At 70.9% G+C, this 57,671-nt stretch carries 47 protein-coding genes and 2 pseudogenes (1 of these 49 cut by a window edge); 26 read left to right on the top strand and 23 right to left on the bottom strand.

The window, feature by feature from the left end; translation table 11 throughout:
- A protein-coding gene (locus ACFO6S_RS18580; protein ID WP_378419437.1) for a D-isomer specific 2-hydroxyacid dehydrogenase family protein crosses the window boundary here: on the top strand, positions 1-410 show its 3' portion. The gene continues 517 nt to the left of window position 1, outside the view; 410 of the gene's 927 nt are visible here — the last part of the coding sequence; its start codon lies beyond the left edge, outside the window; it ends in the stop codon at positions 408-410.
- Here the strand turns inward: ACFO6S_RS18580 and tatA are convergent.
- The 3 genes and pseudogenes from tatA to ACFO6S_RS18565 all read right to left on the bottom strand — a co-directional run.
- A pseudogene (gene tatA / locus ACFO6S_RS18575) lies at positions 407-598 on the bottom strand (Sec-independent protein translocase subunit TatA); the annotation flags it as partial. The gene ACFO6S_RS18580 and the pseudogene tatA overlap by 4 nt on opposite strands.
- Entirely contained in the window at positions 598-1,212 is a 615-nt protein-coding gene (locus ACFO6S_RS18570) for a Rid family hydrolase (protein WP_378419471.1), read from the bottom strand. The pseudogene tatA and the gene ACFO6S_RS18570, both read right to left, overlap by 1 nt.
- A 95-nt stretch (positions 1,213-1,307) precedes the next feature.
- Positions 1,308-2,888: a flavin monoamine oxidase family protein gene (locus tag ACFO6S_RS18565; RefSeq protein WP_378419435.1), complete on the bottom strand. Its 1,581-nt coding sequence runs from the start codon at positions 2,886-2,888 to the stop codon at positions 1,308-1,310.
- A gap of 289 nt (positions 2,889-3,177) precedes the next feature.
- Between ACFO6S_RS18565 and ACFO6S_RS18560 the strand changes: the two genes are divergently transcribed.
- Positions 3,178-4,686, top strand: a complete 1,509-nt coding sequence (locus ACFO6S_RS18560) for an APC family permease (protein ID WP_378419434.1) — start codon at positions 3,178-3,180, stop codon at positions 4,684-4,686.
- Positions 4,686-5,441 carry an IclR family transcriptional regulator gene (locus tag ACFO6S_RS18555; RefSeq protein WP_378419433.1) on the top strand — a complete coding sequence of 252 codons (756 nt, stop codon included), beginning with the start codon at positions 4,686-4,688 and terminating at the stop codon, positions 5,439-5,441. Before ACFO6S_RS18560 ends, ACFO6S_RS18555 begins: the two co-directional genes overlap by 1 nt.
- A gap of 78 nt (positions 5,442-5,519) precedes the next feature.
- Here ACFO6S_RS18555 and ACFO6S_RS18550 read toward each other — a convergent pair whose 3' ends face one another.
- Positions 5,520-7,262 carry a DEAD/DEAH box helicase gene (locus ACFO6S_RS18550; protein WP_378419432.1) on the bottom strand — a complete coding sequence of 581 codons (1,743 nt, stop codon included), beginning with the start codon at positions 7,260-7,262 and terminating at the stop codon, positions 5,520-5,522.
- 58 nt (positions 7,263-7,320) lie between these two features.
- Here ACFO6S_RS18550 and ACFO6S_RS18545 point away from each other — a divergent pair, with 58 nt between their 5' ends.
- The 4 genes from ACFO6S_RS18545 (at position 7,321) to ACFO6S_RS18530 (ending at position 11,795) form a co-directional block, all read left to right on the top strand.
- Positions 7,321-8,124, top strand: coding sequence for a carbon-nitrogen hydrolase family protein (locus ACFO6S_RS18545; protein ID WP_378419431.1), 804 nt, complete (start codon positions 7,321-7,323; stop codon positions 8,122-8,124).
- 58 nt (positions 8,125-8,182) lie between these two features.
- The gene (locus tag ACFO6S_RS18540) at positions 8,183-8,809 is read left to right on the top strand and encodes a phosphoribosyltransferase (protein WP_378419430.1); all 627 of its coding nucleotides are present in this window, start codon (positions 8,183-8,185) and stop codon (positions 8,807-8,809) included.
- A gap of 171 nt (positions 8,810-8,980) precedes the next feature.
- Entirely contained in the window at positions 8,981-10,768 is a 1,788-nt protein-coding gene (locus ACFO6S_RS18535; protein WP_378419429.1) for an AMP-dependent synthetase/ligase, read from the top strand.
- A gap of 550 nt (positions 10,769-11,318) precedes the next feature.
- Positions 11,319-11,795: a hypothetical protein gene (locus ACFO6S_RS18530; protein WP_378419428.1), complete on the top strand. Its 477-nt coding sequence runs from the start codon at positions 11,319-11,321 to the stop codon at positions 11,793-11,795.
- A 16-nt stretch (positions 11,796-11,811) separates the two neighbouring features.
- Here ACFO6S_RS18530 and ACFO6S_RS18525 read toward each other — a convergent pair whose 3' ends face one another.
- Positions 11,812-12,567 (bottom strand): maleylpyruvate isomerase N-terminal domain-containing protein, encoded by a 756-nt coding sequence (locus ACFO6S_RS18525; RefSeq protein WP_378419427.1) that lies wholly within the window; start codon positions 12,565-12,567, stop codon positions 11,812-11,814.
- Entirely contained in the window at positions 12,564-13,187 is a 624-nt protein-coding gene (locus ACFO6S_RS18520) for an alpha/beta hydrolase (RefSeq protein WP_378419426.1), read from the bottom strand. Before ACFO6S_RS18520 ends, ACFO6S_RS18525 begins: the two co-directional genes overlap by 4 nt.
- A 77-nt stretch (positions 13,188-13,264) precedes the next feature.
- Between ACFO6S_RS18520 and ACFO6S_RS18515 the strand changes: the two genes are divergently transcribed.
- Entirely contained in the window at positions 13,265-16,708 is a 3,444-nt protein-coding gene (locus ACFO6S_RS18515; RefSeq protein ID WP_378419425.1) for a TM0106 family RecB-like putative nuclease, read from the top strand.
- Positions 16,709-16,734: 26 nt separating this feature from the next.
- Here the strand turns inward: ACFO6S_RS18515 and ACFO6S_RS18510 are convergent, their stop codons facing one another.
- Both ACFO6S_RS18510 and ACFO6S_RS18505 read right to left on the bottom strand, forming a co-directional pair.
- Complete coding sequence (locus tag ACFO6S_RS18510; protein ID WP_378419424.1) at positions 16,735-17,952, bottom strand: amino acid deaminase/aldolase; 1,218 nt, start codon at positions 17,950-17,952, stop codon at positions 16,735-16,737.
- Between the two features lie 104 nt (positions 17,953-18,056).
- Positions 18,057-18,701, bottom strand: coding sequence for a TetR/AcrR family transcriptional regulator (locus ACFO6S_RS18505; protein WP_378419423.1), 645 nt, complete (start codon positions 18,699-18,701; stop codon positions 18,057-18,059).
- A 78-nt stretch (positions 18,702-18,779) separates the two neighbouring features.
- Here ACFO6S_RS18505 and ACFO6S_RS18500 point away from each other — a divergent pair, with 78 nt between their 5' ends.
- On the top strand, positions 18,780-20,093 hold the full coding sequence (locus tag ACFO6S_RS18500) for a D-arabinono-1,4-lactone oxidase (protein WP_378419422.1): 1,314 nt from the start codon (positions 18,780-18,782) through the stop codon (positions 20,091-20,093).
- Between the two features lie 44 nt (positions 20,094-20,137).
- The gene (locus tag ACFO6S_RS18495) at positions 20,138-21,472 is read left to right on the top strand and encodes an amidase family protein (RefSeq protein WP_378419421.1); all 1,335 of its coding nucleotides are present in this window, start codon (positions 20,138-20,140) and stop codon (positions 21,470-21,472) included.
- On the opposite strand, the gene ACFO6S_RS18490 is transcribed toward ACFO6S_RS18495, so the two are convergent.
- From ACFO6S_RS18490 to ACFO6S_RS18470, 5 genes are all read right to left on the bottom strand, one after another.
- Positions 21,434-22,402 carry an adenosine deaminase gene (locus ACFO6S_RS18490; protein WP_378419420.1) on the bottom strand — a complete coding sequence of 323 codons (969 nt, stop codon included), beginning with the start codon at positions 22,400-22,402 and terminating at the stop codon, positions 21,434-21,436. The genes ACFO6S_RS18495 and ACFO6S_RS18490 overlap by 39 nt on opposite strands.
- Before the next feature lie 3 nt (positions 22,403-22,405).
- Positions 22,406-23,758, bottom strand: a complete 1,353-nt coding sequence (locus ACFO6S_RS18485) for a DUF1254 domain-containing protein (protein ID WP_378419419.1) — start codon at positions 23,756-23,758, stop codon at positions 22,406-22,408.
- Complete coding sequence (locus ACFO6S_RS18480; RefSeq protein ID WP_378419418.1) at positions 23,758-24,519, bottom strand: crotonase/enoyl-CoA hydratase family protein; 762 nt, start codon at positions 24,517-24,519, stop codon at positions 23,758-23,760. The genes ACFO6S_RS18485 and ACFO6S_RS18480 overlap by 1 nt, the downstream gene beginning before the upstream one ends.
- 63 nt (positions 24,520-24,582) lie before the next feature.
- Complete coding sequence (locus tag ACFO6S_RS18475; RefSeq protein ID WP_378419417.1) at positions 24,583-26,070, bottom strand: MFS transporter; 1,488 nt, start codon at positions 26,068-26,070, stop codon at positions 24,583-24,585.
- Positions 26,067-26,672 (bottom strand): PadR family transcriptional regulator, encoded by a 606-nt coding sequence (locus ACFO6S_RS18470; protein WP_378419416.1) that lies wholly within the window; start codon positions 26,670-26,672, stop codon positions 26,067-26,069. The genes ACFO6S_RS18475 and ACFO6S_RS18470 overlap by 4 nt, the downstream gene beginning before the upstream one ends.
- A 222-nt stretch (positions 26,673-26,894) precedes the next feature.
- Here ACFO6S_RS18470 and ACFO6S_RS18465 point away from each other — a divergent pair.
- From ACFO6S_RS18465 to ACFO6S_RS18445, 5 genes and pseudogenes are all read left to right on the top strand, one after another.
- A pseudogene (locus ACFO6S_RS18465) lies at positions 26,895-27,113 on the top strand (GNAT family N-acetyltransferase); the annotation flags it as partial.
- A 71-nt stretch (positions 27,114-27,184) separates the two neighbouring features.
- On the top strand, positions 27,185-28,219 hold the full coding sequence (locus tag ACFO6S_RS18460) for a glutathione S-transferase family protein (RefSeq protein WP_378419415.1): 1,035 nt from the start codon (positions 27,185-27,187) through the stop codon (positions 28,217-28,219).
- Positions 28,220-28,344: 125 nt separating this feature from the next.
- Positions 28,345-29,022 carry a hypothetical protein gene (locus tag ACFO6S_RS18455; protein ID WP_378419414.1) on the top strand — a complete coding sequence of 226 codons (678 nt, stop codon included), beginning with the start codon at positions 28,345-28,347 and terminating at the stop codon, positions 29,020-29,022.
- A 24-nt stretch (positions 29,023-29,046) separates the two neighbouring features.
- A complete protein-coding gene (locus ACFO6S_RS18450; RefSeq protein ID WP_378419413.1) occupies positions 29,047-29,472 on the top strand; it encodes a DUF6153 family protein in 426 nt (141 codons plus the stop codon).
- Between the two features lie 65 nt (positions 29,473-29,537).
- Positions 29,538-30,200, top strand: coding sequence for a DUF305 domain-containing protein (locus ACFO6S_RS18445; RefSeq protein WP_378419412.1), 663 nt, complete (start codon positions 29,538-29,540; stop codon positions 30,198-30,200).
- A gap of 47 nt (positions 30,201-30,247) precedes the next feature.
- On the opposite strand, the gene ACFO6S_RS18440 is transcribed toward ACFO6S_RS18445, so the two are convergent.
- The gene (locus ACFO6S_RS18440; RefSeq protein WP_378419411.1) at positions 30,248-31,435 is read right to left on the bottom strand and encodes a YbfB/YjiJ family MFS transporter; all 1,188 of its coding nucleotides are present in this window, start codon (positions 31,433-31,435) and stop codon (positions 30,248-30,250) included.
- Between the two features lie 102 nt (positions 31,436-31,537).
- Between ACFO6S_RS18440 and ACFO6S_RS18435 the strand changes: the two genes are divergently transcribed.
- The 6 genes from ACFO6S_RS18435 (at position 31,538) to ACFO6S_RS18410 (ending at position 42,695) form a co-directional block, all read left to right on the top strand.
- Entirely contained in the window at positions 31,538-32,395 is an 858-nt protein-coding gene (locus ACFO6S_RS18435; protein ID WP_378419410.1) for an LLM class F420-dependent oxidoreductase, read from the top strand.
- 72 nt (positions 32,396-32,467) lie between these two features.
- On the top strand, positions 32,468-33,460 hold the full coding sequence (locus ACFO6S_RS18430; RefSeq protein WP_378419409.1) for an ABC transporter ATP-binding protein: 993 nt from the start codon (positions 32,468-32,470) through the stop codon (positions 33,458-33,460).
- Entirely contained in the window at positions 33,457-34,221 is a 765-nt protein-coding gene (locus ACFO6S_RS18425) for an ABC transporter permease (protein WP_378419408.1), read from the top strand. The genes ACFO6S_RS18430 and ACFO6S_RS18425 overlap by 4 nt, the downstream gene beginning before the upstream one ends.
- 47 nt (positions 34,222-34,268) lie before the next feature.
- Positions 34,269-38,081 (top strand): ABC transporter ATP-binding protein, encoded by a 3,813-nt coding sequence (locus ACFO6S_RS18420; protein ID WP_378419407.1) that lies wholly within the window; start codon positions 34,269-34,271, stop codon positions 38,079-38,081.
- Between the two features lie 135 nt (positions 38,082-38,216).
- A complete protein-coding gene (locus tag ACFO6S_RS18415) occupies positions 38,217-41,972 on the top strand; it encodes a multifunctional oxoglutarate decarboxylase/oxoglutarate dehydrogenase thiamine pyrophosphate-binding subunit/dihydrolipoyllysine-residue succinyltransferase subunit (RefSeq protein ID WP_378419406.1) in 3,756 nt (1,251 codons plus the stop codon).
- Positions 41,973-41,981: 9 nt separating this feature from the next.
- Positions 41,982-42,695 (top strand): AAA family ATPase, encoded by a 714-nt coding sequence (locus tag ACFO6S_RS18410; RefSeq protein WP_378419405.1) that lies wholly within the window; start codon positions 41,982-41,984, stop codon positions 42,693-42,695.
- A gap of 13 nt (positions 42,696-42,708) precedes the next feature.
- Here ACFO6S_RS18410 and ACFO6S_RS18405 read toward each other — a convergent pair whose 3' ends face one another.
- Positions 42,709-43,323, bottom strand: a complete 615-nt coding sequence (locus tag ACFO6S_RS18405; RefSeq protein WP_378419404.1) for a TetR/AcrR family transcriptional regulator — start codon at positions 43,321-43,323, stop codon at positions 42,709-42,711.
- Between the two features lie 71 nt (positions 43,324-43,394).
- Here ACFO6S_RS18405 and ACFO6S_RS18400 point away from each other — a divergent pair, with 71 nt between their 5' ends.
- From ACFO6S_RS18400 to ACFO6S_RS18390, 3 genes are read left to right on the top strand one after another with little or no spacing between them, the layout of a single operon-like run.
- The gene (locus ACFO6S_RS18400) at positions 43,395-45,002 is read left to right on the top strand and encodes a flavin-containing monooxygenase (RefSeq protein WP_378419403.1); all 1,608 of its coding nucleotides are present in this window, start codon (positions 43,395-43,397) and stop codon (positions 45,000-45,002) included.
- Complete coding sequence (locus ACFO6S_RS18395) at positions 44,999-45,835, top strand: SDR family NAD(P)-dependent oxidoreductase (protein ID WP_378419402.1); 837 nt, start codon at positions 44,999-45,001, stop codon at positions 45,833-45,835. Before ACFO6S_RS18400 ends, ACFO6S_RS18395 begins: the two co-directional genes overlap by 4 nt.
- A gap of 6 nt (positions 45,836-45,841) precedes the next feature.
- The gene (locus ACFO6S_RS18390; RefSeq protein ID WP_378419401.1) at positions 45,842-46,774 is read left to right on the top strand and encodes an alpha/beta hydrolase; all 933 of its coding nucleotides are present in this window, start codon (positions 45,842-45,844) and stop codon (positions 46,772-46,774) included.
- Positions 46,775-46,848: 74 nt separating this feature from the next.
- Here ACFO6S_RS18390 and ACFO6S_RS18385 read toward each other — a convergent pair whose 3' ends face one another.
- The 5 genes from ACFO6S_RS18385 to ACFO6S_RS18365 all read right to left on the bottom strand — a co-directional run bounded on the left by ACFO6S_RS18385 (position 46,849) and on the right by ACFO6S_RS18365 (position 52,529).
- The gene (locus ACFO6S_RS18385) at positions 46,849-48,786 is read right to left on the bottom strand and encodes a vWA domain-containing protein (protein ID WP_378419400.1); all 1,938 of its coding nucleotides are present in this window, start codon (positions 48,784-48,786) and stop codon (positions 46,849-46,851) included.
- A gap of 324 nt (positions 48,787-49,110) precedes the next feature.
- Positions 49,111-49,701, bottom strand: a complete 591-nt coding sequence (locus tag ACFO6S_RS18380; protein ID WP_378419470.1) for a glycine betaine ABC transporter substrate-binding protein — start codon at positions 49,699-49,701, stop codon at positions 49,111-49,113.
- A gap of 135 nt (positions 49,702-49,836) precedes the next feature.
- Positions 49,837-51,027, bottom strand: a complete 1,191-nt coding sequence (locus ACFO6S_RS18375; protein ID WP_378419399.1) for an NAD(P)-dependent malic enzyme — start codon at positions 51,025-51,027, stop codon at positions 49,837-49,839.
- A gap of 336 nt (positions 51,028-51,363) precedes the next feature.
- The gene (locus ACFO6S_RS18370) at positions 51,364-51,678 is read right to left on the bottom strand and encodes a hypothetical protein (protein ID WP_378419398.1); all 315 of its coding nucleotides are present in this window, start codon (positions 51,676-51,678) and stop codon (positions 51,364-51,366) included.
- Positions 51,675-52,529, bottom strand: coding sequence for a PHP domain-containing protein (locus ACFO6S_RS18365; RefSeq protein WP_378419397.1), 855 nt, complete (start codon positions 52,527-52,529; stop codon positions 51,675-51,677). Before ACFO6S_RS18365 ends, ACFO6S_RS18370 begins: the two co-directional genes overlap by 4 nt.
- Before the next feature lie 133 nt (positions 52,530-52,662).
- Between ACFO6S_RS18365 and ACFO6S_RS18360 the strand changes: the two genes are divergently transcribed.
- A complete protein-coding gene (locus ACFO6S_RS18360; protein ID WP_378419469.1) occupies positions 52,663-53,742 on the top strand; it encodes a magnesium and cobalt transport protein CorA in 1,080 nt (359 codons plus the stop codon).
- Positions 53,743-53,745: 3 nt separating this feature from the next.
- Here the strand turns inward: ACFO6S_RS18360 and ACFO6S_RS18355 are convergent, their stop codons facing one another.
- Positions 53,746-54,333 (bottom strand): suppressor of fused domain protein, encoded by a 588-nt coding sequence (locus ACFO6S_RS18355; protein ID WP_378419396.1) that lies wholly within the window; start codon positions 54,331-54,333, stop codon positions 53,746-53,748.
- 33 nt (positions 54,334-54,366) lie between these two features.
- A complete protein-coding gene (locus ACFO6S_RS18350) occupies positions 54,367-55,770 on the bottom strand; it encodes a cellulase family glycosylhydrolase (RefSeq protein ID WP_378419395.1) in 1,404 nt (467 codons plus the stop codon).
- A 192-nt stretch (positions 55,771-55,962) separates the two neighbouring features.
- Between ACFO6S_RS18350 and ACFO6S_RS18345 the strand changes: the two genes are divergently transcribed.
- Positions 55,963-56,466 (top strand): hypothetical protein, encoded by a 504-nt coding sequence (locus tag ACFO6S_RS18345; protein WP_378419394.1) that lies wholly within the window; start codon positions 55,963-55,965, stop codon positions 56,464-56,466.
- Here ACFO6S_RS18345 and ACFO6S_RS18340 read toward each other — a convergent pair.
- On the bottom strand, positions 56,450-57,580 hold the full coding sequence (locus ACFO6S_RS18340) for a winged helix DNA-binding domain-containing protein (protein WP_378419393.1): 1,131 nt from the start codon (positions 57,578-57,580) through the stop codon (positions 56,450-56,452). The genes ACFO6S_RS18345 and ACFO6S_RS18340 overlap by 17 nt on opposite strands.
- Positions 57,581-57,671 lie beyond the last annotated feature (91 nt).

The raw sequence follows: 57,671 nt of genomic DNA, 5'->3' as shown, positions 1-57,671 counted from the left end.
TGCCCGCCGACCGACTCGACGAGGTGTGGGCCCGGGCGGACCATTTCGTCGTCGCGGCCCCCGCGACCGCGGCCACCCACAACCTGATCGGCAGGCCGGAACTGGCGCGGATGTCACGGTCGTCGTGGATCGTGAACGTCGCACGCGGGACACTGATCGACACCGACGCACTGGTCGACGCGCTGCGCGCGGGCACGATCGGCGGTGCCGCCCTGGACGTCACGGACCCGGAGCCGCTGCCCGACGGCCATCCGCTGTGGACGCTGCCCAACGCACTGATCACCCCGCACGTGGCGAACCCGGCGACCGGGCTGCCGCGGGCCCTCGCCGACCACGTCGCGGGCAATGTCGCCCGCTTCGCGGCCGGCGAGCAACTCGCCGGTGTCATCGACCCGGTGGCCGGCTACTGAACCGACGCGCGATCCGTCGCGGCTGCGCCGTCGGGGGCGTCCGCGGCCTGCATCTCCCCCACCTCGGACTTGAGGATCCGCATCGACCGGCCGAGGCCACGCGCCGCCTCCGGCAGGCGCTTCGACCCGAACAGGACCAGCACCACCACCGCAACGATCGCCCAGTGCGTCGGGCTCAGCGCGCCCACTACCGCGGTCCCTGACCGGCCGGGTACACGGCGTCCACCTCGACCTCCACCAGCCAGCCCGGGACCGGCAGGCTGGCCACCTCGAGCGCGAAACGGGTGGGCCGGGCCTCGTTGCGCTCCAGCGGTGCGGACGGCTCGGCGCTGCCCATCGGCACCAGGACGGTGTCCCCCGTGTCGAGGTCGGTGTTGGCGAAGAACTGCCGGTAGGCACGGTTCCAGCCGGCGTAGTCGGCGCGGTCGGCGCCCGGCGCGTTGTCCAGGAACACCCGCATGGTGGTCACGTCTCCGAGCGTGAGGCCCTGCAACTCGAGGTTCTCCCGGATCTCCGTCAGCACCCCGATGCCCTGCGCCTCGGCCAGCGAGACGCCGGGCGGCAGTACGCCCCCGGCGAACAGCCCCGCGTCGATGTAGGACTCGGGGCTGCCTGCCGGCGCGGCGGGATTTGCAGCCGCCGGACCCAGGCCGCTGGTCTTGTAGACCGCGGCGTCGGCGCCGATCGAGACGCCCTGCGCGATCATCGGATTCGGCTCGCCCGGCTCGAGTACGGCAGTCGAGGCGGCCTGCGGCTGTTCGGGTTCGGCGCCGCCCTCCGGTTCCGAGGAGCAGGCGGACAGGGCGATGGCCGTTGCGGCCAGGGTCGCGATGCAGGCGGCGGATCGGGTGGTTCGGTTCACGGTGTCTCCTTGGCGGGTGTGGTTCGAGGGTGCGGTCAGGCGGCGGCGGCGACGCGCTGGTGCAGCGCGGTGACGACGTCACGCGCCGAGGTGAATGCCCCGTGCTGCCAGGCGATTGCGTTGGACAGGTGGTCGCCCGCGAAGTAGATGCGCTCGACCGGTTCGAGCAGCGTGGTGTACTCGGGTGTCGCGACTCCGCCGTGCGAGTCGCCGGCACCCTTCCAGCTCATCCACGCTCCCTCGGAGTACTTGGCCCGGCGCCAACTCCCCGAGAACGAGGCGGCGATGTCCCGGCCGTATTTGTCGCCGTGGACTGCAGAACCCTCCGCCACCGCCTTGGCCAGGCGCTGCTTGTGGGTGAGGGATTCGAACGCCTGCTGGCGCTTGCCGACGTTGTAGTACCCCACCACCACGCCACGATCCGACCCGTAGTGGTCGTACGGGAACATGATCTGGGATATGTCCTTGTCGGTGTTGGAGGCCCCGCCGTAGATCCGGTCCTCGGTCTCCCACCAGCGACGCGAGTACTCGATGCCGAGCTTGCCGGCGGAGACCGGAACCGCTCCCTGCAGCGCGGTCAGCACAGCGGCGGGCAGGTTGTTGTCGAAGCGGCCCACCAGGTTCGGGGGCACCGTGCAGATGCAGTAGTCGGCCTCGACTGACTGCGGCCGACCGTCCTGCACGTACTCCACCCGGACTCCGTCGGGCACGTTCTTCATCGCCGTCACCTCGGCACCGAACTTGATCCTGTCGAGGCCGATCCGGTCCCGGAAGGCGTAGAAGATCCGGTCCATCCCGCCGACGGGCGTCATCATCATCATGGCCTGGTCGGCACCGAACTCGAAGCTGAAGCTCCGCCCGAGACCGCCCCGGATCACGTCGGACATCGCGAACGGCGTGGTCTGCGTGCCGAAGTTCAGTCCGGCGCCCGGCTCCGACGAGAACCCGCGGCGTGAGGACCCGACGTACCGGCCGTCGCTGGAGAGATCGCCGAAGTCGCTGAGGAACGACGCCAGCGCCTCCTTGTCCTGCGGGCTGAGCACCGTGTCGAGTGCTCCCATGGACGTGGCCTTGTGCAGCAGTTCGGACATGTACCCGTAGGTGTCGGCCTTGGCCGCGCGGTACTGCACGGACTGCCCGGATACCGCGGTCTCACTCTTGTAGTGCACGACCGTGTTGGCGTTCTGGTTGCCGAACGCCTGGATCTCGACGCCGAGTTCACGGCAGTAGTCCAGGGTGATGTGCCCCTGGGGGATGCGAGTGGCGCCGAGGTTGTAGAAGTGCCCGTCGGAGAACGTGCAGGTCTGCGTCTCGCCGCCGAGTTCGGTCTCGGTGGTGCCGGCCCGGACCGAGTACACCCGGCCACCGGGCCGTGAGCGCGCCTCGAGCACGGTCACGTCGTATCCCGCCTTGCCCAGCTCGTAGGCCGCGCACAGTCCGGCGGGACCACCGCCGAGCACCACCACCGAGCTCTTACCGGGCGCACGGCCGATCAGGTCACCGGCCGACGGCGGCTGGAACCGCTGCGGACTCGCACCGGCCGCCGGCGCCAGGCCGATCGACGACATCGCACCGAAGGCCAGGCCTGCCCCGCCGACGACTCCCAAACTCTGCATGAATGATCTTCTGGTGACACTCAATTCGCGCTCCCATCGTGCACTTTCCGACGTCTTCAGGGTGGTTCGGGAGCAATCCTGCGGGGCCGGTGAGTCCGGTCCGATACGGCGGCGAAACAGTTCGCGACGCCACGAGTGAGAACGGCGACGCGGCGTCTCCCACTCGCGGCGCATGCTCCGGACCCAGAGTCGAAACCTTTGCGAAACACTTTCCGGATACGTTCTCCTGCACCGGCGCCCGAGCGCGCCCGGCCTGCTGTGGGGATGCGACGACGGTGCTGGAGGTGCCATGACGGCTCTTGCCGAGGCGATCGCGAGGTCCTTCGCCGCGGGCGAACCCGACCGTCCCGCGCTCTCGCCGCTACGCGCGCTGGGACGCCGCCAGCTGACTGGGTACGAGGTGCTGGCACAGTCCGTGGCCACCACCGCGCCTGCCGCGTCGATGGTCCTGCTCCCGGTCACGATGCTCACCCACGAGACCCTGTTGGCCGGGCTGGTGACGATCATCGCGGCCACCGTATTCATCACCGTGATCGCCTGGTGCGTAAGCCAGTTCACCCGACGACTCGCCGCGTCCGGCGGCCTGTACACGTTCGTCTTCCAGGGCCTGGGCACCCGGGCTGCGCTCACCACCGGCGTCGCGATGCTGGTGAAGTACCTGGGCAGCGGCGCGCTGACGCTCTACCACGGTGGCCAGGCGCTGATCGCGCTCTGCGCCCAACTGGGCGTCGAGGTGCGCGGACCCGGTGCGGCCCTGGTCTACCTCGGAGTGGCCGCCGCGATCCTCGCGGCGCTGGTCCGCGGGGTCCGGTTCGCGGCGGTGGCAATCCTCGCAGTAGAGATATGTTCGCTGATGTTCATCGTCGGTCTGATGCTGGTGTCCGGGGCGTCGGACCAGGTGGCGCTGATCCCGCCGGACGCCGACGGACACGGCCTGCTGCCGGTGATCCTCACGGCGCTGTTCGCGCTCGCCGGATTCGAGTCGGCGACGTTCTTCGGCCCGGAGGCACGGCGACCGATGGTGACCGTCACGCGCACGGTGCTGGCGACGCCGGTGATCTGCGGCGCTCTGTTCGTCTTCGCCGGTTGGGCCGCCTGGAGCGGGCGTGCCGACAACCTCGCCAACGCCTATCTGCACGGATCGTCGACCGGGGTCAGTCCGGTTGTGGTGGTGGCGCTCAATCTCGGACTCAGCTGCTCGTGGCTGGCCTCGGCGATGGCGTCCTCCAACGCGGCGTCGCGACTGCTGTACTCGATGGGCGTCGAGCGGGTGCTGCCACGGGCACTGGCACACGTGCACCGCGGGTGGCGCACCCCGCACCTCGCCCTCGTCGCGGCGGTGGCGGCGATCGCCACCGCCGCGCCCGTGTTCACCGTCGTCGACGGGGCCGCGGCCGAGGCCAAGGTCGGGCTCCGGGTCGCGCTGCTGATCGCGTACGTGCTGGTGGCACTGGCCACGGTCCGCTTCCTGGGCCGGATCGGCGAGCTCACCGCGGCCGCACGGTTGGCCGGCCGACTCGGCGCGGCGAGCGGACTGGTCACGCTCGCGTACATCGTCGGATTCAACGCGCTCGACGGCGGAGGCGGCGGTCTCGCGGCGGCGGCCGCGGCGGGCACGGGGGCGCTGGCGTGGCAGTGGTACCTCGGGCGGGCGCGGCCGCGCAGCCTGGCCGCGGTCGGGGTGTTCGACAGCCCCGAGTCCGCGGACGTGCTGCCGGGGGCCGGCGTCTTCGCGGTCAATGCGCGGGGCGCCGTCGCGCTGGTCGGGACGGATCGGCCGGGCAGGGTCGGGCACTGATGCCGGCGCTGCGGCACGGCGCAGGCGAACCGGCCGGTCACGAACCCCGCGCGGTGCAGAAGGCGCTCGCGCTGCTCGAGGCCGTGGCCCAACTCGGCTCCGGCGCCTCCGCCCGCGACGTCGCGGCGCTGACCCGGATCCCCCCGGCTACGGCCTACCGGTTGCTCAATCTCCTTGTCGCCGACGGCTTCCTGGTCCGGGTGGAGGACCTGTCGGGCTTCGCACTGGGCCGACGGACCCGCGAACTGGCCGGAGCTGCGTCGGATCCGGTCACGGACGCGGGTCCGGTCCTCGAGGAGCTGCGGTCCCAGGTGCGCTACGGCGTGTATCTGGCCGCCTTCACCGGCGGCCGGGTACGCCTGGTGGACCGGGACCCCGACCACGAACTGAGCGGCGAGTCCGCCTGGACCTCCCACCTGCACGCGTCGGCGATGGGCAAGCTGCTGCTCGCGGCCAGTCCCGAACTGGTCACGCCGGGTCGGCAACGCCGGATCACCGCGTCCACGAAGGTCGAACCCGCCGAGTTGGCTGCGGAACTGCGGAGGGTGCGCGACGCCGACGCGGCCAGCGAGGTCGACGAGAGCCGGATCGGCCGGACGGCGCTGGCCGTGCCGGTGCGGACCGTGGGCGGCCGCATCACCGGTTGCCTCACCGCGATCGGCCGGACCGGCCGGCTGGTCGCGTCGGACGACGAGATCTGGGAGCTGCTCAGGGGATACGCGGCGCGCCTGCAGGGTTCGCGGACGGCGCCCTGACCGGGACGGCCGACCGGCACCCGGCGGACAGACAGAAGTGCCCGGCCACCGAGGTGACCGGGCACTTGCGTGTTTCCGTCAGTAGCGCTCGCGCCGGGGCTTGCGCTCGTCGCGGCCACCGTCGCGCGGCGGCCGGTGCCCGGGCGGGCCGTCGTCGAGGGTCAGCTGGATGAGCACCCCCGAGATCCGGGTGCGACGGAGCGCCTCGAGGGTCTCGTCGGCGAGATCCGCGGGCAGCTCCACCAGGCTGTGGTCCGGCCGGATGCTGATGTGCCCGAAGTCGCTCCGGCGCAGTCCACCCTCGTTCGCGATGGCACCGACAATGGCGCCGGGCGCAACACGGTGCCGCTTGCCGACGGCGATCCGGTAGGTGGCCAGCTCCTGGCCCTCCTTGCCGACCTTCGGTGCGTCGTCGAACTTGCGCGCGGGACGCTCGGCCCGGGGCTCGCGCTCCCGGCGGGGCGCCGGCGGCGGCTCGGGCGGCATCAGGAACGACTCGCCGTCGCGGGACAGCACCGCCAACGCCGCGGCGATGTCCGCGAGCGGCACGTTGTGCTCGCGCTCGTAGTCCTCGATCAGCCCGCGGAACATGGCCAGGTTCTCGGAGTTGAGGCTCTCGGTGATCGAGTCACCGAACTTGGTCACCCGCTGGGCGTTGACGTCCTCGACCGAGGGCAGCTGCATCTCCGTCAGCGGCTGCCGGGTGGTCCGCTCGATCGCCTTGAGCAGGTGGCGTTCCCGCGGGGCGACGAACAGCAGCGCGTCACCGGTACGACCCGCACGGCCGGTGCGGCCGATCCGGTGCACGTACGACTCGGTGTCGTGCGGGATGTCGTAGTTCACCACGTGCGAGATGCGGTCCACGTCCAGACCGCGGGCGGCGACGTCCGTCGCGACGAGGATGTCCAGCGTGCCGTTCTTGAGCTGGCCGATGGTCCGCTCGCGCTGCGCCTGCACGATGTCGCCGTTGATCGCGGCGGCCGAGAACCCGCGCGCGCGAAGACGTTCGGCGAGATCCTCGGTGGCCTGCTTGGTCCGGACGAAGATGATCATCGCCTCGAAGGTCTCGACCTCGAGGACCCGGGTGAGCGCGTCGAGCTTGCGCTGATGCGCAACCTGGACCCAGCGCTGGGTGATGTTCGGGGCGGTCGACGTCTTGGTCTTGACGGTGATCTCGACCGGGTCGTGCAGGTACTGCTTGGAGATCTTCCGGATCGCGGCCGGCATGGTCGCCGAGAACAGCGCCACCTGCTTGTACTCCGGGGTCTCCGCGAGGATCTTCTCGACGTCCTCCTGGAAGCCCATCTTGAGCATCTCGTCGGCCTCGTCGAGCACCAGGTAGTCCAGGTGCGAGAGGTCCAGGGTGCCCTTCTCCAGGTGGTCGATGACGCGACCCGGCGTGCCCACGATGATCTGCGCGCCGCGGCGCAGGCCGGACAGCTGGACGCCGTAGGCCTGGCCACCGTAGATGGGCAGGACCTGCAGACCCGGGATGTGCGCGGAGTACTTGCCGAACGCCTCGGCCACCTGCAGCGCCAGCTCACGGGTCGGAGCCAGCACCAGCGCCTGTGGGTGCTTCTTGGTGGTGTCGATGCGGGAGAGGATCGGCACGGCGAACGCGGCGGTCTTACCGGTGCCGGTCTGGGCCAGACCCACCACGTCGTTGCCCGCCATCAACGGCGGGATGGTCGCGGCCTGAATCGGGGAGGGCGTTTCGTAACCGACATCCGACAGCGCCCGAAGCACTCGTTCCTCGATGCCGAGGTCGGCAAAGGTGGTGGTGTCTGCTTCGGGCTCGGGGTATTGCTCGGTGTCACTCATCTCCAGAGAAGTTTAACTCGTGGTATTCGGATTGCGGACTACCGGCCATACTCGTGCCATGGTCGAGATCGCAGTGGCCCAGTTCGCGCCGGGCCAGGACAAGAGCCAGAACCACCTGAGCGTGCGCAACCTGGTGGGCGCGGCGGCCGCCCGCGGGGCCCGGCTGGTGGTCGCCCCCGAGTACGCGATGTTCACCTCCCCGCGCCTGGACGAACAGCTCGTCGCGGCCGCCGAACCCCTGGACGGCCCGTTCGTCACCGGCCTGCTCGCGACGGCGGCGGAGTTCGGCGTACACGTCGTGGCGGGCGTCAACGAGTCGCTGACCGACGACCACCGGGTGTCGAACACCCTGGTCGCGGCCGGTCCGGACGGCCGGATCGTCGCCGTCTACCGCAAACTGCACCTGTACGACGCCTTCGGGTACCGGGAGTCCGAGGTGATCCGGGCCGGACCGGTCGAGGAGCCCGAGACGTTCGCGGTCGACGGCCTGACCTTCGGCATGCAGACGTGCTATGACCTGCGCTTTCCCGAGGTGACCCGGCGCATCGTGGACGCGGGGGCCGATGTCCTGCTGATGCCCGCCCAGTGGGTGCCGGGTCCGCTCAAGGAAGACCACTGGACCACGCTGCTGCGGGCCCGCGCGATCGAGAACACCGTCTACGTCGCCGCGGCCGACCAGAGCGCGCGGACGGGGTCCGGCAACTCGATGATCGTGGACCCGATGGGCGTGGTGCTGGCCTCGCTCGGCGAGACCGTCGGCACCGCCGTCGCCGACGTCAACGCCGAGCGCATTGCCGAGGTGCGGCAGCGGAACCCGGCGCTGGCTCTGCGCCGGTTCACCGTCACCGAGCACCGCGGGTAGTCCCGCGGGCTCCGGCGGGCCGACGGACGGAAGCCGGCGGCGTAGCGTCAGGACCAGCATGCTCTACGACAGCCGGACCACCGCCGGTCGAGCACTGTCCGCATCGCTCGGACACCTGCGCGACTCGGACCCGCTCGTGCTCGGCCTGCCGCGAGGCGGGGTTCCGGTGGCCGCCGCGGTAGCGCAGGCACTCGACGCCGAGCTGGACGTGATAGTCGTCCGCAAGCTGGGCGTTCCCTGGCAGCCGGAGCTGGCGATGGGCGCGCTCGGGGAGGACGACGTGCGGGTGCTCAACACCGACGTGCTCGCGCAGACCGGGGTGAGTCCGTCGGCCCTGGCCGACGTCGAGGCCGCCGAACGCCGTGAACTCCGACGGCGGGTGCTGCTGCTGCGCGGCGACCGCCCGCGGATCTCGCCGCGCGACCGGGTGGTGTTGATTGTCGACGACGGGATGGCCACGGGTGCCACTGCCGTCGCGGCCTGCCGGGTGGCCCGGGCCCAGCTGGCGGCCCGGCTGATCGTGGCGGTCCCGGTGTCGTCGGCGGAGGCGATCACCCGCCTCGAGGCCGAGGCCGACGAGGTGATCTGCCCGCTGGTCCCGCTGCAGTTGAACGGGGTGGGCGGGGCGTACCGCGACTTCCACCAACTCACCGACCACGAGGTCACGACCGCCCTCGGGACGTGATGTTCGCCTCACCTGACTGCCGAATCCGCAGTTCGCCACACTGTGAGCGACAGCCGGGCGACCACCGCCGACGCCGAGTCGGGCATACCGGACGCCCCAACCAGGTGCATCCCCCCTGTGAATGTGATCCAATGCACACCCGAAGTACATGCAGTTCACGAAGGGGTCCCAGTGCGAGAGTTCGACGTTCCGGCCGCGTTTTCCATCCCCGAGGACATTTCGATGGCGGACACGGTGTTCCGCTTCGAGCAGGAATGCCCCCAACACGTGCCGTTCCGGCGCTTGGTGAACGGGGCCTGGGTAGACGTCACCGCCGCCGAGTTCGCATCGCAGGTCAAGGCCGTCGCCAAGGGCCTGATGGCGTCGGGCGTCGAGCTCGGTGACCGCGTCGCCATCCTCTCCGGAACTCGATACGAGTGGGTGGTCCTCGACTACGCCATCTGGACCGCGGGCGGCTGCACCGTCGCCATCTACGAGACCTCCTCCCCCGACCAGGCCAAGTGGATCCTCGAGGACTCCGCGACCAAGCTGCTGGTCGTCGAGACCGCGACGCACACCACGGCCATGAAGGACGTCGCCGAGGCCGCGCCCGATCTTCGCGAGATGCTGTCCATCGAGGCCGGCGGCCTCGACGAGCTGACCACCCGCGGCGCCGGGATCAGCGACGAGGACCTGCACACCCGCCGTGGCCAGGTCGGCGCGGCGTCCCCCGCCACCCTGATCTACACCTCCGGCACCACCGGCCGCCCCAAGGGCGTCCAGCTCACCCACGCCAACTTCAGCGCCGAGTCGCAGGCCGTCAAGCTCGCGCTCGACGACGCGCTGTACGAGGGCAGCAGCACGTTGATGTTCCTGCCGCTGGCGCACGTGTTCGCCCGCGCGATCTCGTTCGGGGCCTTCGACAACAAGGTCACTGTCGGTCACACCGCGGACCTGACGACCCTGCTCGACCAGTTCGCCGCCTTCAAGCCGAACTTCATCCTGTCGGTGCCGCGTGTGTTCGAGAAGGTCTACAACTCCGCCAAGCAGAAGGCCGAGGACGGCGGCAAGGGCAAGATCTTCGGCAAGGCCGCCGAGACCGCCATCGCATGGAGCGAGGCGCAGGAGTCCGGCGGTCCCGGGCTGGTCCTCAAGCTCAAGCACGCCGTCTTCGACAAGCTCGTGTACTCGAAGCTGCGCGCCGCGCTCGGCGGCAACTGCGACCGCGCGGTGTCCGGCGGCGCGCCGCTCGGCGCCCGCCTCGGCCACTTCTTCCGCGGCGTCGGCATCCCCGTCTACGAGGGCTACGGCCTCACCGAGTCCAGTGCCGCCGTCACCGTCAACACCACCAAGGCGCAGAAGGTCGGCACCGTCGGCAAGCCGATCAGCGGACACGCCGCCCGGATCGCCGACGACGGCGAGCTGCTGATCAAGGGACCCGTGGTCTTCGACGGCTACTGGCACAACGAGAAGGCCACCGAGGAGGCCATCCGCGACGGCTGGTTCCACACCGGTGACCTGGGTTCGATCGACTCCGAGGGCTTCGTCTCGATCACCGGCCGCAAGAAGGAGATCATCGTCACCGCCGGCGGCAAGAACGTCGCCCCCGCGGTGCTCGAGGACGCGCTCCGGGCGCACCCGCTGATCAGCCAGTGCCTGGTGGTCGGCGACGCGAAGCCGTTCATCGGCGCGCTGATCACCATCGATCCGGAGGCGCTGCCCGGTTGGCTCGAGCGCAACGGCTTCGACACCGGCCTGCCGATGGCCGAGGTGATCAAGAACGTCGACCTGGTCGCCGAGATCGACGCCGCGGTCGCCGAGGGCAACCGGAAGGTCTCCAACCCCGAGCAGATCAAGAAGTACCGGATCCTCGACGTCGACTTCACCGTCGCCACCGGCGAGCTGACCCCGACGCTCAAGCTCAAGCGCAACGTCATCCACGAGTCGTTCGGCACCGCGATCGAGGCGATCTACTCCTGATCGACGCGATCCCCGACCGAGGGACGCGCTCGTATGACTGAATGGGTCGTTCCCGCCGAATCATCCGGCGGGAACGACCCATTCACCGTTTGGGTACCCGACTCGACGAAGGAGAGCCCCTGATGACGCTGCCCCTGCAGGACATTCTCGTGTACGACCCCGTGACCTCGTTCTTCAACTCGATCGCGCTCGCGCTCGGCTCGGCCGACGCCGTGATCATGACGTAGCGGTACCCGCGCTGTGCTGGTCACCCCGGGAGATCGCGGCAATTTACTCCTGACAATTCCGCCCCGATCGGGGCGGGTGTGTGGCTGAATGGGTCGTTCCCGCCGAATCATCCGGCGGGAACGGCCCATTTGTCGTTTCTTGTACCGACCGCACAGAGGAGTTATCGAATGCCTGACCCCGGCGAGATTGACGTCCCCATCGGCACCCTCGAGGGCGCGCTGGCCGAAATCTTCTCCCGCATCGCCTTCGCACTCGGCTCCACCGGCGGACTATGACCTAGCCGCCCCCGGCGCGGGATCGCGGTCGGGGTTCAATGGCAACCATGCCGACGACTGCGCACCCCGCCCCGGAGGGCGGCTCACCCGGATACGGTGACGCGTTTCCCAAGCTGCTGGTGATCGCCCCGGAGATCACGGCGCAGTCGCGGCTGCTGGACTCGTTGTACCTGGTGGGGGTTGCCGCCCGAGCCGGCGGCCGCGACGCGGCGGACCAGAAGCTGTTCGGTGTCCGCATCGTCTCCGACCCCTCCTCTGAATGGGAGTCGTTGCGGCCGTGGGTGCGTGCGGTCGTCGCGTTCGGCGCCGACGCCTGGGACGTGTCGCTGCGAACCCTGGCCCTCGACCCGGTCGAGTTTTCGCACGGCGTATCGGTTGCGGGTACCGGCGACCGACCGGCCACGGTCGTCGCCGCCCTGGGGCTCGAGGACGACGCGCTGACCGACGCGATGCTTGCGGAGGTCCTGGCCGCCGGACAGCGGGCCGCCGGACTGTCCTGGGGGTGCGGCGGCAGCGCCGGATGACCAGCCCGTGACCGGCTCAGATCCGCGCCGCGTCCAGCATCGCCCGCGCGACCTCGACGTCACCGGACACCTCCAGCGCGGCCAGCGGCCGCCGCCGCCATGCGGTCAGCATCAACTCCTGGGCGCGTCCGTGCACCACGACGTCCGCCCTCGACTGCCCGGTCTCCACCCGTACGCCGTCGGCACCGAATCGCAACAGCCACTCGGCGTTGTCGGTGTCCGTGCCGCGCAGGTGAACGGTCCTGCCGCGCAACGACTCCGGAACCGAACCCGCCGGAAGCACCCGGGCCAGCATCACCCGCGCCCACTCGTCGACACCGTCGGCCGCCGCGGTCGGGGCGAACGGATCGGGGGCGGGCCCGCCGGCGGCGTGCACGGCGTCCGCCGCGTCCACTCGGTGCACCGCGACCTCGTGGGCCTGCCTGCGCATCCAGAACCGCACCGTGCCGGACCCGACGAGCGTCGGCGCCTCGCGGTCCGCGCCGTAGCCGGCCAGGTCCGCGAGCAGCGCCTCGAGCGCCTCCCGGTAGGCGGGCAGGCAGGCCGGACCGTGGGGCAGCGACTGGACCGTGACCGGTTCGTCGAGCGTCGCCACGGGACCGGCTGCCAGGACCGCCCGCACCCAGCGGTGCACCCGGCCGGTGTGCCGGACCACCCGCTCGAGCGTCCACCCCGGCACCGTCGGCACGGGCAGGTCGAGGGCCTCGACGGGCATCGCGGCCAGCCGGTGGCCCTCGATCCGAAGCAGTTCCAGATGCTCGCCCGGGGTCACCGGCCCACCGTCGACCGCAACAGGAAGTCCGTCACGTCTGCGGTGACCCGCCCGGCAACCGGCTCGTGCAGCAGGTCGTGACCGGCATCCGCGTATTCCCACAGCTCGACGCCCTGCAACCGGGCCGCCCACTCCCGGGTGCCGTCGACCGGCGCGAGCCGATCGTCCACACCGTGCACGGCCAGGATCGGCGCCCGCACCTGCGCGAGCAGTTCCGGTTCGGTGGCCGCGTAGCGCGGGAGCCCGGACAGCACCACCGCCTCGAACAGGTCCGGATGCTCCGTCAGCGCGGTGATGGCAGCGACGGCGCCGAGCGAATGCCCCATCACCGCGAGCACTGCCCCCGGCCGCTCGGCGCGGGCAATCTCAGCCAGCCGAACCACGTTGACGCCGAGGTCCGGGACCGGGCCGTAGTCGCCGAGTTCGCCTTCGCTGAGGCCGTGGCCCACATGGTCCAGGGCCCACACCTCGATCCGCTCGGCCCCCAGCGCCCGGGCGAAGCGGTGGTAGTTCCCGCTGTGTTGACCGCGGCCGTGCAGCAGCACCAGGCCTGCGAGCGGCTCGGCGCACGGCCAGTGGCGGTAGTGGACCTGTCCGGAGGCCCCATCGTAGAACGGCACCGGAGGATTATGACCTCACCACCAGCCTTCCCGCCGACAGAATCGAACTGTCGGTTCCGTCTGCGATAGTCGTCCTCGTGTTCCTCCTCGACCATGAGTTGATCTACAGCGCCAGCGACCTCTCCCGGGCCGCGCAGTGCGAGTTCGCGCTGCTTCGCCGGCTCGACGCGTTGCTGGGGAGGATCGAAGCGGCGGCACCGGAGTTGCCCGACCCGATGCTGGTCCGGACGTCAAGCCTCGGCAACGCCCACGAGCGGCGGCGACTGGACGGATTCCGCGAGCGGTTCGGCGACGGCGTGGTCGCCATCGACCGCCCGGATCTCGACGTCGAGGGGTTGACCCGGGCCAACCTCGCCACGGTCGCCGCGGCCCGGTCGGGCGCCGACGTGATCTACCAGGGCACCTTCTTCGACGGTCGGTTCCTCGGATTCTGCGACTTCCTCGTGCGCACGGACGCCGGCTACCAGGTGGTGGACACCAAGCTGTCGAGGCACGCCCGGGTGCCCGCGCTGCTGCAGTTGGCCGCCTACGCCGACGCGCTGGCCGCAGACGGCGTCGCGACCGCGCCCACCGCGGCCCTGATCCTCGGCGACGACTCCACCGCGGCGTTCCCGCTCGGCGAGATCGCCCCGGTGTTCCGGCAGCGTCGCGACGAGCTCGTGCGGCTGCTCGACGCCCACATCCGCGGTGGCGGGCCCGTCTCGTGGGCCGATGTGCGCGGCTGCGGCCACTGCGACGACTGTGCCGGCGAGGTCGCGCGCAGCAGGGATCTGACCCTCGTCGCGGGACTGCGATCCACCCAGCGGGACAAGCTGATCCGCGCGGGTGTCACGACGATCGACGCGCTGGCCGGGTCCGCGGGGCCCGTCGACGGCATGGGCGCGCGCACCCTCGACTCCCTGCGCGGGCAGGCCGCCGCGCAGATCCGTCAGGAACGCAGCGGCACACCGGTGTTCGAGGTGATCGACGGCGGCCGCGACCTCGCCGGGATTCCGGCCCCCGATGCCGGCGACATCTTCTTCGACTTCGAGGGCGACCCGCTGTGGACGGACGGCTCCGCGGACTGGGGGCTGGAGTACCTGTTCGGGGTGATGGAGTCCGACGGCACCTTCCGCCCGTTCTGGGCGCACGACCGGGACCAGGAACGCCGGGCGCTGCTCGACTTCCTCGACTACGTGACCGAGCGCCGGAAACGCTTCCCGCACATGCACGTCTACCACTACGCGGCCTACGAGAAGACCGCGCTGCTGCGCCTGGCCGGCCGCTACGGCGTCGGTGAGGAGACCGTGGACGCGCTGCTGCGCGAGAACGTCCTGGTGGACCTCTACCCGGTTGTCCGGGGCGCGGTGCGGGTCGGCGCATCGTCGTACTCGATCAAGAAGCTCGAGCCGCTCTACATGGGCGAGAAGTTGCGCGGCGACGACGTCGCCACCGCAGTCGACTCCATCGTCGCGTACGCGAACTACTGCACACTTCGCGAACAGCACGACGGCGGTGCCGCCGATCAGGTGCTCGCCGAGATCCGCGAGTACAACGAGTACGACTGCCTCTCCACGCTGCACCTGCGGGACTGGCTGCGCGGGCTCGCCGCCGACCGCGGCGTCCACCCGCACCCCGTGCAGCAGGCGGTGGTCACCGCTGTCGAGCAGCCGAACACCACCGAGGTGGCGCTGCGCGACTACGTCGGCGACGCGCTGTCCGGGAAGCGCTCGGCGGACCAGCAGGCCGCCGCGTTGATGGCTGCGGCACTGGGCTACCACCGTCGCGAGCGGAAGCCGTTCTGGTGGGCGCACTTCGACCGGCTGACCGCTCCCACCGACGAGTGGGCCGACACCGCCGACGTGTTCGTGGCCGAGACGGTGACTGTCACCGAGGACTGGCACAAGAGCAACCCGCGGCAACGGAAGCTGCGTCGCACGCTGCGGCTCGTCGGCTCCTGGGGCTCCGGATCCACCACCCGGGTCGGCGGAAAACCGTTCGCGCTGTACGACGCGGCGACCGGGATCGGCTCCGCAGACGCGGCCGCGCGCGGCACCGTCGACGTCACGGTGGTCGCGATCGAGTCGGAGGTCGGGTCCGACGGCAGGCCCCGCGACGTGGTGGTCGTGGAGGAACTTCAGGGCAGCGTGCCCCATGACGGGGTACCGATGGCACTGGCGCCGGGCCGTCCGGTCCCGACGCAGCGGATCGAGGCCTCGATCTCCGAGCAGGCCGCGGCGGCCGCCGCGGCACTGCCCGCACTGCCCGGTACCGCCGCGGTGGACATCCTGCGCCGGACCCCGCCGAGGACCCGTTCGGGCGCCCCGCTGCCGGTCGCCGATCCGGACGACCGGGCACCCGCTATCACCGCCGCGCTGCTCGACCTGGACGACTCGTACCTGGCGGTGCAGGGCCCGCCGGGCACCGGCAAGACACACACCGGCGCGGCCGTGGTCGCGGAGCTCGTGGCCCGACACGGGTGGCGGGTCGGTGTCGTCGCACAGTCGCACTCGGTGGTCGAGAACATGCTCGACGCCGTGGTCCGATCGGGGGTCCCCGGCGAGCGAGCCGCGAAGAAGCCCGGCTCCGGGCTGACCACGGACCAGGCGTGGACGAGCCTCGATCCGAGCGGGTTCCCCGAGTTCCTGCGCCAACACGAAGACAGCGGCTGCGTGATCGGCGGCACCGCATGGGATTTCGCACACTCCGACCGGGTGCCGCCGGGCAGTCTCGACCTGCTCGTCGTCGACGAAGCCGGGCAGTTCTCACTGGCGAACACCGTTGCGGTCGGGATCTCGGCACGAAACCTGCTGCTGCTCGGCGACCCGCAGCAGCTGCCACAGGTCAGTCAGGGCATCCACCCAGAACCGGTGGACACCTCCGCCCTCGGCTGGCTGGCGGACGGTGCGGGCGCGCTGCCGCCGGAACTCGGCTACTTCCTCGACGTCTCCTGGCGGATGCACCCACTGGTCTGCGCGGCGGTGTCGGCACTGTCGTACGACGGGCGCCTGCATGCGAAGGAGTCGGTGACGACCGGCCGGGACCTGGCCGGCGTCGAACCGGGTGTCGCCACCCTGCTCGTCGACCACGCCGGGAGATCGACGTCCTCGCAGGAGGAGGCCGCGGCGATCACCGCCGAGGCGACCGGGCTCATCGGCACGCCGTGGACCCCGGCGACTGGCGAGGCGCCCCGCCCGCTCGGTCAGTCCGACATCCTCGTCGTCGCGCCCTACAACGCGCAGGCGGCGCTGATCCGGGCGCATCTCGCCGAGGCAGGCCTGGAACGAGTGCTGGTCGGCACCGTAGACAAGTTCCAGGGCCGGGAGGCCGCGGTGGTGTTCGTGTCGATGACCGCGTCGTCGGCCGACGACGTGCCCCGCGGCATGGGATTCCTGTTGTCACGCAACAGGTTGAACGTCGCGATCTCGCGGGGGAAGTGGCGGGCGGTGATCGTCCGGTCCCCCACACTGGTCCGGTACCTGCCCGGCACACCGGCGGGCCTGGCGGAGCTGGGCGCGTTCATGCGCCTGGACGGCGGGTAGCGCCGCCGACCCGCCGACGGGGAGTGTCAGCCGAAGCACTGCCCGTCGCCGCGGTAGGTGGGCACTACGGTGCGCGTGCCGTCGCCGTCCACCAGGTGCAGGGTGGTGAACCGCTCGCACAGCTCGCCCGCCTTGGCGTGCCGGAACCACACCCGGTCGCCGATCCGGACGGTCCCGGCGGCGAGGCCGGTGACCGGCGTCTGCACCTCGCCGACGCCCTCGTTGCGCAGCAGCTTCAACCCGGCGGGCCACACCGGCGTCGGCACCCGGGATGCCCCGGTCGGACCGGAGGCGACGTAGCCGCCCGCGAACAGCGTCGCGATCTTCGGCGTCGGGCGACGGACCGCGGACAACGCGAAGTACATGGCCGGCCGCGGCGTGAACGCGCGGTACCTGTCGAACAGGGTGGGGACGTAGAGCCCGGACCCGGCCGTGACCTCGGTGACCGAGTGGTCCGCGGAGCTCACCTCCAACGACCCGGTACCTCCGCTGTTGACGATCTCCAGCTTTCCGACCGCGGCCGTGACCGCGTCGACCACCGTGCCGCGACGCTTCGACAGCTCCGCCGCCGAGGCCTTCTTGACCATCCGGATCGCGGGGCTGCTGTCGGGCAACCCGGCGATCTGGGCCTCGTAGAACATCACGCCGACCACCCGGAAGCCGCGCCGGGTCGCCTCCCGCGCGACCGACTCGGCCTCCTCGGGGGTGCGCAGCGGCGAGCGCCGCACGCCGAGGTGCACCCGCCCGATCCGCAGCGACGCGTCGATGTCCAGGCAGACCCGTGCGGGCACCGCCGAGCTGCCCACCGCCGAGTGCACGTAGTCGAGGTGGTCGACGCTGTCGATCATCAGGGTGATCGAGTCGAGCAGCAGCGGGTCCGCGGCCAGCTCGGCGAGCGCCCCGCGGTCGGTGGTCGGGTAGCCCATCAGGACGTCGCGCGCACCGAGGCCCACCAACCAGATCGCCTCGCGCAGCGAGTACGACATGATGCCGCGGAACCCGCCGCGCGCGGTGAGCCCGGACCCGAGGGTCTCCTCCAGCACCGCGCGGCACCGCACCGACTTGCTGGCCACCCGGACCGGCGTCCCGCCGGCGCGCCGGACAAGGTCGGCGGCGTTCGCCCGCAACGACTGCAGATCCACCGCGGCAAGCGGCGGATCGAGCTCGCGGGTGGCGGCGTCCAGGCGCTCGGGCGTCGCGCAGTCACGCGTGTCGGCACCCGGCCGGTCAGAGATAGCGGTCATGGGGACGAGTCAACCACCCGAACTGGACGACTGTCCACGTCTTGGCCGGGCCATTTTTCGGGCGAACCGGTTCGGCGTGGCGGAATCCGGCCGACGCCCCGCGATCAGAGTTCGACGGCCTTGGCGGTGATCATCTGCACGAGGTCGTCGAGTTCGGCGATCACGCCCTCGCTGTCGCGGTCCACCAGCCACCGCAGCACGATCCCGTCGATCACGGCGAGCGCGAACCTCGCGATGTGCGGAACCGGCTCGGCCCACCTGGTCCCGGTGTGCTCGGCCGACTGCTCGAGGAAGTCCACCGCCCGCGCGTCCATGGTCTTGTACTGCATGTCCGCGATCAGGCCAGCAAGCTCCGCCCCGGCCGCCTGCTGCCGCAGACCGTAGGCGGTGATCTCGTAGGTGAGCAGCTGACGGTCCGGCGTCGCCTCGATGAGCGGCCACATCGCGGTTATGCCGCGGTGCAGCACCTCGCGCAGGCCGCGCAGGCCGACCTGGTCGTCGCTACCCTCCTGCGCCTGACCGAAGGCGTAGCCCAGGCCCTCACTGAGCTGCACGACGAGCGACTCCCCCATCGCCGCGACGAGCGCTTCCTTGCTGTCGAAGCAGTAGTGCACCACCCCGAGTGACACGCCCGCAGCCTCGGCGACGGCACGGATGGTGACCGAGCTGATGCCACCCCGCTCCGCAATGCCCATCGCGGATTCGACAAGTTGCGCGCGACGCTCGTCCGCCGGAAGCCTGTTCAGCATCTGATGATCCTAGAGTGCGGAAATAAATATTCACGAAAACTGTTTGACCTGGACGGCCGTCCAGATAGATTGGATGCCATGGATTCGCAGACCTGGCACAACTGGGCCGAGTGCGCAAGCGCCAGCCCCCGCCGATTCGCCACACCCGCCACCGTCGCGGAGCTCAGCTTCGAGATCACCCGGGCGGCGACAGAGGGCCTGCATGTCAAGTGTGTCGGCGCCGGCCACTCCTTCACCGCGGCGGCGGTGACCGACGGGGTACTGATCAGCCTGGACAACCTGTCCGGCATCGAATCCGTCGTTCGGACCGACGCCCCGGGCGCCCTCGTGACCGTCTACGCGGGGACACGCCTGAACGAACTCAATCCCACCCTCTGGAACCTCGGGCTGGCGATGGAGAACCTCGGCGACATCGACGTCCAGTCGATCGCAGGCGCGATCGCCACCGGCACGCACGGCACAGGCGCACGGTTCGGCGGCCTCGCCACCCAGGTTCGCGCGCTGACGATCGTGCTCGCGGACGGCTCGATCGTCGACTGCTCCCCGCACGAGAACTCGGAACTGTTCCAGGCGGCCAGGATCGGCCTCGGCGCCCTCGGCGTCATCGCCACGCTCACCCTGCAGTGCGTCCCCGCCTACACGCTGCGCGCAGTCGAGTCCCCGGACCGGCTCGGCTCGATCATGGACCGCATCGAGGAGAACGCCACCGGCGTCGACCACTTCGAGTTCTACTGGTTCCCGCACACCGACCGCGTGCTCACCAAGCGCAACACCAGGCTGCCTGCGGACGCACCGCTGAACCCGGTCAACCCGGTCCGCGGCTTCATCGACGACGAGCTGCTCTCCAACACCCTCTTCGAGGGTGTCAACAGGGTCGTCTCCCGGTTCCCCGGCGCCATCCCGAAGGTCAACGAGATCTCCTCGCGGGCCCTGTCGGCGCGCGACTTCACCGACCGAAGCTACAAGGTCTTCGCCTCCTCACGCCGGGTTAAATTCCGCGAGATGGAGTACGCGATCCCCGTCGAGGCGCTGCCGGAGACGCTGCAGCAGATCGACAGCTGGCTGAACAAGTCCGACTTCCGGGTCGCCTTCCCGGTCGAGGTTCGGGTCGCCGCCGCCGACGACGTGTGGATGTCCACCGCCAACGGCCGCGACAGCGCGTACATCGCAGTGCACCAGTACTACCGGCGCGACCACCGCGAGTACTTCGCCGCCGTCGAGTCCATCGCGCGCGCCGTCGACGGTCGCCCGCACTGGGGCAAGCTGCACTCCCGCACCGCAGCGGACCTGCGTCCCACCTACAAGCACTTCGACGAGTTCCGGGCCGTCCGGGACAAGTACGACCCGGCCCGGGTATTCGACAACGACTACCTGCGGCAGATCCTGGACTGAGCGTCGCTCCCGGACTGCGCGATCCGGCGCACTAGCCTGGTGCGATGACCGATCTGTCGCGCCGGGCATTCCTCTCGATCGGCGCCGCCACCGGCGCGGCGGCCCTGCTCGGCGGGTGCGGCGACGACGCCGCCGACCCCGGGGTCCCGCCGCTGCCCGGTGGCGGCCCCGCTGCCACCGCCACCCCGGCCTCGCGCGCCACCTGGCGCGTCCAGGGCTCGCCGCTGGTGACCGCCACCGGTTCCGGCGCCCTGGACGGGAAGTCCGTCGCGGTGACGGACCTGTTCGCGGTGGCAGGCCAGCAGGTCGGCGCAGGCAACCCGCGATGGCTGGCGCAGGCTCCGGTCGAGTCGCGCACCGCGCCCGCGGTGGCGGCCCTGCTCGCCGCAGGCGCGACGGTCACCGGCCTGGCCCAGACCGACGACCTCGGCTACGGACACTCCGGGGCCAACGACCTGACCGGCACCCCACCCAATGTGGCTGCGCCGGAACGCCTGCCGGGCGGCTCGACCTCCGGGGCCGGCAGTGCCGCCGCCGACGGAGCGGTCTCACTCGGGCTCGGCCCCGACACCGACGGCTCGGTGCGGATACCGGCCGCCTACCAGGGTCTGTACGGCTGCTCCGCGACCCGCGGCGCGGTGTCCACCGACGGCATGGTGGGCCTGAGCACCACCCTCGACACCGTCGGCTGGCTGGGCGCCGACCTCGATGTCCTCGCCGAGGCTGTGGCCGCGTCCGTACCGGCCACCCCGGCCCGGCCGCTGACCGCGGCGGTGACCTCCCGCGGCCTCGTCGCCGTCGCCGACGCCCCCGTGCAGGCCGCGACGAACGCCGCGCTGGCCGCCTGGCGGACCGCGGACCTGCCCCGCCTCGCCGACGAGAACTTCGACATCGGCGCGTTGCCGGACTGGTACGAGGCCGTCGCCACCGTCGTCGCGTACGAGGCCTGGCAACGGCACGGCGCATTCGTCGCCGCCGCGTCCACCTCGCTGAGCGCCGAGCCCCGGGAGAACTTCGGCCAGGCCGGTCGCACCTCGGAGGCGTCCTACCGCCGCGCCTCGGACACCCTCGCCGGCGCCGCGGCCGCGGTCCACGCCTTCCTCGGCGACCGGGTGCTGGTGCTGCCCACCACCGCCTCACCTGCGCCGCCGAGGTCGGACGGCGACCTCAGCGGCGAAACCTACCGCAACACCATGCGCAGCACCGGGATGCTCACCGCCGTCGCGACGGTCGCCGGACTGCCCACCGTGACCGTGCCGCTGCGCACCGCGGAGAAGAACCCGGTCGGGCTGTGCCTCGTCGGTCCCGCTGGACGCGACCTGGACCTGCTCGCCCTCGCGTCAGCCGTCGCCGAGCAGCTCCCGCTTGCGCTCCGCTGAGGCGAAGGACGCGCGAATCGAATTGCGGGCCAGCACCTCCCGCTCCTCGTCGGTCAACCCCAGCCCGGCCCGCAGGCCGGCGAAGTTGTCGTCGACGTAGCCCCCGAAGTAGGCCGGGTCGTCCGAGTTGACGGTGACCAGCAGCCCAGCGTCGAGCATGGTGCGCAGCGGGTGCTCAGCCATGGTGTCGACCACCCGGAGCCGGACGTTCGACAGCGGGCACACCGTCAGCGGGACCTGCTCGTCGACCAGCCGGGCCACCAGCGCCGGGTCCTCTAGGCAGCGCACCCCGTGGTCGATCCGCTCGACCCCGAGCAGGTCCAGCGCCTGCCAGATGTACTCCGGCGGTCCCTCCTCGCCCGCGTGCGCGACGGTGTGCAGCCCGTGCGCGCGGGCCCGCTCGAAGACCTCCACGAACTTCGACGGCGGGTTCCCGACCTCCGCCGAGTCCAGCCCCAGGCCCAGCACCGGAACGTCCAGTCGCACCAACTCGTCGAGCATCTCCCCCGCCTCCGCCGCAGGCCGGTCCCGCAGCACCGCGGCGATCAGCGCGGTGGAGACGCCGAACTCGGCCTCGCTGCCGCGGACGGCCTCGCCGAGCCCGTCGAGCACCGCCCGCAGCGGCACCCCTCGGACGGTGTGGGCCTGCGGGTTGAAGAAGATCTCGGCGTGCCGTACCCCGGCGGCCGCGGCGCGGGCGAAGTAGGCCCGGGCCAGGTCCGCGAAGTCCTGCTCGGTCCGCAGCACCGCCATGTTGGCGAAGTACAGGTCCAGGAACGACTGCAGGTCGGTGAACTCGTAGCGTGACCTCAGGTCGTCGAGGTCACGGTAGGGCAGCGCGACGCGGTTGCGCTCGGCGAGCGCGAGTATCAGCTCGGGCTCCAGGGAGCCCTCGATGTGCATGTGCAACTCGGCAAGTGGGGTCGACACGGGTCATCCCTCCGGTCGGGGTTCGGGGTCGGGTGGGGTCCAACTCGGTGCGGTGGGCAGGTAGGAGCGCAGCATCAGCACGAACTCGCCCGCCGGCGCGGGCAGCCAGTTCGACCGTCCGGCACCCGGTTCGGCGGCACCGATCCACAGGTCCAGCGAGCCGTCCGGGTTCCGCACCAGGCCCGGAGTCCGGTCGCCGATCGCATACCGCTGCAGTGCGTTCGGCACGAAGAACATGTCCGGCCCGTAGAGCGTGACCGACCAGAACCCGCGCGGGTCCACCGGCGGCAGCCCGCCTGCGGGAAAGTGCAGCCGGTAGCCGCGATCGCCTCGGAGCGGTTCGCCGTCCGCGTCGGTGCGCGTCACCGAGTACGCCGACTCCTCGGGCACGTTGGCGCCCAGACCGATCCGGGCCACGACGGCGCGCTGGAGGTAGTCGACGCCGTACCGGCCGGCGTCCGGCAGCGTCCGCCAGCCGGCACCGCCGGTCTGGGTCGCGGCCTCGATCCGGCTCTCCCCCAGCGTCATCCCGGATTCCAGCGCGGTCACCGCGGCGAGTTCACCGGCACTCGGCGTCCCGCCCGGCGTCACCCCGAGGGCGGCGATCCGGTCGAGCAACGGCCGGTCCGCCGGCGGCGGCGGGTTCGACGCGAGGACGGCGGACAGCTCGTCGAAGAACTCCGGTCCGGACGCCGCGAGCGCCTGCGGGGCGGGGTTGTTTCCGCAGTCGGTCGGCGGCAACGGCGGCGGGGCGTCGGACACGGGCGGTCCGACCACCCGCATCTCGTACCGCTGCTGCACCTCCCGGGCCGCGGGCAGGTCCGCGTCCGATTCGACCAGGGTCCGGCCGATCATCCACGCGTCCCAGGTCGGGGACTCGATCACCGCGACGCCGGGCGGCGGCGGACCCGAGAAGCCCGGCGGCACGATCAGCCGCGCGCCCGCGGCGGCTCCGGTCTCCCGGGTGCCGACGTTCGCGAAGACGTTGGTGTAGATGTCGAGGAACTGGAAGCCGAAGTACCGCTCCCCCATGTCCGGGTGGCTCAGCAGCACCGGTCCCGCCCGAAGATCCAGCCAGGCAATCGAATACAGGGTGTCCACGTTTGGCGCGACCACCGTCCTCGAGTCCGGACCGGAGAGCTGCGCCTGGCTGTAGAGCTGGTTGACCGGCAGCAGGCAGGTCATGTTCGCCCGGGTCCGGGCCAGCGTCACCGGCGCGGCGCCGTAGACGTAGCCGTCGGCGGCGACGTCCACCGGGTCCGGGGCCGACGGCTCGGATGCCGACGGGGCACATCCGCCGAGGAGCCCCGCCACCAGCAGCACCGGTGCCGCGAGCAGGACTCCTCGACGCCGCACTAGCGACCGGTCCAGACCGGGGCGCGCTTCTCCGCGAAGGCGCGGGGGCCCTCCTGCGCGTCCTCGGACGCGAACACCGGTCCCATCACCTCGAACTGCCGGGTGAAGGCCTCCTCGTCGGTCCAACCCGAGGACCGGACGATGACCTCCTTGGTGGCCGCGACGGCGAGCGGGCCGTTGGCGGTGATCCGCTCGGCCAGTTCCAGCGCGCCGTCGAGCGCCGCGCCAGGCTCGGTCAGCCGGTTCACGAATCCCCAGCCGTGCGCCTCCGCCGCGGTGAAGGCGTCGCCGGTCAGCGCCAGCTCGAGCGCCTTCTGGTACGGGATCCGCTTCGGCAGCCGCAGCAGCCCGCCACCGGCCGCGACCAGCCCCCGCTTGACCTCCGGGATGCCGAACCTGGCGTCCGTGGCCGCGACCACCAGGTCGGTGGCGAGCACCAGTTCGGTGCCGCCCGCGAGCGCGTACCCCTCGACCGCGGAGATGATCGGCTTGCGCGGGGGCGCCTCGGTGAACCCGAGCCCCTTGCCCGGGACGATGACGTTCTCCCCGGCCAGGAACGCCTTGAGGTCCATGCCCGCGCAGAAGTTTCCGCCTGCACCGGTGAGCACGGCCAACGACAGGTCGGGGTCGGCGTCGAGCTCGTCGACGGCGGCGGCCAGTGCGTGGCTCACCGCCGAGTTGATCGAGTTGCGGGCCTCCGGACGGTTGATGGTGATGACCAGCGTCCGGCCCCGGCGTTCGAGTAGCACTTCGTCAGACATGGCTCGACCCTAGGCGCTGGCGGCCGGATCCGAGTCGGCTCCGATCACATCCCGGGTGGCAGGTCAGGCCTCGACGGACTGCTCGGCGACATCGACGGGCGGCAGGTCCGACGCGCGGACTGGCCGCTCGAAGAACAGCGTGGCCACGAAGCCCACCATCAGCACGGCGGCAGGCAACAGCACCGACTGCGCCATCGCGGTGCTGAAGCCGTCGCGGATGAAGTCCGGCAGCACGCCGTCGACGGCCTCCCCGCCGCTGGCGGGGACCCCGTTGGCCGTCAGCCGGGAGGTGATCAGTGCGCCGATCCCGGCGCTGCCGAGCACCGCACCGATCTGCCGGGTGGTGTTGTAGACGCCGGACCCCGCGCCCGCGGACTGCATCGGCAGGTTGCGGGTGGCCGTCGCTGCCAGCGGCGACCAGATGAAGGCGTTCGCGATGCCCATCAGCCCGATCGGCAGCAGCAGCTCCCAGATCGCGACGTGCGGCGTCATCACCAGCGCCAGCCAGCCGAGCGAGATCGCGAGCATCAGGAAGCCCGGCGCGGCGATGTACCGCGGGTGCGCGCGGTCCACCAGCTTGCCCACGTTCGGCGCCAGCACGCCGGTGAGCACCGCCATCGGCACCATCAGCAGGGCGGATCCGGTCGGCGAGAGTCCCCGCACGGCCTGTGCGTAGAACATCAGCGGGAGCACCATGGCGGTGATCGCGAAGCCCATGGAGGTGATGCCGATGTTCGCGAGCGAGAAGTTCCGGTCCCGGAACAGGCTCAGCGGCAGCAGCGGCTCGTTCTTGTTCCACGACTGGTACCAGATGAACACGCCGAGCAGCACGACACCGAGTCCGATCAGCAGCCAGATCCGCGCCGACCAGTCATAGGAGTTGCCCTCCTGCAGGCCGAACACCAGGGCGAACATGCCGAGCGCGCTGAGAATCACCCCGGGGATGTCGAAGCGGTGACTGTGCGTCGGGAGCACCGGCACGTACTTGACCGCGGCGAGGAAGGCGATGACGCCGACCGGCACGTTGACGATGAAGATCCACTCCCAGCCGAGGCCGTCGACCAGGACGCCGCCGGCCAACGGTCCGACGAGGGTGGCGACGCCAGCGACCGCTCCCCACAGGCCCATCGCCGTGCCGCGCTTGTCCGGCGGGAAGATCCGGGTGATGACGGCCATCGTCTGCGGGGTCATCAGCGCGGCGCCGAAGCCCTGGAACACCCGCGCCACGATCAGCGGTTCGATGCTGCCCGACAGCCCGCACCAGAGGGAGGCGAGGGTGAACACGGTCAGGCCGATCAGGTAGAGGTTCTTCGGCCCGAAGCGGTCACCGAGACGCCCGGTGACCAACAGCGGCACCGCGTAGGCCAGCAGGTAGGCGCTGGTCACCCAGACGACGCTGTTGATGTCGGTGTGCAGGGCCGTCATGATCGCGGGGTTCGCCACCGAGACGATGGTGGAGTCCACGAGGATCATGAAGAACCCCAGACACAGCGCCCACAGCGCCGGCCATTGCTTGATCTCCGTGTTCTGGCTGAACTCGGTCACGGTCATCCCCTTGCCGGTTGGCTGAGTCGGTCTCTGATGAGTTCTGTTGTGAGCCACGGCAGTTCGCCGGACTCGATCTCCGCCACCGACGCGGCCATCCAGTCCAGCTCGGTGGCGGCGAGCGCCCGCAGGTAGTCGAGCCCGAACCAGAAGACGCGCGGCCGGTCCGCCGCGACGTGCACGGCCCGCACGGCGTCGAGCTCGTCCAGCTCCGCCTCGACCGCCGCAATCCGGGCCCGGAGCAGTCGGCACACGTCGGCGGCCGCGAGGTTGTGCGCCTCGGCGAGCGCCAGCGGGAACTGCGGGTACTCGCGGACGGGGGCGCCGAGCAGTTCCGCGATCCGGGCCTCGAGCGCGGCGCGACCGGCGTCGGTGACGGTGTAGGTGGTGCGTTCGGGGCGGTTGCCGGCGCGCTCGGTGCCGAGCACCGCGACCAGTTCGGCCCGCTCGAGCCGGGCCACCGCGTGGTACAGCGAGCCCGGCCGGACCTTCACCACGCGGTCGACGCGACGTTGGAGCAGCAGTTGGTGCATCTCGTAGGGGTGCATCGTGCGCTCGTTGAGCAGCGCGAGCACGGTGATCGCGAGCGGTGTCAGAGCCGTGGCCACTGCGCTCCTCCGATCCGTGTCTACCCCCACCAATTAGTCCAGGTGGAATATACGACGCGGAATAGGCCGCGGCAACACCGTGCCGGGACCGATACCGTGACGGGGTGGACGCTCATCACCTCGACATCGTCGCGCTGGCCTGGTCGCGCGCGCTGAGACTGCCCGACACCGCGCTCGCCCGCCCCGGCACCCGCCGGGTTCTGGTCGACGACGACGCGGACCGGGTGCAGTTCCTCCGCCCTCACCGCACCGGAACTGCGCCGACGCGGACATGCGACGGTCGTCGCACGACTGGCCACGAACGACGCCCTCGACGACGGGATGATCGCGCAGTGGTGCAGCCACCCGGAGAACACCGCGTCGTGGCGGCTGGCGTCCTCGCTCGGCTATCAGGTACTCGGATCCCGTACCACCGCGACGGTGCGCCGCAGTACCGTGTGAACAGACCCGTTGCACAGCCCCGACGGTCCGCGCTCTCCTGTGAATCGTCAGTCCCCACGGAGTTGATCGCAGTGACCGAGGAAAACAGCACCCGCGGCGCCTACATCGGCAAGGGCAAGGGATTCACACGCGACAGCCACTACATCGAGACCCGCATCACCGCGGACGGCCGGGACGGCTACCCGGTCGAGCCCGGACGCTACCGACTGGTCGTCGCCCGGGCCTGCCCGTGGGCGAACCGGTCCATCATCGTGCGCCGCCTGCTCGGCCTCGAGGACGTGCTCTCGATGGGCATCTGTGGTCCCACCCACGACGCGCGCAGCTGGACCTTCGACCTCGACCCCGGCGGCGTCGACCCGGTGCTGAAGATCCCGCGGCTACGGGACGCCTTCCTGGCCCGCTTCCCGGGCTACCCGCGCGGCATCACCGTGCCTGCGCTCGTCGACATCCCGACCGGGCAGGTGGTGACCAACGACTACTCGCAGATCACCCTCGACCTGTCCACGGAGTGGAAGCAGTACCACCGCGAGGGCGCCCCGGACCTGTACCCGACGGACCTGCGGGCGGAGATCGACGAGGTGGCGGAGTTGGTGTTCCGGGACGTGAACAACGGCGTCTACCGCTGCGGCTTCGCCGGTTCGCAGGAGTCCTACGACGAGGCCTACGACCGACTGTTCGCGAGGCTGGACTGGCTGACCGAGCGGCTGGCCTCGCAGCGGTACCTGGTGGGCGAGACCATCACCGAGGCCGACGTGCGGTTGTTCACCACGCTGGTGCGGTTCGATCCGGTCTACCACGGCCATTTCAAGTGCAACCGCCGCAAGCTCACCGAGATGCACGTCCTGTGGGACTACGCGCGGGACCTGTTCCAGACCCCGGGCTTCGGCGACACGATCGACTTCGCCCAGATCAAGGAGCACTACTACGTGGTGCACACCGACGTGAACCCGACGCAGATCGTGCCGAAGGGGCCGGACCTGGCCAACTGGCTCGAACCGCACGGCCGGGAACTGTTGGGCGGCAAGCCGTTCGGAGACGGCACCCCGCCGCCTCCCCCGAGACCCGAGGAAGTGGTCCCGGTCGAGCACTGGGCGCTCGGCGGATGACGTGACCCTCCGTCGCACGCGGGCAGCAAGCACCCGAGACGGCATCAGGAACAAACCGTGGGGGCCGACCGTTGGAAGGGAGTTCGGCCGCCAGTCGCGGTGGGCCGTGGCGAAGGGGAGAACCGATGGCGAACATGATGGGGCGAGTCGAGCAGGTCGTCGTGTCGCTGCTCGACAACGGCAGCAGGCTGCAGGGCCCCGCCGTGGCGAAGTACGTGGAGCGGGTCCGCCGCGCACACCCCGACGAGAGCCCGCAGCAGATCGTCGAACGGATGGAACGGATGTTTCTCACCGCGGTGACGGGCAGCGGCGGCGCCGTGGGAGCGGCCGCGGCGGTCCCCGGCATCGGGACGATGGGCTCGATCGCCGCGGTCGGCGCCGAGTCGGTGTTCTTCCTGGAGGCCTGCGCGCTGCTGACGCTGGCGGTGGCCTCGGTGCACGGCATCTCGGTCCAGCAGCACGAGCAGCGCCGGGCCCTGGTGCTGGCGGTCGCGCTCGGCACCTCCGGGATGGAGATCGTGGAGAAGGCGGTGGGCGTGACGACCAAGAACTGGGGTTCGTTGATCACCAACCGGATCCCCGCCCCCACCATGGCGGGTATGAACCAGAGCCTGCTGCGCAAGTTCGTCACCAAGTACGCGGCCCGGCGCAGCGCCCTGGTCCTGGGCAAGCTGGTGCCCGCCGGCATCGGCGCGGCGATCGGCGGCGCGGGCAACCGGGCCATCGGCAAGGGCGTGATCAACAACGCCCGTGACGCCTTCGGACCGGCGCCTGCAGGCTGGCAGCTCCAACTCACTACCTGACCCCCCTAGGGTATGGTAGGGGCCATGGGTTGGGCGCGACGACAGGTGACGCGACCGGCGGGGCCGGTGGCGTTCCTGCTCGGCGCGCTGGTGCTGGGCCTGTTGGCCATGCACCACGTACTTGCGGCCACCCCGGCGGCGCAGTCGATACCGCACGCCGCGGCGCCCCATTCCGCGTCGACCCCCACCGCGTCGGCCCACGCCGTCGACGCCGCGCAGAACCCCGACACTCCGGCGGGCCACGGCGACAGCCACCACGTGCTCAACCCGTGTGTGGCCGTCCTCGCCGCCGCACCGCTGCTGGCACTGGCGCTGTTGTCGTTCGGGGTTCCCACCAACCTGATCCGGATCCCGCGGCGCCGGACCCACCCGACTCGCAGTTCCGGTCGCGGGCCCCCGTTCCTCCCGACGTCGGCACGGCTGGCGTCGCTGTGCGTGCTGCGGGTGTGACGCGGCCACTGCGCGCTTGCGCAGTCGCGACCGACACACCAACAGCTACCGCCAAGGAACCAAAGATGAACACTCGCACCAAGACCGCCACCATGATCGCCGCCGCCGCAGCAGCGGTCGCACTGCTCGCCGGCTGCGCGAACGACGGCACCGGCCCCGAGCACACCACCGAGCATCAGCCCGCCGCGACCTCGACCGCCGCGTCCGCCAGCACCCCTGCGGACTCCGCGTCGGCGCACAATGCCGCCGACGTGATGTGGGTACAGATGATGATCCCGCACCACCAGCAGGCCGTGGAGATGGCCGAGATGGTCCCGGACCGCAGCACCAACCCCGAACTGGTCGCGCTCGCGGCGCAGATCGAGGCCGCCCAGGGCCCGGAGATCGAGCAGATGACGGGCTGGCTGAAGGACTGGAACGCGGCGGCGACGGACTCCGCCATGCCGGGGATGGACCACTCCATGCCCGGCACGGACTCCGCCATGCCCGGCATGGACCACGGCGGCATGATGACCGCGGAGCAGATGACGCAGCTCGACGAGTCCACCGGCGCGGCCTTCGACCAGGCCTGGCTCGAGATGATGATCGAGCACCACGTCGGCGCCGTCGACTCCTCGCAGGAGATCCTGACCGACGGCCAGAGCGCCCAGGTCAAGGAGTTGGCGCAGTCGATCATCGACGGCCAGCAGGCCGAGATCACCCAGATGAAGGCGATGCTCGGCCAGTAGTCACCGCGACGTCGAGCCCTTCACCTCAGCCGCCCCCGCGCGACCGGTCAGCCGGTGGCGCGGGGGCGCGCCCGTGCCCGGCGCTCCATCCACAGCAGCGGCAGCGTGCAGGCCACCCCAGCCGCCAGCACCACCGCACCCACCGTCAGGGCCGGGGCGTATCCGCCGTCGAGCAGCGGCGCGACGGTCAGCGGACCGAGCACCTGCCCCACCCCGTACACCGCCGTGGCGATCGCCGGCGCCCGCGCGCCCACCAGCACGGCCCCCTCGGCCAGCGCCAGCGTGACGATGGCGATCATGGTGCCGCCGAAGCACAACGCGCCGAGCACCTGCACCACCGCGGAGCCGGAGACCGCCGACGCGGCCACGGCCGCCGCCTGCACCGTCATCGCCACCGTCAGCATCGCGACATGGGAGTGCCTGCGCGCCAGCCGCATCCAGACCACGCACGACGGCACCACGGCCAGTCCCACCGCGATCCAGACCACGCTGCCCAGCCACGTCGCAGTGCCGAGCGAGGCGACCGCGGCGACCAGGAAGGTGGCCGAGATGATGTAGCCGAGGCCCTCACAGAAGTACGCGGCCAGCAGCCAGCCGAACGCCACCCGGTTCCGGCGCGGCACCCGGCCCGCTCCCCCGACCGCGTGCGGCTGCGGCCGACCCCCGGGCAGCGTCCAGGCCAGCGCCGACATCGCCGCGGCCAGCGCCGCCACCACCAGCCAACCGGTCCGCCAGTCCGCGTCGCCGCCGAGGGCCAGGATCGCCAACCCGGACAACGCGATGCCCCCGCCGACGCCGCCGAACACCCAGCCGGCGCCGTCGCGGCGGCCGGACAGTTCCTGATGCGCGACCCGGGCGGTGAACACGAAGACCACCGCGCTCGCCACCCCGGCCAGGCCCCGCAGCGTGAGCCACACCGGCAGTGACTGCGTCAGCGGCATCGCCGCAAGGGTGGCGACCAACGCCACCAGTGACACCCGCAGCGCCGCCCGGCTCCTCGTCAGCACCGGCAGGAATGTCGCGAGAACCGCGCCCAGCAGGTAGCCCAGGTAGTTGACGGTCGCCAGCGTCGCCGCCGACCCACCGCTCAGGCCCGCCTGCTGCTCCATCAGCGGCAGGATCGGCGTGTACGCGAACCGGCCCAGCCCCATCGCCACCACGAGCGCGACGCTCGCCCGCAGCACCAGGAGCCGGCCGTGCGTACCGGAGACCGTCGGGTCGCGCAGGCTCACCATGGAGGGAAGGCTACAAAGGAGCCGACCGGTGCCGAATCGGCAGCCGGAATGATCGCCGGGCGGGCACGGTTGCATCGACCAGTCCACCGAACGGAGCAGCAGATGAGCATCGATCCGCAGACCCCCGCCCTCGGCCGGATCGGGGTGTGGCGGCACGCCTACGGCCTGACGCCCGAGTTCGTGCAGTCCGTCGAGCGACTCGGCTACGGCACCCTGTGGCTGGGCGGGTCGCCCCCGGCCGACCTCGCGATCGCGGAGGCGGTGCTCGACGCGACGACGACCCTCACCGTCGCCACCGGCATCACCAACATCTGGGTCTCGCCTGCCGCCGAGGTCGCCGAGTCCTTCCACCGTCTCGAGGCCCGCCACCCCGGCCGCTTCCTGCTGGGCGTCGGAGTCGGCCACCCGGAGGCCTCGGCGGACGTCTACGCGAAGCCGTACCAGGCCGTGGTCACCTACCTCGACGAACTGGACGCGGCGGGCGTGCCCGCCGGACGTCGGGTGCTGGCTGCACTCGGCCCGAGGATGCTGAGACTGGCCGCGGACCGTGCCGCAGGCGCGCACCCGTACCTGACCACGCCGGAACACACCCGTGAGGCACGCGAACTACTCGGTCCCGCACCGCTTCTCGCACCCGAACACAAGGTCGTGCTCGACACCGACCCCGTCGCGGCCCGGGCGGTAGGGCGTCCACCCGTCGACAATCCCTACCTGCACCTGCGGAACTACGTCGCGAACCTGACCCGGCTCGGCTTCACCGCCGGCGAACTCGCCGACGGCGGTAGCGACCGGGTGATCGACGCCCTGGTGGCGCACGGCGACGCGACGGCGATCGCCGCGCGGCTGACCGAGCACCTCGACGCGGGTGCGAATCACGTGGCCGTACAGGTGCTTCCGGTCGACCGCGACGAGCTGCCCGCCCTCGCCGCACTCGCCGAGTCGCTGGCGCTGCGCGGGTAGCGACCGTCTGCCGGACTCCGCCCCGCCGATAGGGTGGGGCGCACCGCGGAGTCCGGCAGGAGAGGTAACGGCATGATCGCAGGCGAGAGGACCGGTACGGCCCACGCGCGTCCGGCACTCGAGGCGGTCGGCCTGAGCAAGCAGTTCGGCGCCGTGAGCGCGGTCTCGGACCTGAGCTTCACCGTGCCCGCCGGGTCGATCACCGCCCTCCTCGGCCCGCCCGGCGCCGGCAAGTCGACCACCCTGCGGATGCTGCTCGGCCTCGTCGCCCCGACCGCGGGCACCGCGACCGTCACCGGTGTGCCGTTCGCGGCGCTGCCCCGCCCGGCGGCAACCGTCGGCGCGGTCCTCGACACGCTGGGCCTGCACCCGCGCCGTACCGCGTTCGGACACCTGCAGGTCTACGCCGCCGCCGCCGGGGTGCCCGACGCCCGTGCCCACGAGGTCCTCGCCCTGGTCGGTCTCGAGCCCGCCGGCCGACTGCAGGCCGGTACCTTCACGCTCGACATGCTCCAGCGGCTCGCGCTGGCAGGCGCGCTGCTCGGCAACCCGCGGATCCTGGTGCTCGACGAGCCGGCGACCGGCCTCGCCCCCGGGGGCGCCGCGTGGCTGCGCGAGTTCCTGCGTGCCTTCGCCGCGGACGGTCGCACCGTGCTGCTCGCGAGCCACCGTCTGGGCGCGGTGGAGCAGACCGCGGACCGTCTGGTCGTCATCGGCGACGGCCGGCTCGTCCACCGGTGCGACACCGATGAGCTCCGGCGGTCCCACACCGGGCGGGTCCTGGTCGCCTCGGAGAACCCGGCGCGGCTCGCCCTCGCTCTCGGCGCCGAGGGCATCGCCGACGCCCGGATGCTGCCGGACGGCCGGCTCGCCGTCGGCGGCACCACGGAGGCCGAGGTCGCGGGGATCGCCGCGGCCGCGCAGGTGCGCACCACCGGGTTCGTCACCGAGCACGTCGACCTGGAGCGGGTGTTCGAAGCCATGACCGCACCGCAGTACCCGGCCGAGCCGCGGCACCCGACCGGACAGCAGTACCCGACCGAACCGCAGGGGAGCCGACGATGACCGCGCTGCTGACCAGCGAACTGCGCAAGGTCACCACCCTGCGGTTCTGGTGGGCGCTCGCGCTCGCCCCACTGTTCGTGGCGTTGTTCGCCGGGTCCGTCTACGCCGCGATGGCCAGCGACCTCGAGGTCGGCCGCTCCCAGCTGGACACGGGGGCCGCGACGGTCGGGCTCTTCGTCTCGCTCGGTGCCGTGGTGCTCTTCGCCGGGCTGTTCGGCGCGGTCAACGCCGGAACCGAGTTCAACCGGCTGACCCTGACACCGACCTTCCTGACCACCGCCGGCCGCGACCGGGTGATCCTCGCGAAGCTCGCGGTCACCGCGGGGTTCGGCGCTGCCTACGCGCTGGCCGTCGAGGTGGTCGCGGTGACCTGCATGCTGATCTTCGGCGGCAGCCGGTTCGAACTGTCCTGGCCCGTGGCCGCGATGCTCGCGGCCGGGGTGGTGGCGACGGCCGCGTGGTCGTTGATCGGGGCCGGACTCGGACTGGCGCTGGCGTCGTCCACCACCGCCGCGGTCGCCCTCGTCTCCTGGTACCCGGCAGGCGAACTGGTGGTGACGGCCGTCCTTCGCGACCTCGGGGCCGGCGGGGTGGCATCGGTGTTGCCTGCCGCGGCCACCTGGTCCACGATCGCGGCGACGTCCGCCTCGGGGATCGACGGATTCGCCCCATGGCCGGTCGCGGTGGGCGCCGTGGGCGCCTGGACCGCGCTCGCCTGCGGCCTCGGCTGGTGGTTCACCCGGCGCCGCGACGTCACCTGACCGGCACCACGCCGACCCGTCGGGGGTTCGGGCTAACGTGGCTGTCGATGGCACCCGACGCAAGGCCCCGCGGCTGGATCAGACGGCTGGCAGCCGCGTGCTGGGCGCACCGGGCCGTCACGATCGGCGCCCTGACGGTGACCGTGATCGCCGCCGTCATCGACATCTCCTTCCCGCTGCTCGCCCGGATCGCGGTGGACGACGCCGGTTCCGGTGCCACCGAGGCGATCGCCGTGGTCGCGGCCGCCATCGCGGGCCTGGCCGTGGTCCGCTTCGGCTGCCAGTTCGGCCGCCGGATGCTGGCAGGCAAGCTCTCCCTCGATGTCCAGCACGACCTGCGGCTGGGCCTGCTCGGCTCGCTGCAGCGACTCGACGGCGCCGGCCAGGACCAGATCCGCACCGGGCAGGTGGTGTCCCGGTCGATCACCGACCTGCAACTGGTGCAGGGACTGCTGGCGATGGTGCCGATGTCGGCGGGCGCGCTGATCCAGTTCGTGCTGGCGATCGTCGTGATGGCCTGGCTGTCGCCGCTGCTGACCGCGGTCGCGCTGCTGGTGGTGCCCGCGGTGTCGCTGGTGGTGTGGCGGATCCGGCCGACCCTGTTCGCCGCCACCTGGTCGGCGCAGCAGCGCGCCGCGGACCTGGCCCAGCACGTCGAAGAGACCGTCACCGGGGTGCGGGTGGTCAAGGGCTTCGGCCAGGAGGCCCGGGCCGTGGGGCAGCTCGAGGACCTGGGCCGCGCCCTGTACGCCGAGCGGATGCGCGCGGCCCGGATCAATTCCCGGTTCACCCCGACGATGGCCGCGCTGCCGCAGCTGGGCCTGGTCGCGGTGATCGCCGTCGGCGGCTACCTCGCGCTCGACGGTGCCATCACGATCGGCACCTTCCTCGCGTTCGCCACCTACGTGGCCACCATGGCCAACGTCACCCGCGTCCTGTCCTCGGTGGTGATCATGGCCCAGCTCTCGCGGGCCGCGGTCGAGCGCGTCCACGAGGTGATCGACACCGAGCCCACGGTGGCGGACCCCACCCACCCGGTGACGCTGCCGCCCGGCCCGGTCGGGGTGGAGCTGCGCGGGGTGACCTTCGGTTTCGAGCCCGGGCGGGAGGTACTGCGCGGCCTCGACCTGGACCTGACGCCCGGCGAGACGGTGGCCGTGGTGGGCCGGGCCGGCTCCGGCAAGACCGCGCTCTCGCTGCTGCTGCCCCGGTTCTACGCGCCGGACGCGGGGACGGTCGCGCTGACCGCAGGCGGACAGGTCTTCGACGTGGCGGACCTGCGCGCGGACCAGTTGCGCAGCGCGGTGGGCCTGGTTTTCGACGAACCGTTCCTGTTCTCGGACACGGTGTCCGCGAACATCGCGCTCGGCCGGCCGGACGCCAGCGCCGAGGAGATCCGGATCGCGGCCAGGATGGCGCAGGCCGAGGAGTTCATCGACGCGCTCGCCGACGGCTTCGACACCGTCGTCGGCGAGCGCGGGCTCACCCTCTCCGGCGGTCAACGCCAGCGGGTGGCGCTCGCGCGCGCCCTGCTCGTGGACCCGCGGCTGCTGATCCTCGACGACGCCACCTCCGCGGTGGACGCGGCGACCGAGGCCGCCATCTTCGACACGCTCCGTGGTCAGGCCGACCGGACCACGCTGATCCTCGCCCACCGCCGCTCCACGCTGACGCTCGCCGACCGGGTCGCGGTCCTCGACGGCGGCCGGATCATCGACACCGGCACCGTCGACGAACTCGACGAGCGGTGCCCGCTGTTCCGGGCACTGCTCTCCGACCCGGACCCCGACGCCGAACCGCACACCGCGCCGCCGGAACGCCTCGACACCGTCGAGCCGTCGCAGTCCGTCCTGTGGCCGGACGTCGTGCCGGACGGCGCCCTGGACGCGACCGAGACCGGGACCGCCGCGGCGGCCGGCGGTGTACCCGGTGGCGGCGGGCACGGCGCGGGTGGGGGCCCGGCGGCCGGGGCCCTGGGCAACGTCGCCGCCACCCCGGAACTGCGCGCGGCCGTCGCGGCCCTGCCACCGGCCACCGAACAGCCCGGCATGGACGGGCTCGACCTGCGTCGGCCCGACCCCGAGTTCCGGCTGAGCGCGCTGCTGCGGCCGGTCCGCTGGATCCTCGCCGCCGTGGTGGCCTGCCTGGCGCTGGACTCGTTGGCGGGCGTGCTGTTCCCGTCCATCGTCAAGTTCGCGCTCGACCGCGGCGTCAGCGTCGACCAGCCGTCCGCGCTGTGGTGGGCGACGGCGGTCGGCGTCGCACTGGTCGCCGCGGACTGGCTGGTGGTCGCGGTGATGACGGTGATCACCACCCGCGCCGGCGAGCGGGTCCTCTACAGCCTGCGGGTACGCAGCTACGCGCACCTGCAGCGGCTCGGCCTCGACTACTACGAGCGGGAACTGTCCGGCCGCATCATGACCCGGATGACGACCGACGTCGACGCGCTGTCGACCTTCCTGCAGACCGGGCTGTCCACGGCGGTGGTCAGCGTGCTCACGGTGGTCGGGATCGCGATCGCCCTGCTGCTCACCGACGTGGTGCTCGGGTTGGTGGCGCTCGCCGCGGTGCCGCCGCTGCTGGTCGCCACCCTGGTGTTCCGACGGGTGTCCTCGGTCGCCTACTCGGTCTCGCGCGAACGCATCTCGATCGTCAACGCCGACTTCCAGGAGAACATCGCCGGCCTGCGGGCCGCGCAGGCGTACCGGCGCGAGGACTTCGCCGCCGAGCGGTTCGCCGAACGCGCGGACAGCTACCGACGCAGCCGGATGCGCTCGCAGCTGGCGATCTCGATCTTCTTCCCGTTCATCGCGTTCCTGTCCGACCTGGCGTTGGCCGCGGTGGTGCTGGTCGGCGCCACCCGCGTCGCGCACGGCCAGGTCACCGCCGGCACCCTGGTCGCCTTCGTGCTCTACCTGGGCCTGCTGTTCGGTCCGATCCAGCAGCTCTCCCAGGTCTTCGACGGCTACCAGCAGGCCCGCGTCGGGCTGCGCCGAATCGGGGACCTGCTGCGTACCCGCAGCTCGCTGGAGGACTCGCTCCCCGGCGACGCCACCCCGGCCGGCGCGGTGCCGATCACCGGGCACCTGCGCGGGGACGTCGACCTCGCCGACGTGAGCTTCCGCTACCGCGGCGCGGAGACCGACGCCCTGCAGGGCGTCGACCTGCGCATCGACGCGGGCACCACGGTGGCGCTGGTCGGCCGGACCGGCGCAGGCAAGTCCACCGTGGTGAAGCTGCTGGCCCGCTTCTACGACCCGACCGACGGATCCGTGCGGGTCGACGGGGTGGACCTGCGCGGCTACCGGCTCCCCGAGTACCGCGCCCGGCTCGGCGTGGTCCCGCAGGAGGCGCACCTGTTCACCGGCGACGTGGCGAGCAACATCGCCTACGGCCGGCCCGACGCGTCCCGCGCCGAGATCGTCGCCGCGGCCCGCGCGGTGGGCGCGTTGGAAACCATCGGCGACCTGCGGGCCGGCATGTTCACCCCGATCGGCGAGCGGGGGCAGGGCCTGTCCGCGGGTCAACGCCAGCTGATCGCGCTGGCCCGCGCCGAGCTGGTCGACCCGGACCTGCTGCTGCTCGACGAGGCGACCGCAACCCTCGACCCGGCCACCGAACGCACCGTGCTCGAGGCCAGCGCGCTGATCACCCGGCGCCGCACGGCCGTGGTGGTCGCGCACCGACTGGCCACCGCGGCGCGCGCGGACCTGGTGGTGGTGATCGACGACGGCCGGGTCGTCGAGACCGGCCCACATGCGCACCTCCGACATGCCGGTGGTCACTACGAGCGCCTCTGGGATGCGGCGAACAGCACCTCGGGGAATAATGCGGAGACCCATAACGTCATCGACAGGTGACAGTGGCGGACATTCCCGGGTGACGCACATCACTCTACGGGTGCCCGCCAGGCACACATGTCGCCCCGAGGGACTAGCCTCGCGGGTATAACGCGCCGACCGGGGACCAAGAGAGAAACGAGGCGAACACCTGCCGTGAGCAGCAGTTCTACGTCACAATTCGGACAGAACCAGTGGCTTGTCGACGAGATGTACCAGCGCTTCCAGGATGATCCCTCATCCGTGGACGCCAGCTGGCACGAATTCCTCACCGACTACCAGCCAGAGACTTCGGGCGCGAACGGTCAGGTCGCGCAACCCGCGGCCACCGGCCCCACGAACGGAAACGGCGCATCCGCCGTCGCCACCCCCGCTCCTCCCGCCGCCTCGGTCCCCGCCCCGGCAGCACCCGCCGTCACGCCTCCGGCACCGGCACCCGTGGCCAAGCCGGTCGCAGCGCCTGCCCCCGCCGCAGCGGCGAAGCCCGCCGCCGCGCCGGCCCCCGCCGCGAAGCCGACCGCAGCCTCGTCCGCCGGCCCCGAGTCGAAGGTCCTTCGCGGCGCCGCTGCCGCCGTCGCCCGGAACATGTCGGCCTCGCTGACCATCCCGACCGCGACCAGCGTCCGCGCGATCCCGGCGAAGCTGATGATCGACAACCGCATCGTCATCAACAACCACCTCGCGCGCACCCGCGGCGGCAAGATCTCGTTCACGCACCTGCTGGGCTACGCGATCGTGCAGGCCGTCAACGCCTTCCCGAACATGAACCGGCACTTCGCCGAGGTGGACGGCAAGCCGAACGCGATCACGCCCGCCAGCACCAACCTCGGCCTGGCCATCGACCTGCCCGGCAAGGACGGCAGCCGCTCGCTGGTCGTCGCGGCCATCAAGGGCACCGAGTCGATGAACTTCGCGCAGTTCCACAGCGCGTACGAGGACGTCGTCCGGCGCGCGCGCGAGGGCAAGCTGACCGGCGACGACTTCGCGGGCGTCACCATCTCGCTGACCAACCCGGGCACCATCGGCACCGTGCACTCGGTGCCGCGACTGATGCAGGGCCAGGGCGCGATCATCGGCGCAGGCGCCATGGAGTACCCCGCCGAGTTCCAGGGTGCCAGCGACGAGAAGATCGCCGAGCTCGCCGTCGGCAAGCTGATGACGCTGACCTCGACGTACGACCACCGCATCATCCAGGGCGCGGAGTCCGGGGACTTCCTCCGGACCATCCACAACCTGATGATCAGCGACGAGTTCTACGACGACATCTTCCACGCGCTGCGGGTGCCCTACGAGCCGGTCCGCTGGCGCAAGGACATCTCGGCGACCGCGGTGGACAAGACCACCCGCGTCCTCGAGCTGATCGCCGCGTACCGCAACCGCGGCCACCTGATGGCGGACACCGACCCGCTGCAGTTCACCAAGGACAAGTTCCGGATGCATCCGGACCTCGACGTCACCACCCACGACCTCACGCTGTGGGACCTGGACCGCGAGTTCAACGTCGGCGGCTTCAACGGGCAGTCCCGGATGAAGCTCCGCGAGGTGCTCTCGATCCTGCGTGACGCGTACTGCCGGCACATCGGCGTGGAGTACACCCACATCCTCGACCCGAAGCAGCAGAAGTGGCTGCAGGAGCGCGTCGAGGGACGGCACGTCAAGCCGACCGTCGCCCAGCAGAAGTACATCCTGAGCAAGCTCAACGCCGCCGAGGCGTTCGAGACGTTCCTGCAGACCAAGTACGTCGGGCAGAAGCGTTTCTCGCTCGAGGGCGCCGAGTCCGTCATCCCGATGATGGACGCGGTCATCGACCAGTCCGCCGAGCACGAGCTCGACGAGGTCGTCATCGGCATGCCGCACCGCGGCCGCCTCAACGTGCTGGCGAACATCGTCGGCAAGCCGTACTCGAAGATCTTCACCGAGTTCGAGGGCAACATGAACCCGGCGGCCGCGCACGGCTCCGGCGACGTGAAGTACCACCTCGGTGCCGAGGGCCAGTACATCCAGATGTTCGGCGACAACGACATCAAGGTCTCGCTCACCGCGAACCCGTCGCACCTCGAGGCCGTCGACCCGGTCCTCGAGGGTCTGGTCCGCGCCAAGCAGGACATCCTCGACAAGGGCGAAGAGGGCTTCACCGTGCTGCCGCTGATGCTGCACGGCGACGCCGCGTTCGCCGGCCAGGGCGTGGTTGCCGAGACCCTGAACCTCTCGCTGCTGCGCGGCTACCGCACCGGCGGCACCGTGCACATCGTGGTCAACAACCAGGTCGGCTTCACCACGGCTCCCGAGTACTCGCGCTCGTCCGAGTACTGCACGGACGTCGCGAAGATGATCGCCGCCCCGGTGTTCCACGTGAACGGCGACGACCCCGAGGCCTGCGTCTGGGTCGCACAGCTCGCGGTGGACTACCGCGAGGAGTTCGGCAAGGACGTCGTCATCGACATGATCTGCTACCGCCGTCGCGGTCACAACGAGGGCGACGACCCCTCGATGACCCAGCCGGCGATGTACGACGTGATCGACACCAAGCGCAGCGTCCGCAAGAGCTACACCGAGAACCTGATCGGTCGCGGCGACATCTCGCTCAAGGAAGCCGAAGACGCGCTGCGTGACTACCAGGGTCAGCTCGAGCGGGTGTTCAACGAGGTCCGCGAGCTGGAGAAGTTCAAGCCGGAGCCGTCGGAGTCGGTCGAGCTCGACCAGACCCCGCCGGCCCGCCTGACCACCGCCGTCGAGCCGGCCGTCCTCGAGCGGATCGGTGACGCGTTCGTCAACGTGCCCGAGGGCTTCACCGTGCACCCGCGCGTCAAGCCGGTCATCGAGAAGCGTCGCGAGATGGCCCGCGAGGGCAAGATCGACTGGGCGTTCGCGGAGCTGCTGGCGTTCGGTTCGCTGGTCGAGCAGGGTGCACTCGTGCGCCTGACCGGTCAGGACTCGCGTCGCGGCACGTTCACCCAGCGCCACTCGGTGCTCATCGACCGCAAGACCGGCGACGAGTACAACCCGATCTCCGCGATCGCGGCCAACGCCGACAACGGCGGCAAGTTCATGGTCTACGACTCGGCGCTCACCGAGTACGCGGGCGTGGGCTTCGAGTACGGCTACTCGGTCGGCAACCCCGACGCACTGGTGCTGTGGGAAGCGCAGTTCGGTGACTTCGTCAACGGCGCGCAGACCATCATCGACGAGTTCATCAGCTCCGGCGAGGCCAAGTGGGGCCAGCTCTCCGACGTCGTGCTGCTGCTGCCGCACGGCCACGAGGGCCAGGGTCCGGACCACACGTCCGGTCGCATCGAGCGGTTCCTGCAGCTGTGCGCCGAGGGCTCGATGACCGTGGCGGTGCCGTCCACCCCGGCGAGCTACTTCCACCTGCTGCGCCGTCACCACCTGGACGGCATCCGCCGCCCGCTGGTGGTGTTCACGCCGAAGTCAATGCTGCGCAACAAGGCAGCGGTCTCGGACGTCGCGGACTTCACCACCGGCAAGTTCCACTCGGTGTTCGAGGAGCCGACCTACGAGACCGGCGACGGCGACCGCGCCAAGGTCAAGCGGGTGCTGATGGTCAGCGGCAAGCTGTACTGGGAACTGCTCGCCGCCAAGCACAAGGACAACCGTGACGACGTCGCGATCGTCCGGATCGAGCAGCTGTACCCGGTGCCGAGCCGGCGCATCCGCGAGACCCTGGATCGCTACCCGAACGCCACCGAGTTCCGCTGGGTTCAGGAAGAGCCGTCGAACCAGGGTGCCTGGCCGTTCTTCGGTCTCGCGCTGCCCGAGCTCGTCCCGGACAAGCTGACCGGCATCAAGCGCATCTCGCGTCGTTCGATGTCGGCACCGTCCTCGGGTTCGAGCAAGGTGCACGCGGTCGAGCAGCAGGAGATCATCGACGAGGCGTTCCTGCCCACCGTCTGACGGTGTGACGTGTCGCTGCCACTGAGCCGGGTCGAGTTCGCTCCTGACGAGCGATTCGACCCGGCTTCGTGGTATCTGCAGGTCCCCGCGATCGCCGAGCTGTGCCGGGTCGGCCTCGACTTCACCGGCCCGGTGACGGTGATCGTGGGCGAGAACGGGGCCGGCAAGTCCACCCTCGTCGAGGCCATCGCAGGCGCGTGGCAACGCCGCTTCCGCGGCGCCCAGGACCGGATGTGGTCGGCGGGCGGCAGCGTCGAGGACGCCGACCTGCCGCGGCACCTGCGCTGCCTCGGTGCCGAGCCGGTGCCGTACGGCGGCTGCTTCCTGCGGGCCGAGTCCATGCACGCGCTCTTCGGCGACGCGGACGCCGACCGGGTCCGCGCGAGCGACCAGGAGTTCAACGCGCTCTCCCACGGACAGTCGTTCCTGCGCTACGTCGCGGACCGGCCGATCGGCGTCGGGCTGTGGGTACTCGACGAGCCGGAGGCCGCGCTGTCGTTCCAGTCCTGTCTGGCCCTGCTCGGAGTGATCAAGGACCTGGCCGACGAAGGCTCGCAGGTGATCATGGCGACCCACTCCCCCGTGCTCGCGGCCTGCCCGGGCGCCGAGATCTGGGAACTCACCGACGGCGGCATCGACTGCCCGCGGTGGGACGAGCTGGACCTGGTGCGTAACTGGCGCTCGTTCCTCGACGACCCGCAGCGGTTCCTGCGGCACCTGTGAGACTCGGCGGCCGTCAGCCCTGACTCAGCAGCGCGGCCGCCACCGACGCGGGCAGGGTCACAGCGGGCAGCGCAGTGACGATCAGGTCGATCAACTCCCCGCGACTGATCACCGGTTCCCGCAGCCAGCTGATCGCGGTCTCCTCCACGAACGCGAGCCAGCCGCGCACCGCGAGGGCGATCCGGTCGTCCGGTTCGATGCCGAGGCGCGGGAGCTGGTCGATGATCCGTGCCGCCAGCGCCGAGCGGGTGCGATCGAACTCCTCGCGCATCTCCGGGTCCCCGCTGGCGGCCCCGCGCAGCAGCGAGACGTAGCTGTTGCGGTTGTCGCTGACGTAGTCGAGATAGGCCACGACAGACGAGCGCAGGATCTCGAGCGGCGGCAGGGTCTGGTCCGGTTCGGTCCGCGCGAGCATCTCGGCCCCGGCGTGCTGCACGATGGCCAGGTGGTAGTCGTGCTTGGTCGCGAAGTAGTGGAAGAGGAGCCCACGGGAGACCCCGGCCTGGTCCGCGATCTCCTCGACCGAGATCTGCTCGAGCGGGCGTTCGGCCAGCATCCGGGCGCCCAGGTCGATCAGCTGGGCGCGTCGCTCCTCGGGGCTCATCCTGGTGCGCTTGACTGTCTCCACGATCCGGAGCCTACTGAATAAGAGTCAACAAGCTATTGACTGCGACTCAGTAAGTCCATATTCTTCGATACATGAGTCTTCCGGTTACAGATACCGCCACGGACGCCACCTCCGACGTCCGCAAGATCGACACACTGATCATCGGCAGTGGCTTCGCCGGCCTCGGCGCCGCGATCAAGCTCACCCAGGCCGGGAAGCGGGACTTCCTGGTACTCGAACGCGGCAGCGAGGTGGGCGGCACCTGGCGCGACAACAGCTATCCCGGCGCCGCCTGCGACGTGCCCTCGCACATGTACTCCTACTCGTTCGCCCTGAACCCGGAATGGACCCGGTCGTTCTCCACCCAGCCGGAGATCCAGAGGTACATCTCGTCGGTCGCCCGCAAGTACAACGTGCTCGACAAGCACATCTTCGACTGCGATATGCAGTCCGCGCGCTGGAACGACGCAACCGCCCGCTGGGACGTGCAGACCACCCAGGGCGCCTTCGAGGCCAAGATCGTGGTCTCCGCGGTCGGCGCCCTCTGCGAGCCCTCGCTCCCCGACATCAAGGGCATCGACGGCTTCGAGGGCGAGATCTTCCACTCCGCGCGGTGGAACCACGACGCCGACCTGGCCGGCAAGCGGGTCGCCGTGATCGGCACCGGCGCCTCGGCGATCCAGATCGTCCCGCAACTCGCCAAGACCGTCTCGCGACTGGACGTCTACCAGCGCACCGCACCGTGGGTGCTGCCCCGCGCGGACCGCGAGTACACCAAGGCCGAGCACCTGGCATTCAAGTACCTGCCCGGTTTCCAGAAGCTGTGCCGCACCGGCATCTACTGGATGCGCGAGACCCAGGTGGTCGGCCTGGCCAAGGCGCCGGTGTTCATGAAGCCGCTGCAGTTCGCCGCTCAGCGCCACCTGCGCATGCAGATCAAGGACAAGGACCTGCGCCAGAAGGTGACCCCGAACTTCCAGATCGGCTGCAAGCGCATGCTGATCTCGAACAACTACTACCCGGCACTGGCGCAGCCGAACACCGACCTCGTCACCGACGGCATCGCCGAGGTCACCGCGAACTCGATCGTCGACCGCGACGGCAAGGCCCGTGAGATCGACGCGATCGTGATCGCCACCGGCTTCCACGTCACCGACTCCCCCACCTTCGCAGGCATCATCGGCAAGGACGGGCGTTCCGCGGCGGAGGTCTTCGACGCCAGCGGCCAGCAGGGCTACAAGGGTTCCGCAATCGCGAACTTCCCCAACATGTTCTTCCTGGTCGGTCCGAACACCGGCCTCGGCCACAACTCGATGGTGTTCATGATCGAGTCGCAGATCAACTACCTGGTCGACGCCCTCGCTACGATCGACAGGCACGGCATCGGGACCATCGAGGTCCGCCAGGACGTGCAGGACGCCTACAACCGGGACCTGCAGGCCAAGCTCGCCAAGAGCGTCTGGAACAACGGCGGCTGCGCCAGTTGGTACCTCGACAAGCACGGCAACAACACCACACTGTGGCCGGGCTTCACCTTCGAGTTCCGCAACATCACCCGCAAGTTCGACCTCGCCGCCTACCGGAGCGTGGCCGTCGGCGACCTGCCCGCGGCGGCCGGGAACCTGCCCGCCGGCGTCGGAGCCCAGATCTCCGCCACGCCTGCGCACGACACCGACGACGAGAAGGTTGCAGCAGAATGAGCGAATTCACCGGCAAGGTAGCGGTCGTCACCGGCGCGGGATCCGGCATCGGCCGCGCCCTCGCGCTCAACCTGGCGCGCCAGGGCGCCAAGCTGGCACTGTCCGACATGGACAGCGTCGGGCTCGCCGAGACCGTCCGGCAGGCCAGGGCGCTCGGCGCCGAGGTCAAGGACGACCACCTCGACGTGACGCAGCGCGAGGCGGTGTTCGCGTACGCGGAGGCCGTCGTCGCCCACTTCGGCAAGGTCAACCAGGTCTACAACAACGCGGGCATCGCGTACCACGGCGAGTTCGAGAAGTCCGAGTTCAAGGACTTCGAGAAGGTCATGGACGTCGACTTCTGGGGAGTCGTCAACGGCACCAAGGCCTTCCTGCCGCACCTGATCGCCTCCGGTGACGGCCACCTGGTGAACATCTCGAGCCTGTTCGGCATCCTGTCGATGCCCGGCCAGAGCGCGTACAACTCGGCGAAATTCGCGGTCCGCGGCTTCACCGAGTCGCTGCGGCAGGAGATGCTCATCGCCAAGCACCCGGTCAAGGTGACCTGCGTGCACCCCGGCGGCATCAAGACCGCGATCGCCCGCAATGCCATCGCGGGCCCCGGCGAGGACCTGGCCACCTTCTCGGACTTCTTCGACCGGAAGCTCGCCCGCACCAGCCCGGAGGACGCGGCCAGGACCATCGTGAACGGCGTCCGAAAGAGCAAGGCGCGGGTGCTGATCGGCGCCGACGCGAAGTTCCTCGACGCCTGGGTGCGGCTGGTCGGATCGGGCTACCAGCGGGTCGTCGCGATCATCGCCGGCCGGGTCATGCCCAAGTCGAACGCGAAGTAGAGAGCGATGCCGTACCTGCCACGGGCACTGGTTGCCGCCAATCTCGCTGTGTTCTACCGGATTGCGCTGCACGCCCGGATGCCGGTGACCGTGGCCCGCAAACTGCTCGACGCCGGTTCGGCGCTGCAGCTGCTGCCGTCCGGGACCGTGGTACGACCGCTGACCCTGGCCGGGCGACGCGCCGAACTGGTCACCGTCGGCGCCACCGAGCGCAACCGGGCCGTGCTGTACCTGCACGGCGGCGGGTTCACCCTCGGCTCCCTCGCCACCCACCGGTCGCTGGCCGCACACCTGTCCCGAGAGTCGGGGGCGGCCGTGTACGTGCTGGACTACCGGCGGGCCCCCGAGGATCCGCACCCCGCCGCGCTGGACGACGCGACCGAGGCCTACCTCGAGCTGCTGAGCGAGCACGGCTACGACCCGGATCGGGTTGCCGTCGCAGGCGACTCGGCCGGCGGCGGCCTGTCCCTGGCCACCGCCCGCGCCCTGGTGGACCGGCACGGCGTGCGGCCGGCCGCGCTCGGGTTGATCGCGCCCTGGGTGAACCCCGGCGCCCGGGACGCGCCACGCGAACGCGACCTGGTGGTCAACGCCGCGTGGTCCGTCGCTGCGTCCACGGCCTACCTCGGCGACGGCAGCGTCACCGACCCCGGCTACGCACCGCTGCTCGGCGACCTCGCCGGCCTGCCACCGACGATGGTGCACGTGGGCACCACCGAGTTGCTCCACCCGCAGGCGGTGGAGCTGGTCGAGAAACTGCGGGCGGCGGGGGTGCGCGTCGAGTTCACCGAGTACCGGGACCTGTGGCACGTGGCGCACCTGCAGGCCTCGGTCCTGCGGGAGGCCGACGAGGCCGTCCGCGAGCTCGGCGGCTTCCTGCGCAGCGAGTTGGAGCGTTCGGCGTTGGAGAGTTCGGCGTTGGAGAGTTCAACGGGCTGACACCGAACGGGTGGTTGTCGGGTCACACGCCGAGAGGCAACCCCGGCAACCACCCGTTCGGCCGTGTCGGCCGCCTACCGTCGGCGCCTGCGCACGACGAGCCAGCCGACGACGCAGCACAGGGCAACCCCCGCGGCGACGACTGCGATCGCAGCGGTGGAGGACCCCGAGTCCGGCGTGCCGACATCCACGGCCGCGGCGTTGTCGGCCACGGCGTCGGGGAGGCGATCACCGGTGGACGTAACTCCGCCCGTCGGCTCGGTGCCTGCGCCCGCCGACGGCGCATTCTCCCCGAAGATCCCGGCGGTGACGGCGTCCGCGTACTTCGGCCCGGCCTCCGGCGTCCCGGTGAGGGTCAGGTCCAGTTGCACCGGCACCGGCAGGTTGTCGCCCTCCGCGGCGGTCGAACCCAGCTTCACCGCGATGTAGTGCCACCCGGCGACCGACTGCGTCCGGTGCTCGTAGGTGTCGGAGGTCCGGTTGCCGTAGCGGATCGGCACGGTGGCGAGCGCATCCCTGCTCGAGGGCAGCACCTGCTCGGTGCCGGTGTACGCCGCGAAATCCGAGTCGATCCGCTCCCGGGTCGGGGAGTACAGAGCGGTGCTGACATTGGAGATGTTCTCCACGCCGCGACCACCGTTCGCACCGTAGCGCACTCGATACGCCAGCCCCTGTCCCCAGTCCAGCTTCACCCGGTAGAAGACGAACTCACCCGGCTGGACCGAGTCCGTGTAGCGGCCGCTGCCGTCGAGCGCGGACGCGACATTGAAGGATCCGCCACCGACCGCGGGGGCACCCGCCCCGGCGGGCTGCGTGAAGACCGTCAGCGGCGCCACCGCGACCGGGCCGGGATCGGTGACGGCGGGCTCGATGCCGACGAGCAGTTCCATCGGCAGTCGTTCCGGCACGCCCTTCGAGACCTTGTCCCAGGTCGGTGCGAAGTAGTAGCGCCCGCCGCCCTTGCACTTGTCGGCATCGACGTTCTTGCCGTCCCGTTTCTCCTTCGCACCGTCGAAGGCCTGGGCCACGGTGAGGGCCACCCCGTCACTGGACTTCGTCGCCTGCTCGAACTCGAATTCGTTGCAGTCACGCCCGTCCGCGCCGTAGACCCGCAACTGGACGACGTTGTTGTCCTTGCTGGACTCGATGTCGGGTATCCGGGGAAACGAGACGGTGCCGCTGAAGTACGCGGTGGCACCGTCGGGAACGTCGACCGCGTAGTAGCGCGTCTCCTTCTGACCGATGGTGTCCAGGTACTGACCCGGCGTCGCCACCGGTGCGGCGGCGTACGTCGGCGCTCCGGCGATCGGTGTCCCGGCCGCCTTGTAGTTGCGCAGCGCCGCGGCGGTCACCCGCGGCAGTGTCCGCTCCAGTGCCGGTCCGTCGGCGGCGTCGGTGTAGGTCCCTCCGGTGGCCTGGGCCATGCAGGTGAGCTGCGCGCGGGCCTTCCCGTCGACCGCGAAGCCGATCGCGTGCATCACCAGGTCTACACCCTGCCTCTTCAACTCCCTGGCGACCTCACACGGATCCGGTGGGGCACAGGTGTCGTCACCGTCGGAAACCAACACGACCGAGCGTGGTCCCGAGTTCGGGAGCACATCGGCGGCCTGGCGCAACGCATTGCCCATCGGCGTCCAACCGCTCGCGTGGATGCCGTCGACTGCGCCGGTCAGCGCGACCCGGTCCAGGGTGTCCGGCTTGCGAAGCACCTGCACGTCGCTGCAGCCCTCGGTCTTCTCCGCCTCGCTGCTTCCGGTGCCAGTGCCGTAGACCGTCAGTCCCACCTGGGATTCGGCCGGCGCCGCGGCGACAAAGCTGCGGACGGCGTTCTTGGCCGAATCCATCATCGTGCCCGCCGAATCGGGGCGCTGCATGGATCCGGACGCGTCGAGAATCAGCATGGTCGGCGCGTACTGCGGGGCCGACCGCTCGTTCTCCTGCGCTTGCGCGGGTAGCGTGGCCATCGACAGGCTCATCAGTCCCAAGACCACCCCCGCGGTCAGTGTGGTCATTCGCTCGGCAATTCTCGGCATGTTCCCCCGCCTGCATTGTGTGCCCGCTGTGTCCGGTGACCGACAGTACAGACCCGATTCACACGGCCGCCCTGATCGTCGGGCACCGGGGCCACGAGTCCAATCACACTGCCACCCAATGACTGTGGCCTGCCGAGTTGCCCACGTATTTGCGATATGCGCGCCTCCGCCACCCGGCCGATCCGCGCTCGGCCCCGTGAACATCACGGTCGTCGCGGGGTCACAAATTCTCGGGCTCGTTGCCGCACTGTTGCCGCTTCCGCCGCCGGGCGGTCGGACCGCCGCCCGTCCTCGGCCGCTCGGTCAGCGCGCGGCGAGCCAGTCCGCGGCCACCTCGCCGGGACCGCGTCCGCCGCGCACCTGCTCGGCCAGTTCGGCGAGGTCGGTCGAGGTGAGCTCTCCCGCAACCACATTGAGCGCCTTGACCTGCTCCTCCGTCAGCGCGCCGGTGCGCATCAACGGAACCACGTTCTGCGGCTCGGCACCCGTCCCCGGCTCCTCCGCCATCGCATAGTCGGACACCGAGAGACCCTCGGGCAGAGACCTGTTCAGCTCCTCGAACACCGTGTCCGGGTCCGTCTCGGCGGCGCCGGGGTGGAAGCGGTCCAGGAGGCTGCCGGTGTACTCCGGCACCAGCGTCACCGACCCGGCGTCGAGCTCCACCAGGTCCTGGCCCGGCGCAAGTCGGAGCCGGGTCTGCACCGGAGCCCCGGCGGCACGCAACGCGCCCGCGTAGATCTCGGCGATCACCTGAGACTCCGCGGACTGCCCGGACCCCACCACGATCGCCGCGGGCGGTGACGCCTCGTCGACCCGGGTGGAGTCGACGGCGCAACCGGTGAGCGAAGCCAACACGACCCCGGCGACCGCCGCGGTACCGATCAACCGAGCCATCATGGCGCGCCACGCTCCAGTCCTTGTCCGCCCAGCGAATGTCCCACCTATCGTGACACTGCCCCGATCCGAAAAAGCCGAGGGGCCCCGCGCGGGCCTGCCGCGCGGGGCCCCTCGGGCCGGGTGCTGCGATGCCTAGACAACGCCGTCCGCGAGGGCGGCGGCCGCGACGGCCGCGGCCACCGCAGGCGCGACCCGCGGGTCGAGCGGGCTGGGCACGATCTTGTCGACGGAGAGCTCGTCGGCGACCACCGACAGGATCGCGTCGGCGGCCGCGAGCTTCATGTTCTCGGTGATCCGCCGGGCACCCGCGTCGAGCGCGCCCTTGAACACGCCGGGGAACGCCAGCACGTTGTTGATCTGGTTCGGGAAGTCGCTGCGGCCGGTCGCCACGATCGCCGCGTACTTGCGGGCGACCTCGGGGTGGATCTCCGGGTCCGGGTTCGACAGCGCGAAGACGATCGAGCCCTCGGCCATGCTCGCAATGAGCTCCTCGGGAACGGTCCCGGCGGACACGCCCAGGAACACGTCCGCGCCTGCGAGCGCCTCGGCGGGACCGCCGGAGAGCCCGTTCGGGTTGGTCCGCCCGGCCAGGTCGACCTTGATCTCGTTGAGGTCGGTCCTCGAGCTCGAGACGATGCCCTTCGAGTCCAGCACGATCACGTCGGAGATTCCCGCCGCGAGCAGGATGTTCGCGCACGCCACGCCTGCCGCGCCCGCACCGGAGATCACGACGCGCAGGCCGGTGATGTCGCGGTTCTGGACCGTGACCGCGCCCTTGAGCGCGGCGAGCACCACGATCGCGGTGCCGTGCTGGTCGTCGTGCATGACGGGGCAGTCGAGGGCCTCGATGACGCGACGCTCGATCTCGAAGCAGCGGGGCGCCGAGATGTCCTCGAGGTTGACGGCACCGAAGCTCGGGCGCAACCGGATCAGGGTCTCGACGATCTCGTCGGGGTCCTTGGTGTCGAGCACCAGCGGGATCGAGTTGAGTCCGGCGAAGCTCTTGAACAGCGCGGCCTTGCCCTCCATGACCGGCAGCGAGGCGCGCGGTCCGATGTCGCCGAGACCCAGCACCGCGGTGCCGTCGCTGACGACGACCACCAGGCGGTTGGTCCACGTGTAGCGATCGACCAGCGACACGTCGGCCGCGATCGCGCGACTGACCTGCGCGACACCCGGGGTGTACGCGATCGACAGCGCGCGCTGCGAATCGAGCGGGGTCGTGGTCTCAACTGAGAGCTTGCCGCCGAGATGGCCCGCGAAGATCTCTTCGTCGGTCAACTCAACCTTGGACGGAGTGGTTGATTCAGACACGGGAGACACGATGACACTCCTACTCATGCCACCCCCACGCGGGGGAGGGTTACCGGTAAGTAGCAGCGCAGAGAGGGAATCTCGGCGCTGCCGAAGGTTCATTGTCGAGATGGGGTGAGGCTAACCGAGGGTGCGCGATCAATTCCCGATTGGTCTTCGGGACACTGCACTCACATCGGAAGCGCGAAGGCTCCGGGCGGGGTCTGCCCGGGCACGAAATCTGCCGCTGATGAATCCGACTTTCGCCCTCTCGTCGGGCGGTGGCACCGACGCTGGAGTGCAACAAGTCTCGCACCGGCCCTTCCGGGCAGGCAAATCTCACCGGTCTGCGGGTGTTTTGTGAGGTCACCCCCACCACTGGGTCCACAACAGCGCCACTGTGACCAACAACACTACGGCCGACCCCGCTGCCGCCGAACCGCCGCGTCGACGGTCGGCAAAACGCTGCGCCGCGACCACCACGACGGCCGCCACGACGTGCGCGGTGACCGACACCGCGCCGGGGCCTGGGAAGCCCCGTCTGCCGCCCAGATAGGCGGTGCCGATCACGACGAGGGTGAGCACCACGACGCCCGCGGTAACGGCGCCGCTGAACGCCCGCAGTCCGCGGACCGCGCCCGGTTCGCGGGCGGTGTAGTCCGGGTAGTCGAGGTCCGTCACCGGGTGATCACCGCCGCGCCGGTGGCCGAGCCCACGATCCGTCGGTACTGCTCGGGGTCGGTGAGGAACTCGCCGAGCACCACTGACTTGTTGCTGCCGTGGTAGTCCGAGGAACCGGTGACGATGAGGTCGTGGTCGCGGGCGAGGTCGGCGAGCAGGGCCCGATCCTGCGGCCGGTGGTCGTGGTGGTCGATCTCGACACCGCCGAGGCCCTCAGCTGCCAGTTCGACGATCTGCTCGACCGCGAGCAGTCGGCCGCGGCTGGCGGCGCGCGGGTGCGCGACGACGCTGACCCCGCCTGCCGCGGCCACCATCGCCACCGCCTCCGCCAGCTCGGTGTCCGCCTTGTGCACGTAGTACCGCCCCCCGGTCCGCAGCAGGTCGGCGAAGGCCTCGTTGACCGACCCCACCACACCGGCGTCGACCAGCGCGCGGGCCAGGTGCGGGCGCCCCGCGGCGGGCCCGGCCGCGGACATCACGGCATCGGGGTCCACGGGCAGTCCGTCGGCCGCCATCTTCTCGGCCATCGCCCGCAGTCGCCCGGTCCGCTCGTCCCGGAGCCGGGCCCGTTCCCGGGCGAAGGCCGGCTCGGTCGGGTCGAACAGGTACGCGAGCAGGTGCACCGCGACCGGCCGGCCGTCCTCGCCGCGGCCCTCGCAGGACATCTCCATCCCGCGCACCAGGGACAGCCCGGCGGGCAGCGCCGCCTCGGCCTCCGCCCAGCCCGCGGTGGTGTCGTGGTCGGTGAGCGCGACCACGTCGAGGCCGGCGGCCGCCGCCGCCGCCACCAGTTCGGACGGGCTGTCGGTGCCGTCGGAGGCCGACGAGTGGGTGTGAAGGTCGATGCGCACCCGGCCATTGTCTCAGCAACCGGCGCGTACGGGCGGCCCGCCCGATCTGCGGGGATAGCATGAGGCTTCAGCCCCCGATGCGAGAGGAGGTGCCGCGATGGCGTCGCTGCCGCCGCGCCCGCACCTGCCCGCGCTGCCACCTCTGCCCTCGCTGCCGTCCTTCCGCTCGTCGCCCCCGCCCGACGACTCCACCCCTCCCCCGTGTCCCGTCGAGGACGCGATCGTGGACTGCGCGGTGTACGTGGGGGGCCGGCGCCTGCCGGGCACCTTCACCCACGAGACGGCAATGGCGAAGGTGCGCGCCCTGGGACGGGGCTTCGTGTGGGTCGGTCTGCACAAGCCGGACGAGTCCCAGATGGTCTCGGTGGCCGAGTGTTTCGACCTGCACGAACTGATGGTCGAGGACGCCGTCCTGCACTCGCACCAGCGCCCCAAGCTCGAGCGCTACGACGACGTGATGTTCATGGTGCTGCGCACCGTCAACTACATCGAGCACGAGTCGATCACCACCGCCAACGAGGTGGTCGAGACCGGCGAGATCATGATCTTCATGGGTCCCGACTTCGTGCTGACAGTCCGGCACGGCGAGCACTCCGAACTCACCGGCGTCCGCCGTGGCCTCGAGGCCAACCCCGAACTCCTCGCGCTGGGTCCGTCCGCGGTCCTGCACGCGATCGCCGACCACGTCGTCGACTCGTACCTCGCGGTGACGGAGTCCGTGGAGAACGACGTCGACCTGATGGAGGAGGCGGTGTTCAGCACCGGAAACCGGGTCGCGACCGAACAGATCTACCTGCTCAAGCGCGAGATCGTCGAACTGCGCAAGTCGGTGAACCCGCTGGCCAGCCCGCTGCAACGGCTCGGCCAGGACACCACCACCGGAATCCCCAAGGAGGTCCGGCGCTACCTGCGCGACGTCCAGGACCACCACACCATCGTCGCCGAACGGATCGCCGAGTTCGACGAGGTGCTCAGCACGCTGGTCGACGCCGCGCTGGCCAAGATCGCCGTGCAGCAGAACACCGACATGCGCAAGATCTCGGCGTGGGTCGCCATCGCCGCCGTGCCCACCATGTTCGCCGGCATCTACGGGATGAACTTCGACCACATGCCGGAACTGCAGTGGGCGTTCGGCTATCCCCTGGTACTCGGCGTCGTCGCGGTCATCTGCTCCGGACTGTTCGTGACCTTCCGCCGCAACGACTGGCTCTGACTCCTACAGCGACGCCGCCCGGCGGGCCGGGTTCTGCGCGTCGATCCCCGCCTCGGCCCACGCCTCGCGCAGCGCCGCCGCCCCGCGCAGTCGCACCCAGGCGGCTTCGGTGCCGGTGATCGGGACCGCGTCGAAGAATCGCACCGGGTCCGCAGGCTCGGGCAGGACGAGTTCGCCGATGTCGCTCTCCCCCAACAGCATCGCGGTGAACGGGGCGCCGACCCAGAGCGGTTCACCGACGTCGAGCAGTCCGTCGACCGTCAGCACCACGCCCTCCACCGCGGGCGCCGCGGCCAACATCGCCAGCGTGCGGTGCACGCCCGACGCCACGCCTGCGCCGCCGAGCAGCGAGAGCACCAGCTCCGCGCGCGGGCCCCGCACCGGGTCCGCGACCAGGTCGCTGGGATCGCCCATCGGGTGCCGGGAACAGCCCAGCGAGACGTAGCGCACCAGGCCGGCGTCGTCGGGGCCGAAGCGGAGGACCTCGAGGGGTTCGAGGCCCAGGAAGGTCACCGAGGCGGCGGACGGCGGCGGACCGCCGATCTGCTCGACGAGGTGCGTTCGGACCGAGGCGATGACGCTGTCACTCACCCGCTCATCTAACACCGGTCCCCGCCGGAAGGGTCAGCGAGCGGGGGTCAGCGTGACGGTGGTCTCGTCCGGCGTCTGCGGCGCACGCAGCGTCAGGATCCTGGCGCCTGCGTCCCAGCTCGCGACCTCGCCACCGGAGACCTGCGCGCCGTTCGGGAAGGTCCGCGCCGGCAGGTAGATCTCGGTCGGGGCGGAGATCGACGCGTCGGGCCGGTAGGTCAGCTCGAGTCGCTCGGGCTCGCCCCGCCACCCGATCGGGGCGCCGGCGACCGCGCGGGGGTACGGGCGGTCGAGTGCGGGTACCAGGTTGCGGGCGGCGCCGTCCTCCTCGTAGGGACCCCAGCTTCCCGGATCGCGGGACCAGTAGCTGACGCCGGCGCCCATCTCCGTTGCCGTCGCGTAGATGCGCTCGACGAAGTCGAGTGCGCCGGGAAGTGTGGTGTCGAGGCCGAACTCCCCCAGGATGATCGGCACGTCGCCCAGTGCGGCCGCGGTGCGCAGCGTGTGGCCGCGCCACGCGTCGACGGTGGCGTCGACGAGGTCGCGCGAGGTGCCCTCGTAGCCGCCGCCCAGGTCCATCGGGAGGGGATAGATGTGCGGGCAGTAGGCAATTCGCTGGTCGCCGTCGCGCGCGTCGTCGATCGGCCCGAGACCGCTCGGCGTTCCCCAGTTCACGCCCATCGCCTGCGGTGCCACGCACACCCAGCTGTCCTGGTCGACGGTGCGGATCGCGTCGGCCGTCTTCTGGTAGAGCGCCGTCAGCGGGCCGGCCTCGAAGACCGGGCCCTGCAGGGTTCCGCCGTACGGCTCGTTCATCAGGTCGTACGCCACGACGGCGGGGTTACCCGAGAACCGTTGCGCCACCGCCCGCCACGCCTGCGCATAGTGGTCGGCGAGCTCCGGGTGCTCACCCGTCGTGTTCCAGAAGTTGTCGAACGCCCTGATCACGCCGGGGTCCAGGTAGTACTGCTCCCACATCTCGTGCGAGCCCACCGGCAGGCCGTCCATGTACGTGGCCCAGGCCGGCGCGCCGTTGCCGGTCTTGCCGTCCGGGGTGATCGCGCCGGACCAGAGGTCCTGGTGCATGTCGAGCATCACCTGGTACCCGCGCTCGGAATACCAGCCGACGCGTTCCTCGACGCGGTCGAGGTACGCCTGGTCGAAGACCCCCGGCTCCGGCTCCACGGACCGCCACGAGATCAGGAACCGGACGAAGTTGGTTCCCATGTCGGCATGTTCACGCGCGAGCTGCTCCTCGGTGAACTTCGGCATCCCGTCCGGGGTGCTCTTCGCGCTCGACGCCGTGTTGAAGCCCCGCAGCACGAGCGCCCGGCCCGCGTCGTCGGTGAGGAACGACCCCGTGGGCGCGGGATCGGATCGCAGTGCCGCGCCGACACCGCCCGCAAGGACGAGCGCTCCGGCCGCCAGGAGGGACACCACTCTGATCCGCCGCACACTCGACCTTCTTCACCGTTTCGCCACGCCTGGTCATCTGGACGCCGATATTGTGGCGACATGTCCGAGTCCCCCGAGGCCGTTTCGGTGAATCCACAGGTCAGGCCGGTCCCCGGCTCGTGCGCGGTCGCCGGGTCCGCAGACCCGTCAGCCGCACACGAGAACGAGCACGAAGTGCCTACCGGTCCGTGGGCGGGCACGGTCACCGCCGCCGTGATCTCCGTTCTCTTCGGGACCTGGACGCTGACCGGCACCGCGCTGACGTACCTGCCGGAACTGCTGGTGCCCAGCGCCCTCGGCCTGCCCTTCGGGGTGCCGCCGTTGCGCCTGACGCCGCTCGGCGAGACGACGACCGGATCGTGGGCGGTGGACGTGCTCGCGGCGCTCGTGATGATCGCCGTCGTCTGGATGCGGCTGGTCAACTCGGCGAGGCTGCACCCGGCCGGCGGCGTGGCCCGCGCATTCTGGGCGGGGCTGGGCGCCACCGTGATCGGCGTCGTGGCAGGCAACCTGGTCCGCATCGTGTACCTGAGTTTCGTGCTGAACGAAGGTCCGGGCTCCTACCTGGCCTCGCTCGCGGGCGGCGCACTCGTCTCCGCCCTGTGGGGAGCGGCGATCGGGGTGGCAGTCGGCATCGCCCACGCACTGGCCCGCCGGGGGTTCACGGCATCGGAATGAACCGGACGTCCTGACTGTCGGCGCCTGGATGCGCGAACCCCAACAGCCGCAACGCCTCCGACTCGACCTCCGACTCGACGCCCTTCCCCAGGCGCCGGAAGGTCGTGACCTCCACGACGCCTGCCCCCTTCTTCGCGGTGACGGTGACGAAGCCGGCCACCGTCCCGTCGACCAGGATCGTCGGCTTGATGATCCCGTTCACGGTGAACACCACCTTGCGGTGCTCGTCCGAGATCACCCGAGCCCGGTTCGCGTGGCCGAGCAGCACACTGTCGAAGGGCGCCAGGATGCGCGCCGGCGGCGCGCACGACGGGTCCGGGCGGGGTGCGTCGGGCAGGTCGAAGAGCTCGGCCCCGTCCTCGTCGAGGAACGCCCGCAGCCGCGGCCGCAGCCGCTCGAACACCTCCGCCAGCCGGGTCAGTCCCGACCACGCCTGAGCGTCCGCGACGCTCGCGGGTCCGTATGCCGCGAGGTATCGCAACAACAGTCGCTCCGGCTCGGGCTGCGCCGGGCCAGCGACACCGAGCCAGTTCTCTGCCGTGGTGCACACCGGCTGACCCGAACGCCCCCACAGGCCGCGTGGGGGCACCTGCACCAACGGCAGCAGGCACCGTGCCGCGTGCGCCAGCGCCGCCGGGTCGCGGTCCGGCCAGTGACGGGCGAGCAGCGGACGCAGCTGCGCCATCGTCATCGGGTCGGCGTCGAGCAGCTCGCGGCTCACGGCCGCCATTGCGGCGAGGTCGAGACCGGAGAGGGCGTCGCGATGCGCCGTGTTGGTCCTCAGGTCGGTGTCCATGATCGGTTGGACCCACGGGCGCAGCGCCAGCGCGTCCGCGGCGGTCACCGCATGCACCGTGCCGCGCATCAGCACCATCCGTACCACCTCCCGGGTGGCGATCAGCGCGGACAGCTCGGCGGGATCGAAGCGGTCGAGCCGCGCCCACAACGCGAAGTAGGGCGCCATCGGCGACTGTGCCTGCAGCCCGAACAGGTGCGTGAGGAGATCGGCGGCGCTGCCGCTGCCGCGGCGCAGCAGGTGCTGCCGGTCCAGTGTGGCGTGGGTCAGCGCGCGCCGCGTCAGCCGCTCACGGGTCGTTCCGGTGCCGGAAATCAACTCACCCCTCCTCGCACGACTGTCGAACCAGGCCGAACAGACTCACAGCCTGCTGCCAGCGACGCCATGGAGGGAAGCATCGCAGATCGCC

This window comes from Rhodococcus kronopolitis (genome assembly GCF_042654025.1).
GTDB classification, from domain to species: Bacteria; Actinomycetota; Actinomycetes; order Mycobacteriales; family Mycobacteriaceae; genus Rhodococcus_G; species Rhodococcus_G kronopolitis.
The sequence above is the reverse complement of the archived record's forward strand: the minus strand, read 5'-3'. Positions and strand labels throughout refer to the sequence as shown.

Bases quoted from the DNA above. Each gene is read 5' to 3' on its own strand.
- ACFO6S_RS18385 (WP_378419400.1), bottom strand. From the start codon at position 48,786: ATGACCACACTGACCGCGGGGGTGGTCTTGGGACTGATGAGCCTGTCG.
- ACFO6S_RS18455 (WP_378419414.1), top strand. From the start codon at position 28,345: ATGGCGAACATGATGGGGCGAGTCGAGCAGGTCGTCGTGTCGCTGCTC.
- ACFO6S_RS18440 (WP_378419411.1), bottom strand. From the start codon at position 31,435: ATGGTGAGCCTGCGCGACCCGACGGTCTCCGGTACGCACGGCCGGCTC.
- ACFO6S_RS18400 (WP_378419403.1), top strand. From the start codon at position 43,395: ATGAGTCTTCCGGTTACAGATACCGCCACGGACGCCACCTCCGACGTC.
- ACFO6S_RS18510 (WP_378419424.1), bottom strand. From the start codon at position 17,952: ATGACCGCTATCTCTGACCGGCCGGGTGCCGACACGCGTGACTGCGCG.
- ACFO6S_RS18445 (WP_378419412.1), top strand. From the start codon at position 29,538: ATGAACACTCGCACCAAGACCGCCACCATGATCGCCGCCGCCGCAGCA.
- ACFO6S_RS18495 (WP_378419421.1), top strand. From the start codon at position 20,138: ATGACCGATCTGTCGCGCCGGGCATTCCTCTCGATCGGCGCCGCCACC.
- ACFO6S_RS18560 (WP_378419434.1), top strand. From the start codon at position 3,178: ATGACGGCTCTTGCCGAGGCGATCGCGAGGTCCTTCGCCGCGGGCGAA.
- ACFO6S_RS18475 (WP_378419417.1), bottom strand. From the start codon at position 26,070: ATGACCGTGACCGAGTTCAGCCAGAACACGGAGATCAAGCAATGGCCG.
- ACFO6S_RS18425 (WP_378419408.1), top strand. From the start codon at position 33,457: ATGACCGCGCTGCTGACCAGCGAACTGCGCAAGGTCACCACCCTGCGG.
- ACFO6S_RS18395 (WP_378419402.1), top strand. From the start codon at position 44,999: ATGAGCGAATTCACCGGCAAGGTAGCGGTCGTCACCGGCGCGGGATCC.
- ACFO6S_RS18505 (WP_378419423.1), bottom strand. From the start codon at position 18,701: ATGCTGAACAGGCTTCCGGCGGACGAGCGTCGCGCGCAACTTGTCGAA.
- ACFO6S_RS18500 (WP_378419422.1), top strand. From the start codon at position 18,780: ATGGATTCGCAGACCTGGCACAACTGGGCCGAGTGCGCAAGCGCCAGC.
- ACFO6S_RS18450 (WP_378419413.1), top strand. From the start codon at position 29,047: ATGGGTTGGGCGCGACGACAGGTGACGCGACCGGCGGGGCCGGTGGCG.
- ACFO6S_RS18480 (WP_378419418.1), bottom strand. From the start codon at position 24,519: ATGTCTGACGAAGTGCTACTCGAACGCCGGGGCCGGACGCTGGTCATC.
- ACFO6S_RS18545 (WP_378419431.1), top strand. From the start codon at position 7,321: ATGGTCGAGATCGCAGTGGCCCAGTTCGCGCCGGGCCAGGACAAGAGC.
- ACFO6S_RS18565 (WP_378419435.1), bottom strand. From the start codon at position 2,888: ATGCAGAGTTTGGGAGTCGTCGGCGGGGCAGGCCTGGCCTTCGGTGCG.
- ACFO6S_RS18420 (WP_378419407.1), top strand. From the start codon at position 34,269: ATGGCACCCGACGCAAGGCCCCGCGGCTGGATCAGACGGCTGGCAGCC.
- ACFO6S_RS18435 (WP_378419410.1), top strand. From the start codon at position 31,538: ATGAGCATCGATCCGCAGACCCCCGCCCTCGGCCGGATCGGGGTGTGG.
- ACFO6S_RS18430 (WP_378419409.1), top strand. From the start codon at position 32,468: ATGATCGCAGGCGAGAGGACCGGTACGGCCCACGCGCGTCCGGCACTC.
- ACFO6S_RS18555 (WP_378419433.1), top strand. From the start codon at position 4,686: ATGCCGGCGCTGCGGCACGGCGCAGGCGAACCGGCCGGTCACGAACCC.
- ACFO6S_RS18380 (WP_378419470.1), bottom strand. From the start codon at position 49,701: ATGGCTCGGTTGATCGGTACCGCGGCGGTCGCCGGGGTCGTGTTGGCT.
- ACFO6S_RS18540 (WP_378419430.1), top strand. From the start codon at position 8,183: ATGCTCTACGACAGCCGGACCACCGCCGGTCGAGCACTGTCCGCATCG.
- ACFO6S_RS18550 (WP_378419432.1), bottom strand. From the start codon at position 7,262: ATGAGTGACACCGAGCAATACCCCGAGCCCGAAGCAGACACCACCACC.
- ACFO6S_RS18390 (WP_378419401.1), top strand. From the start codon at position 45,842: ATGCCGTACCTGCCACGGGCACTGGTTGCCGCCAATCTCGCTGTGTTC.
- ACFO6S_RS18530 (WP_378419428.1), top strand. From the start codon at position 11,319: ATGCCGACGACTGCGCACCCCGCCCCGGAGGGCGGCTCACCCGGATAC.